The following is a 57,671-nucleotide window of genomic DNA, read 5'->3' on the forward strand; positions in this document are numbered from 1 at the left end:
GTTAACTTTATAGAAGATAACAAACTAGTTGATAGAAAAAAGTTAATAAAGCTAATGTAATAGCTGCCCGTTTTACTAGCGTTATACTGCGAGGTATATCCTCGATGCTGACCGAGTTGCCTAAACCTAATGTGGGTGAGGTTATTACTTTTCCATGATAAAAAGCATTACCGCCCAGTGTTATCTTCATCACAGTAGCGCCGGCTGCCATTACCCAGCCACCATTATGACTTTTATATTGATTACCTTGCTGATAGGCATTGGTAACAGATTGTTTAACATCACCTTGTATTGAATACAGTAGGGTACAAATTTTTGCGGAAAAGAATCCGAGTAAGTCATCAAGCTTAGCACTGGCATAGCCAAAATGATTAAAACGAGACGTTTTATAACCCCACATTGCATCGAGTGTATTAGCTAAACGATGCAAAATAACTAATGGCGCACCGCCGATAATATAATAAACCATTGAAGCGATAACTGAATCATGTCCATTTTCGAGCATAGATTCTACCGTTGCTCTAGACATTGCTTGTGGTGAAAGAGCGTTAGTTTCTCTACTAACAATGTAACCGGTAAAGTGGCGAGCTTTTACAATATCTTCTGATTTCAAAGGGATGTAAATCTGCATAGCATGTTGATGTAAACTATTAAGACCAATCGCCAAATAAAGTACACTGGCATCGAGCAATATTTGCCAATACCATGCTAAATCATTAATAAATAGAAAGTAAACAATGGGAAGCGGCAATACCAATAAACACCAAGAAAGCGTACCTAATAGTTTTATTTTTAACGGTGCAGTTTTAGCCGTAGTCAGTGAGTTTTGTTGGATGTTGTTATGATTAAGTACAGACTCTATTTTATCTGCAAGCCAGCCAAAACCAACAAGATAATGGTACTTTTTAGCTTCGCCTAAGATATTATCAAGCAGTAAAGCTAATAAAATAGTTAATGACGTAGCAAAATAAGGCGCTAATAACATTGCTTGGTTATTTATATTTTCTATCCACGACATTGTTATTTTATTTCGCTGTTACTGTTTCAGAGTGAAAATTTTTATCGTTATGATTATAGGTTAAATGAAAGATAGAGCCATTGTCGAATAATTCATAAGCATTTTGTGTTGATTGCTGACCTAGCTTCGCTAAAAAACAGCGCAACGCTTCACCATGAAAAATAACCAATAAATTTTTATTTACATTATGGATCGCGAGTCTTTGTAATGCATTATAAATGCGTGTCCCACAGTCTATGGCGCTTTCACCACCTATAGGTTTCAGTGCGGTAAATTGGTGGAAAATTTCGTCAAAATGTACTTCATTTTTAATGTTGCTTATATAAGCACCTTGCCATTGACCTAAGTTTCGTTCGGTTATGTCATTTAGGTTAATAATAGGGATATTTAATAGCTTTTGACAGCTAATAGCTGTATTAACTGCACGACCAAGGGGGGACGAAATAATAAAGTCTATTTCTTTATTAACAATATTTTGTGCAAGTTTTTTAGACTGTTCCTTACCTAAATGCGTTAGTTCACTGTCTAATTGTCCTTGATAACGCTGGATTTCATTCCATTTCGTTTGTCCGTGACGCGCTAAATATAAGTTTGTTTTCATCTGTTTTTAATACTAATAACATCAATGATGACATTTATCATCATTTGAAAGGGCGCGTAGAGTAACTAAATCACCGTTTAGGTTCAACGCTAATATGTTTGGAACTAGTTTTGTTAGTTATTGAATAGCATGTATTTATGACGTATTATCTGGTTCGATTTAGGTGTCTTCACACGTTATTTTGATGTGTTTAACAAAATAATAACGCTCTGAAGGTGAAACGTGAAACTGGTGAAATACCAGTACTGCCCCCGCAACGGTAACTGTGAGCAGCAACAAAAACCACTGCATTGAATCGCTAAGTAGAATATTACATTAGTGATGTATGGGAAGGTGTTGCAAATGCAATGATCAGAAGTCTGGAGACCGGCCTAATCAATGTTATTTATCACTTATAATATTATATCTGTGTTTACTTATATAAATAGCATACTCGACAACTGCGGTGGGCGGTGATTCAGAGATAAGTATATGTGCTGAAATTTGTAATATTTAACATGATTTTTCTAAATTGCAGCCTAAGGAATCTATTACTGTTTGTTTGAGCTAATCACTTATTTTTACGGATTTTTTTGCTACTAACACAGAATAACTATTCTTTTATCATTTACTGCCTTTGATTTCCAACACTGTTAACTATCTATTTAACGAGATCGTTATGAAGTTAATGAATCAAAAATTCCATTTGAATATATTTATGGCAGTATTTTCAGTATTAACCTTGTTAATGCTTGCTACGCGCACCCATCATTTCTCTAATTTTAATCATTTACCCAGTGCATCAATTGCCTTTTTTACTTCAAATGGTGATTATTACACGTTATCTGGTAAGTTTGCTGAATTATCATGGGCAGAATATGAAACACGGGTTGATAAGTATTATTTTAAGTCCGTCTCTAATCCTGTTTTTTATATTATTTCAGCCATCGTCATTGATTTTACAATAAACCATTTATTTACCAATAAGGAGTTAAATACGAGCGTTATTGCTAACCATAAGCATTAGTGTATTTACCAAGTAACCTGAGTTTATCATTAATTATTCTTGAGAAAACTCGTTACTTTTAAGCGAATCAATAAACTGTTGTAGAAGGAACTCAATCAGTAATGATTAATAATCGTTATATGAAAAATATGCGAAAAATAAACTGTAAGTGAGAAAAACTGTGACAGATATTAATGAAAATCAGCAAAATGATAATAGGCTTCAACAACAAGATGAAGCTGCACAAATTAAAGAGCAAAAACATATTGAACGTCAGAAAAAAATTAAAGCAAAAGTTGATAATCGTATTGCTCAAGCGACCGAAGAACGCGGGGTTTTTGTTGTAATCACAGGTAATGGTAAAGGTAAAAGTACTTCTGGTTTTGGTACTGTATTACGTGCGATTGGTCATGGTCAAAAAGCAGGTGTAGTACAGTTTATTAAAGGCGATAAGTGGGAATGTGGGGAAATGAACATTCTGAAACAATTTCCTGTGCAGCATTATGTTATGGGGACTGGGTTTACGTGGGAAACCCAAAGTACAGAAACGGATACTATCGCAGCAAAAGTAGCTTGGCAAAGAAGTAAAGAAATGTTGAGTGATGAAACCCTTAATATTGTGCTACTCGATGAAATGACCTACATGGTTAAGTATGGCTACATTGAATTAGATGAAATTATTGAAGTACTTAATAACAGGCCTAAAATGCAGCATGTGATTATTACCGGTAGAGCTTGTCATCGTAAACTTATTGAATTAGCTGATACTGTTTCAGAGGTTCAACCTATTAAACATGCCTTTAAAGCAGGGGTAAAGGCTCAGAAAGGACTTGATTGGTAAGGTTTGCTTAATAAAAACGTGTTAATTTATTTAACACGTTTGAGTTATTGCCCATTACTGCTCGTGGGTAAAAACTTATTTACTAGTCACTTTATCAAGTAACGAAAGTAAACTTGTTATATAAGAAACACGTTCATCTACACTTGCTTCATTTGGGCGTATCGCTATTTTCCCGCCAAGAAAATCAAGTTTTTCGTACGGACACTGTTCTAAAGAGCGTTTAATTTCATTAATTGTTAAGGCTGACCCCTTAGCGTAACTTGGTACATCAATCGCCTGCTCATGAGGCATATGAGTATCTCGCCATTGACCATAAGGTCCTTCAACACCTGAAGCGCCAGAAAAAATAATACCTTTTAATAAACCACAATCATAAGCTTGTTTAATATGTTGAATCGGACCTTCAACACTACGTGTTTCAATCGCAGATCGTCCCCAATTTATGCTAATACCAATATCGGTATTATGTTTACTATTAACATTTTGAATAGCTGTAATTTCATCTTCTAGTAACATAAAGCCTTTTTGAGAAGCTTGACCTTCAACGTAAGCATCACAGTGTTCAATTACAAGTTTTGCACCTTGCCAATTCCAAGATTGCATGGTTTCAAGAGATGTTTGTAATGCTTGAATAGAGGATTGTGCATCAGCAGTGATTGTGGGAGCGGTATGAATTTTAATGAAAGGTACTGCTTCCCTGTTCAAATGTGCGTTTAGTTTTACTATGGCTTGTTGTGCTTGTTGATAAAACGCGATGGCAGCTAATCGACCTTCCTCATTATTTGAGGCAATACCGAAATGAGGATTCTTTCCAAGGTTGCCCATTACACCAGGGATAGAAGTAAATACAAATTGCCACTGAGGATCAATATTTGCTAAAAACCAATCATCGTCATGGGTATGTAACTGGCCAGTAAATGGGTGTTCTAGACCTTGAATGCTTTTAATGTTTTTTAATTGTTGGTAGTAATCTGTTTCTTCATTTTTGTCCCAAGCATTGCCCGAAGGAGCGGTAGCATAAGCGCCAATAATATATTTCATATTGATTAATGTAGTCTGTGCATTTTAGAAAAGTTATTCGTTATAGCACTAGGTTTTTTGAATTGCAATCGCAAAAAGCCATTCCGCTTCACATGTAAAAACCAGGCTGTGAAATGGAATGGGTAAGTTACTTATCGATTAAAAAATCCGTTCTTTTATGAAACGTGAATTTGTCCTTCTCCCACTAATACAGCATAACCACCGACACGTATGGTTAAGTCTTTACTCTGCTTATTATCCATCTCAATGAAAAAGTGACTTTGACGACCATTATTGTCACCTCTTTGAATACCAAAAACATGTGTGCCTTTTTGTATATGAGGATGATCACAAATGTGACTAGCAAAAGCGGGAATTACACTGCCAATTGGAGGATCGTCATGGTGAGCAAAAGCAGGGCCTAGCAAACGAGCATGAAAATCAGCTGAGTTATCATCGGTATTATTAGCGAAAAGCAGGATTTCCTGTGCTAACGAACTCGGTGCTGAAGAATTACTCCAAGCGGCCTCATTGAATTTAGCTTCACGTATTGCAGTGTAAGACATAATAGGCACAATTAAATAAGGGATGCCGCAAGAAACAATTAATGGACGATAGTTATCAAAGCCTATATCTGCAGGGTTAAGTGATAACATTTCTGCTAATTCTTCAGTTGTTGGTGTGTAATAATCTATCGCAGCATGTGTGTTATAAGATTGTTGAATAATACCTATATCGCCGTTATCATTTTTCGATACATGACTGTTGATAATTTTTTCATGTCCTTTCATGGTTGAGGAAAAAGAAATAAGGTTATGGTTATCGATTAGTGGTATAGCTGTGCTTGCTAAAACATAACTTGCCGCTTGTATTGCATGAACACTACAAGGTAATTCTTTTTCTTTTGAAAACACGCGAATTTCTCGGCGATTATTTTTATCTGCCGTTTGTAAAAAAATAGTACAACTTGCATTTAGCTCTGTTGAAATTTGTTGCATTTGTCTATCAGACAAACCGCTGGCGTCAGCAAAAACAGGTAAAGGCACGCCATGAAAAGGTTGCTCAGTAAATACATCAACCATGAAGTATTTATAATTATTTAATGTGTTCATCGTTTTTCCTTAAGCGATAAGCAGAACAGCATGGCATACAGACGTATTGTCTACTCCAGTCAATTTACTTCTTAAATTCATATCTTGTTCATCACTCTATATTCAATATTGATAGTGGTGTCGCAAAAAATATACCAAGCTATTAAATAAAGGTTAACTTATTGTTTTATATTACTAATGTTTTCGTATGTTATTATTTTGTTTTCTATAATGCTTACATAGGGGGCGATAAAAAGAAAAGTCGCACATAAGCTGTGCAGGGAGATCACTCTCTGTATTTTAAAAAAAGCACATTAAATAAAATTAATAGCAAAGCGAGTGCAAAGATAGGTACAATAATAAGCATACACAATATATTTACTTGAATGGATTTATCATGTCTCTCTCTGTCGTTATTCTTGCTGCGGGTAAAGGTACTCGTATGCGCTCTTCTTTACCTAAAGTTCTCCATGTTGTCGCTGATAAGCCAATGGTGTCTCATGTTATTGATAGTGCACGCTACTTAGGCGCAAAAAATATTTATGTTGTTTATGGTTTTGGTGGCGAAACACTGAAAGCGACATTAACAGATAATGACTCAGGGAAAGATTTAACCTTCATTGAACAGAAAGAACAGTTAGGCACAGGCCATGCAGTTGATCAGGCTTCGCCATTTTTAACAGACGATGAAGATGTATTAGTCTTATATGGTGATGTACCCCTCACGAAAGTATCAACTTTAGAAAGCCTACTAGCCGCTAAACCTAGTGATGGCATGGCACTGTTAACGGTACACTTAAGTAACCCTACAGGTTATGGTCGTATTGTACGTGTTGATGAGCAAGTGGTTGGTATAGTAGAACAAAAAGATGCAACGTCAGAACAGCTAATGATTAATGAAGCTAATACTGGTATTTTGTTAGCCAATGGTGGAGATTTGAAGCGTTGGTTGAGTGGTCTTTCTAATGAAAATGCTCAAGGTGAATATTACCTAACTGACATTATCGCTGCCGCACATCATGAAGGTAAGTCGATTGCTACCGCTCACCCAGAAACAGAAGTTGAAGTTGAAGGAGCGAACAATCGAGTACAACTAGCTTCTTTAGAGCGTGCCTATCAAGCACGTTTGGCGGAAGAGTTAATGATTGAAGGAGCAAGCTTACGTGATCCTGCTCGTATTGATATTCGCGGCTCTTTAACTGTTGGTAGTGAAGTAAATATTGATATTAACTGTATTTTTGAAGGTGAAGTAAAACTCGCTAATGGTGTGAAAATTGGTGCCAACTGTATTCTTAAAAATTGCACCATTAATGAGAATGCTGAAATTAAACCCAATACCATTATTGAAGATGCTGTTATTGGTGAGAGTTGTTCAGTAGGTCCATTTGCGCGAATTCGTCCAGGCACAATAATGCATAAAGACTCACATGTGGGTAACTTTGTTGAAATGAAGAAAACCACGTTGGGTGAAGGCAGTAAAGCCGGACATTTAACTTATCTTGGCGACACACTTATTGGTAAAAAAGTTAATATAGGTGCAGGTACCATTACTTGTAATTATGACGGTGTAAATAAAGCGCAAACTATTATCAATGATCATGCCTTTATTGGCTCGAATAGTTCTTTAGTTGCCCCTGTTACTATAGGTGAAACTGCAACAGTAGGCGCAGGCTCTGTTATTGCGAAAGAAGTTGATAAAAATGATTTAGCTGTTGCACGTTCTAGACAACGTAATATACAAAACTGGCAGCGACCAGTAAAAAAATAGTTTCTCGTTAGTACTTAATGTAACTAATGACACTTTATAATACTTGAGCAAGGTTATTTATGCCGCGAAAAATTTTCATATGGTTTGTTTTTTTACTTTTTATTCAACCTTTATATTCTGTTGCAAAGGATGATATACCGGTTGAATTGCAGGTTGTTGCTAGTATTAATCCTTTACTTCAATATCCGGATGAAGGCGAAAATAAAGGTCCAACGATTGGAATTCTTAACGCAATTTTAGCCGAAGCACAGCTTGAGGCTAATGTTGCGTTTATGCCATGGGCACGAGCATTCTCAATCGCTGAAAGTAATCCTAATACAATTATCTTAAGTATGATTAGAACACCAGAGCGGGAAGATAACTTTTATTGGATAATTAAAGTGAGTCGTCCTGCGCGTGTATTTATTTCTCTAGAAAGTAATATTGAAAACCATGTTGAGACTATAGAGCAAGCAAAGGAAAAGCTTATTGCGGTAATTTTAAATTCTGCTGAGCACAAAGAGCTTATTGCTGCTGGCTTTTCTGAAAAAAAGAATTTATATATTGTTTCTTCACGTGAACAAATGGTTAAGCTATTAGCCAATGGTCGAGTTGATTTACTTTACACCGATCCAAATAATGCAAGAGTTCAGCTAGAGGCTATAAATAAGCCCAATTTAGCTATTCATTATAAAAAAATTACGATGAAAAATCAGCGTACTAGCTATATTGCTTTGAATAAAGGTACAGACAAGGCAATAGCTAAACGCTTACAACAGGCGGCAGATAAGTTCGTAAAAAAACCCGAATATGCCTATTTATTGGCTAATTAATTTATTTATGGCTGAATAATAGAGTCTGTTGGTAACAAATATTCGCCAATGTAAGTGCTCTTATGTTCAATTGTAAGCCTTGTCATTTAAACTTCTGAAGTACATCTACTCTAGTACAGCATTATATATTTGGGCTGTAGAGAATTTTTGTTCAGTATAGTTTACTTTTACTAATTATACCTATCTCACTAACGATGTAATCATTTCTACTTGTTGAAATCACTAACTACATCGTTATTTATTTAATAATTAGAACAACTAGTTATTGAAATAAAAGCGTTGTATTTGGCAACTTTTTCTACATATAAAATTGTTCATTTAATTAATTAAACTGGTATTAAATCACCCGATCACCACTTCATTATTCATAAAACATTTGTTTTTTATTGCATGTCATGTAAATAATAGGTTGTCTATTTTTTAGGGGATAAATTGCAAAAGGTTTCGAAATGAAAGATAATAGCGTTCAAAGTGAAAGTTAACTGGTAATTTATCTAATACATCATGTCTAAAAGAAATACTCAACAGCGTCGTCATAGCATTATTACCGAACTTAATATCAACGGAGAAGTGAGCGTTGATAGTTTGGCTAAGCAGTTTGATATTTCAGAAGTTTCTATTAGAAAAGATTTGGCTTCACTAGAAAATAGTGGTTTGTTATTAAGGCGTTATGGTGGAGCCATAGCTTTACCTAGAGAGATTACTGAACCGAAAAGTGAAAAACTTTCTCTACAAAAGAAAGCGATTGCTAAATATGCAGCAACACTTGTTCGAGATCATAACCGTATTATTATTGATAGTGGTCAAACTACGTCTGCTCTTGTAGGTGAACTTGAAAGTAAAAAAGGTTTAGTGGTTATGACGAATGCACTTAGCATAGCTAACGAAATTCACGCCTTAGAAAATGAACCTACCTTATTGATGACCGGCGGCACTTGGGACGCCAACTCTGAAGCTTTTCAAGGACAAGTTGCAGAGCAAGTGCTTCGCTCTTATGATTTTGATCAACTATTTATTGGTGCTGATGGCATAGATATAGATCGTGGAACAACAACTTTTAATGAATTAACCGGCTTAAGTCGTGTTATGGCAGAAGTTTCCCGTGAAGTTATTGTTATGATTGAATCATATAAAATAGCAAAAAAAATACCTAACTTAGAATTAGGATGGCAACAAATACACACCCTCATCACTGATGATGATTTATCTGAATCAGTAAGATTGCAGCTAATAGCTCAAGGCGTAAACTTAATATGCGCCAAGTCAGCTAATTAAAAATAAAGGATATAAACTATGTGTGGCATAGTCGGTGCAGTAGCACAACGTGACGTAGCTGATATTTTAGTCGAAGGATTAAAACGTTTAGAGTACAGAGGTTATGATTCAGCAGGAATTGCAACCATAGATCAGCATAACAAATTAACCAGTGTTAAGCGTTTAGGTAAAGTACAGGAATTAGATCAAGCCTTACAAGAAACGCCGTTATCTGGTGGCACAGGTATTGCGCATACCCGTTGGGCAACACATGGCTCTCCAAGCGAAGTAAATGCTCACCCTCACCTTTCTAGTGGCAACATCGCGGTTGTTCATAATGGTATTATTGAAAATCATGACGAATTACGTAAACAACTTCAAGGTTTAGGGTACGAGTTTATTTCTCAAACTGATACTGAAGTTATTGGCCATTTAGTTCATCATGAACTAAAAACGAGTGACACGTTATTAGCAGCAGTACAAAAAGCTGTTCAACAACTTGAAGGTGCCTACGGTACTGTTGTGATGGATAGTACAGATAAAGATCGTATTATTGTTGCACGTTCAGGTAGCCCATTAGTGATAGGTTATGGCTTAGGCGAAAACTTCATTGCTTCAGATATGATGGCCTTATTACCCGTTACTCGAAAATTTGCCTTTTTAGAAGAAGGTGATGTTGCTGAAGTTACTCGTTTTAACGTTAATATATTTGATGCTAATGGCGACCCAATCGAGCGTGAAGCAAAAGAAGCTTCGGTAAACCATGATAGTGGTGATAAAGGTGAATACCGTCACTACATGCTTAAAGAAACTTATGAACAACCTTCAGCGATTAGAAATACGTTAGAAGGGCGTTTACTAGGAACTGAACTTAATATAGAAACTTTTGGTAATGGCGCTGACGACATTTTTAAAAATGTTGAACACGTACAAATAATTGCCTGTGGTACTAGTTACCATTCAGGTATGGTTGCACGTTATTGGTTAGAAGAGCTTGCGGGTATTTCTTGTAATATCGAAATTGCGAGTGAGTTTAGATACCGTAAATCATTTGTGCCTAAAAACTCAATGATTGTAACCTTGTCACAATCAGGTGAAACAGCCGATACGTTAGCGGCTTTACGTTTAGCAAAAGAAATTGGCTACACATCAAGTTTAAGTATTTGTAACGTACCAGGTTCATCGTTAGTTCGAGAATCAGATTTATCATTTATGACAAAAGCTGGCGCTGAAATAGGTGTAGCTTCAACGAAAGCATTTACAACTCAGCTTGTTGGTTTGTTAATGATGACGCTGGCGATAGGTAAACATCACGGTATGCCGGTAGCACAACAAGAAAGTATTGCTAAATCGCTATTAACCTTACCTAACAAACTTGAAGAAGTATTAGCATTAGCGCCTTCAATTGAAGATCTTGCGGAAGATTTTGCAGATAAACAACATGCATTATTCTTAGGTCGTGGTGATCAATACCCAATTGCGATGGAAGGTGCACTTAAACTCAAAGAGATTTCTTATATTCATGCAGAAGCTTATGCCGCTGGTGAACTTAAGCATGGCCCGTTAGCCCTTATTGATGCTGAAATGCCAGTTATTGTTGTTGCACCGAAAAATGATTTAATTGAAAAATTAAAATCAAACGTAGAAGAAGTACGTGCTCGTGGTGGTTTAATGTATGTATTTGCTGATGTCGATGCACATTTTGCTAGTGACGACACGATGAAGGTTATTAACGTACCACATTGTGATGACATAATCGCACCGATTGTTTATACCTTACCACTGCAATTACTTTCATATTATGTTGCTATTATTAAAGGTACTGACGTTGATCAGCCTCGAAATTTAGCGAAATCGGTTACGGTTGAATAAGTTTGAATTTAGGGTGATTTTAACCTTGTAAATCAACAATAAAGTATCATACAGCTTAAGCTATTCTGATAAAGTAGAATAGCTTAAGCTTATTTATGAAAATTCAATATTCCTTCCTAATATTTTCAAAAATTCACATTGAACCTACCACCTATTGTGCTAATTACCAGGCATCGATATATAACCAGGTAACTGCTCTAAACGCTTCATCCATGCTTTAATATGAGTATATTCATCAACTGAAACACCACCTTCGTGTGCAATTGAAATATAAGGATAAATGGCACAATCTGCAATTGTTGGACGATTTACCGCTAACCAATCTTTGTCAGCAAGATGATTGTTGATTAACGTTAATATTCGAGTTGAACGTGCTAACGACAAAGCAAGGTCGCTTTCAACACCAAACTTTTCAATTAATCGAGAGGTATTTGGCCCATGTTGTATTTCGTTAGCTGCAACTGATAGCCATTGCATAACATCAGCTTGTAAATGCGCTTCGCTAGGCCACCATGCTTCACCACCATATTTATTCGCTAAATATACTAATATAGCTTGGCCATCTCTTAATACGACATTACCGTCTTCTAGAATTGGAATTTCGCCCCACGGGTTTAGTTTAAGTAACGTTTCTCCTTTATGCTCTCCTTGAAGATAATCAACAGGTACAATATCTAATGGAGCATTAATAAGTGATGCAAATAATTTTACTTTATAACAGTTGCCTGATAGTTCTAAGTCATATAATTTCATTGTTTTTTTCCTCAGATAGTAGTTGGTTAAATTCCAGTACATTGCCGTCTGGATCACGGATAAACAAAGTCATTCTTCTCGGACCCAGTTTTTTAGGCCCCTCAGTGATTTCTATTCCTTCTTTTAATAACCAGCTTTCAAACTGACTTATGTCATTTATAACGAATGCCGGATGTGTAATCCCTGGTTGTTTAATTGCCTCATCAAGCAGCACATTTTTTCGATCTTTTGTGGTTGCGCCATTAAAAATAAGGTTAATTCTAACGCCAGCCGAGGTCATCATTTCATTGGCTTCAGCCTCTGGAATACGATAAGTTTCTTTGAATCCTAGCGATTCATAAAACTTAATAGATTGTTGTCTGTTGCTCACTCTAATTCCGACATGGTCATAGGCAATAGCAATTTGTGAATTCATCATATGTAAACCGTTTATAAGATTTTTGGTTAATTTTTAATAGATCCACTATGACATTTTGTTATTTAAAAGATAATACTGTAAATTTGACAATGATATTTTCAATAAATGAGATAATGATGGATAGATTACAAGCAATGACAATGTTAATTAAAGTGGTCGAGCTTGGTAGTTTCTCTGCTGCAAGCAAAGCATTGAATGTGCCGTTACCTACATTAAGTCGGAAAGTATCTGAACTTGAAAATCAACTTGGTGTGCGAGTGCTACATAGAACAACTCGAAAGTTGTCATTAACTATTGCTGGCACTGACTATATTAGAGCCTGTAAAAGGATTATTGAACAGGTTGAAGAAGCCGAGCGTGAAGTCAAAGGTGAATATTTGGAGCCAAGAGGTGAGTTGGTTATTACTGCGCCGGTTATGTTTGGAAAAAAATATGTATTGCCTATTGTTACTGAATTTCTGTCTTTATATTCAAATATAAATGTGCAGCTCATTTTATCAGATGGAAATATGAACTTGTTTGAAAATGAAGTTGATATGGCCGTTAGAATTGGCGTTTTACCTGACAGCTCAATGATTGCGACGCAAGTGGGAAAGATTCGGATTGTTACCTGCGCAAATCAGCAAGTTTTAGCGCAACATAATCAATTATCATCGCCTTATGATTTATCTAACTTTGCATGCATCTTACTAAACACAGCAAATACTCCTCCACATTGGCGCTATTACCTTCCTGATGCTCAAATGAATATTAATATAAATATTTCATCTAGACTCACCGTTACAGATAGTGAATCTGCGGTTTCCGCTGCGATAAATGGCGTAGGGATAACGCAACAATTGCATTATCAAGTTAAAGACGCGGTAGATACCGGCGAACTGAGTATTATCTTACCGGAATTTGAACCTGAGACTGTGCCAGTACATTTAATACATAAATCTAAAAAGTATATGCCGCAAAAAATGAAAAGCTTTTTAGCTTTTGCATTACCTAAACTTAAAAGCAAAATTGGTGCGTTAACTGCGTAGTTAATAATTGATTATGTTGTTAACTATTTGAAAAATAGATAATTAATATATTTTAAAAAACCCCCTTTCACAACACTGTGTAAGGGGGGCTTATACCAATTCCAATCAGTTTCTTCTCACTTAGCGAGAGTTAAAGGGTTTAGAGGCACAAGTTATACGTTTCAAACATAACTTAAGTACCGACATCCATGTCGGCAAGGCATTATTGATTGAAGAGAATGGTTATTCCCTTGTCAAAATCATTAGTGCTATTTATTACTGTGTTTATCAAACCACCATTGAATATAAGCTACTTTCGACATTAAGTTAGACGGTCGTTTTGTTATGCCATGTGAAGCATCAGGAATGCGTACCATGGCAGTATCAACGTCTTGTAATTTTAATGCTTGATAAAATTGCTCTGTTTCTGAAATAGGTGTGCGGTAATCGGCCTCACCAGTCAATAACATTGTTGGAGTTTTAACATTCCCTACATAGCTAATAGGTGAGCGTTTCATATAATGTTCAATGTGATCCCATGGTTTACCAGGGAACCAATAATCAGCAAAGAAAGGATAGAAATCAGCCGTTAAGACAAAGCTGATCCAATTGATAACAGGTTTGGCAACCACTGCCGCAGCAAAACGGTCTGTATGACCAACAATCCATGCTGTTAGTACGCCGCCACCAGAGCCACCAGTAACAAACAGGTTAGACTCATCAATAAACCCTTTGGCAATTAAAGCATCAACACCCGTCATTAAGTCATCAAAATCGTTACTTGGGTAATTATGATGAATGGTTTGGGCAAATTCTTTACCGTAAGAATCACTACCGCGTGGGTTCATATATAAAACAACATTACCTTTCGCTGCAAATAATTGTACTTCGGCACTAAAGTGCGGGCCATAATTAGCAACCGGTCCACCATGAATCTCTAATATAAGCGGGTACTTTTTCTTGCTATCAAACCCTGGTGGATACGCAACCCAACCTTGAATAGGCAGGCTGTCATGGCTTGATTTAAGCCAAATTTCTTCAACTTTTGCTAATTGCTTATTTCCTAAGGCATCTTCGTTTAAATGTGTTAAACGTTGGGTTTTACCGCGTTTAACTAAAGCAACATCAGCAGGGCGTTGAGTATCTGCAAAAGTTATTGCCACATCACCATCTTCACTTACATCAAAGTCACCACCTGAATAAGGACGACCAAAAGAAACACTGCCGATTCGCTCAGTAAGCACTTTGCGTTTGCCATTACGTGGTTGATAAGCAAGTACTGTTTGTCCTTCGCTGGCGTAGCTAAAGTAAACCCCCTTGGAATCGTCAGCCCATTTAATTTGGCCAACACTACGGTCAAAATCAGTAGTTAAACTTGTTGTTTTACCTGACTTTAAATCACGAATATAAAGTTGAGTATTTTCATAGTTAGTTCGCTTGTCGTCATAACCTGTATAGGCAAGATAGCGACCATTAGGGGATACTCTCGGTTGGCTATCTGGGCCAACTCTATCTGTTACAGCTGTAATGGTTAAGCTTGTTAAATCCAATGTGTATATTTCAGAGTTCGTTGGTTTAAGTTTATATTCATCGTGACGATTTGCTGAGAAATAAAGACTATTACCATCTTCAGCAAAGCTAATAGCTCCACCGTGATTAAAGTTGCCTGATGTTAATTGACGAGCATTACCGCCATTTGCATCAATGCTAAATAAGTGGCTAAAACCTGCTTTAGTATAGCCTCCGCCATCAGCACGGTAATACACTTCATCGATATATTTGGCTGGATCGGCCCAATCTGCCCCTTCAGGTTTGCCAGGCAAGTTAACTGGCGTAGCAGCTTTAGCAGGTACAAATTGACTGAATATTAGTTGTTTACCATTTGGTGACCAGTGCAAGTTGCTTGGGCTTTGGGTCAAATTACTTATTTTGGCAACAGCGCCCGTTTTTAGCCATTTGATATAAATTTGGCTACTACCGTCTCGTGTGGAAATAAAAGCTAGGCGAGATTCATCAGGAGAAAGTACCGGCGAATAATCCATATGGACGCCAGATGTTAACGGTTGTAATAATGTCGAATCACTATCTACTGACCAGATATTACTGACTTTACGGTCACTTTTAATATCCATACGGTTACGGACAAAATAAACGGTTTTACCGTTATTAGTCATTTCAAGTTGATTGGCATATTCAAGATCAAAGACATTTTCAAGTTGCAGTGTGGACTCAGGTTGGCTAGCAAAGCCAGAAAAACTGACCATAGCTAAAAGCGTTAGAGGAGAGAAGATTTTCATTTTTGTTCCTTGTTATTATACAGTCTTACCATGTTATCAAGTAACAATGATTAAAAAGATACTTAGTTGCGATGAACACACATTTTTAAAAGGTTAATTACTTAGCATGATTAAATTCTCCTTTGTTATGAGAAAAGAGAAAAACATTTCCTTTACACCTCAATGCGTTATTATGATGTTGCGATTTAAATTGATTTATAAATAACAATTAAACCACGTAAGTGCATTTTTATGTAACTACCTCAAAATAGCGCTACCACAGACTAGTCACTATTTAATAACCTTGGTACAATGGCGAAATTCTAGTTTATTACACTTTTATTGATTTATGTCATTAATAATAAGTAAAAACTATAGTAAGGCTTGCTGAATTGTAAGCTAGTTAGATCACCATTAAGGTTATAGGTTTGAGCTGTAAAAACTACCCGCATACAAATACTCAATCGACTGTAAGTCAGTTGCAATTGAGTGTGCCTGTTGTTTTTTTTAGTGCAAGACTATTTACTGCTTTTAGTATTTTAATCATCAGTTCGATGATGTTATTTTGTGGTTTTATTGAAGATCTATCGGAATTAAATTATTTATTCAACGAAGGGGCTTTATCTGAGTCAATTCTTACGAATATTGTTTATTTCTTTATGCAACCAGCTATGAACGGTTGTTTACTCGTTGGTTTATATTGGTTATTTTTTATTATCTTCCCTACACATAGGGCAGGTATTGTTTTACGTAAAACAGCTTTTGCGTTTAGCGAATCTTTACAGTCTTTTATAGGCTTACACACGCACGGTTGTCGTGCACCTCCTTTATATAAATAGTTGATTACGACTTTTATTGGTTAACTGTTTAGCGCTCTAATCTGCAGCAGTATGTCTGTATTTCAACTACTTCATTATATTTTCTCACCTTTTAACAGTGGATTTTCTGCTGCTTAAAATTCGTCGAGAATAAAACTTATGCTGTTGTTTTATTTAATAAAATAACTTGTTTGAATTTAGGTTATACCATTTATATTAAGTTTTTGCTCTTGTTATGCGATGAAAACATAGAACAAGGTAAGGCGTTTGATTTAACGATAGCTAACTATTGTGATTATAAACAACGCAACCTTGGTTTTTTTATCAATACAAGTGGACAATAATTTAATGGCACTGGTGTTAGTAGGATATTCCATTGTTAATTCGAAACCTTTGTAATATAGCTTTAGCTAGTATAGTACTGATATTGTCAGGCTGTGAAGGCGGAGTGCTTGATCCGAAAGGGCAGGTAGGTATTGATGAAAAAAACTTAATCATTATTGCCACTGTTCTTATGTTACTTGTTGTTATCCCCGTTATTGTGATGACTTTATATTTTTCTTGGAAATATAAAGATACACGCACCCATGAAGTTTATGCTCCCAAATGGGCGCACTCTAATAAAATTGAAGCTGTCGTTTGGGCTGTTCCGATTATTATCGTTATTATTTTAGGTGTCATAACCTGGGAATCTACTCATAGGTTAGACCCTTATAAGCCGCTAGATGGTAAACATATTACCATTGAAGTGGTTTCGTTAAACTGGAAATGGTTATTCATTTATCCCGAGCAAGGTATTGCCACGGTGAATGAGTTGGTTTTTCCAGCTAATGTCCCCGTTGAATACAAAATCACGTCAGAAAGCACCATGAATTCTTTCTTTATTCCGCAATTGGGTAGTCAAATTTACTCTATGGCAGGGATGGAAACCAAGCTGCATTTAATTGCTAATGAACCCGGTACTTTTAAAGGGTTTTCTGCAAATTATAGCGGCGCCGGTTTCTCTGGAATGAAGTTTAATGCTATTGCCACACCTACCCAAGCAGATTTTGATAAATGGGTAAGTGATGTTAAAGCACAGAAAAGCACATTAACGAAAGCTGAATATTATGAGTTAGCTAAAGCCAGTGAAAACAACCCTGTAAGCTACTATGGCGATGTCGAAGAAGACTTGTTCCATACCATTATTATGAAATATATGGCTGGCATGTCAGGCATGAAAGACATGGCAAGTATGAAAAAAATGGAGCATAAAATTGATAAAAACACAGTGCAACCATCTCACATTCAAGGCGAGGAATAACTATGCCATTTTTAGGTAATTTAACGTTAGATGCCATTCCATTTCATGAACCCATTATTATGGTGACTATGGCTGTTATTGTATTCGTAGGGCTTGTGCTCTTTGCGCTTATTACAAAGTATAAAAAATGGGGAATATTGTGGCGAGAATGGATCACCTCGGTTGACCATAAACGTTTAGGCGTTATGTATATTTTACTTGCTTTAATCATGCTGTTTCGTGGTTTTAGTGATGCCATTATGATGCGTTCGCAGTTAGCGCTTGCCACTAGTGGTGCGGCAGGTTATCTACCGCCTGAACATTATGACCAAATATTTACGGCACATGGTGTCATTATGATCATCTTTATGGCGATGCCATTTATGGTTGGTTTAATGAACATCGTTTTGCCATTACAAATTGGTGCCCGTGATGTGGCATTTCCCTTCCTTAATAATTTGAGTTTTTGGCTAACCGCTAGTGGCGCAATATTAATTAACCTTTCACTGGTTTTTGGTGAATTTGCTAAAACAGGTTGGGTTGCCTATCCACCATTATCGGAGTTGAGCTTTAGTCCTGGGGTGGGGGTCGATTATTATATTTGGGCCTTGCAGATATCTGGACTGGGAACACTATTAACGGCGGTTAACTTTTTAGTTACCGTGTTTAAAATGCGTGCACCAGGTATGACGCTAATGAAAATGCCTATTTTCACTTGGACCTGTACTTGGGCAAATATCTTAATTGCTGCATCATTCCCAATTTTAACCGCTGTATTAGCGATGTTAACGCTTGATCGTTACATGGACTTTCACTTTTTCACTAATGATGGTGGTGGTAACGCCATGATGTACATCAATTTGTTTTGGGCTTGGGGTCACCCTGAAGTTTATATTCTAGTCTTACCTGCTTTTGGGGTTTTCTCTGAAGTTATCTCTACCTTTACAAGTAAACGTTTATTCGGCTATAAATCAATGATTTATGCAAGTGGTGCGATTTCAATTTTAGGTTTTATTGTTTGGTTACATCATTTCTTTACCATGGGATCAAGCGCCAACGTTAATGCCTTTTTTGGTGTAATGACTATGGTTATTGCCGTACCAACGGGAGTGAAACTCTTCAATTGGTTATTTACCATTTATCGTGGCCGTTTACGTACCACAGTACCTGTATTGTGGACTCTTGGTTTTATGGTGACCTTTACTGTTGGTGGTATGACAGGCGTATTGTTGGCAATTCCTGGTGCAGATTATGTGCTGCATAACAGTTTGTTTCTAATTGCGCATTTCCATAACACTATTATTGGTGGTGCAGTATTTGGTTATCTTGCAGGTTTTGCATTCTGGTTCCCAAAAGCAATGGGCTTTAAGCTCAATGAATATTGGGGAAAAGTGTCATTCTGGTGTTGGATCGTTGGCTTCTTTGTTGCCTTTATGCCGTTATATGTACTTGGCTTCTTAGGTATGACACGTCGTTTAAACCACACAAATAATCCTGATTGGAATATTTGGTTATATATTGCCGCTGTGGGTGCCGTGATTATTATGTTCGGTATTATTGCGCAAGTAATTCAATTATATGTGAGCTTTAGAGATCGTGAAGCATTAGATGACAAAACGGGAGATCCCTGGAATGGCCATACGCTTGAATGGGCAACTTCGTCACCACCACAAGCGTATAACTTTGCTGTTATTCCACATGTTGATGATATTGACGCCTGGACCGATATGAAAGAAAAAGGTCAGTATTATCAAAGTAAAGCAAGTTATAGCCCAATACATATGCCTAAAAACACATCGGCTGGTGTATTTATGGGGGCAACACTATCAGTTTTTTGCTTTGCTATGATTTGGCATATTTGGTGGTTGGCGATTGTTGGGCTTGTTGGTGCTATAGGGGTATTTATTAAACGTTGTTACAGCAATGACGTTGATTATTATGTGCAGCCTGAAGAAATAGCAAAAACAGAAGAGGCCTATAATTTAAGTGGTCGTGAAGGAGTAAAAGCATGAGTACACTTTCTGTAAACGTAGAAGCGATATCAACACACCAAGCACATGAGCATCATGACACTTCGGGTGATACCGTTTTTGGTTTTTGGTTATACCTCATGACTGATTGCCTATTATTTGCTTCATTCTTTGCGACTTATGCCGTGTTATTTATGAACACGGCGGGTGGTGTTTCTGGTAAAGATATTTTTGAATTAGATTTTGTCGCTATTGAAACCGCTGCTTTATTGGTAAGTAGTATTACTTTTGGTTTTGCCATGATTGCAGCTCATAGCCACAAGAAAGCCTTAACATTAGTATTTTTAGCGATTACCTTTTGTTTGGGGGCTGTGTTTATAGGGATGGAAATTTATGAATTTCAGCATTTAATTGCACATGGTAATGGTCCACAGCAAAGTGCTTTTCTTAGTTCATTTTTCGCCTTAGTTGGCTTACATGGTTTACACGTAACCGCTGGGTTAATTTGGATGACCATTATGATGATAGAAGTTGCTCGTCGTGGTTTAGGTAAAGCGACAGTTACCCGTTTAAGTTGTTTAAGCTTATTTTGGCATTTTTTAGATATTGTGTGGATCTGTGTATTTACGGTTGTTTATTTAATGGGGGCAATGTAATGAGCAATAATGAAACACATCATGATGCATCGCACGGTAGTGTTAAAAGTTACCTAATAGGTTTTGTATTATCGATTATTTTAACCGCGATTCCATTTTATCTAGTGATGAGTGGTGATTATTCAAAAGTGACCACACTGTGGAGTATTGTTAGCTTAGCTATCATTCAAATTTGGGTGCATTTAAAGTACTTTTTACACCTTAACTTCATTACTGAAGATGGGCGAGCCAGTAGTTTCTCGTTTTTGTTCAGTGCGCTCATTATCATTATGGTGGTTGGGTTGTCTGTTTGGATTATTTACGCATCAAACGCAATGATGATGTATTAATTGCAGCTAATAAATGCTGTTAAGAGAGGTTAACATGTTTCGTCGGTACTTAAGTGTCACTAAACCAGGCATTATTATGGGTAACTTCATCAGCGTTGCAGGGGGCTTTTTATTGGCTTCTCGTGGTGCTGTTGAACCCTGGTTAATGGCGGCAACCTTAATGGGTTTATCGTTTGTTATTGCTTCAGGTTGTGCCATTAATAACGTGATTGATAGAGATATAGATATCATTATGGCTCGAACTCGTAAGCGCGTGACAGTCACTGGTGAAATGTCTGCTATAACAGCATTAAGTCATGGTGTTATATTAGGGATTATTGGCTTTGGGTTATTAATCGCTTATACAACACCTGTAGCGGTATTTTTTGCGGCTTTTGGTTACTTTATTTATGTAGGTGTTTATAGCCTATATATGAAACGTAACTCTGTTTACGGTACTTTTGTTGGTAGTCTTTCAGGTGCGGTTCCGCCTGTTGTGGGTTACTGTGCGGTAACGGGAACGTTTGATATGCAAGCCTTAATTTTATTAGTGATGTTCTGTTTATGGCAAATGCCACATTCATATGCAATTGCCATCTTTCGCTTTAAAGATTATCAAGCGGCTAATATTCCAGTATTACCTGTGTCACAAGGTATTGATAAAGCGAAGCATCACATTGTGATGTACATTGCAATATATGCACTTGTTGTTATGTTATTGCCTATTGCTGGTTTTACCGGGGCAGCCTTTATGGCTGTTGCCTGTACAACCAGTTTCTGGTGGTTACTTATGGCCTTGCGCGGGTATCGTCGTGATATCGATATTGTTGGTTGGGCGCGTCAGGTATTTGCGTTTTCAATTATTAATATTACGGCATTAAGCATTGCAATGGCGGTTGATTATCAAAGTATTACGCCGTATATAACTTATTAAGTTCTACCAAATAAGTTGAATGATAAGCAAGAATTAAACTTAAATTAATTTATTTCGATCGATTAATTTAAGTTTTTTTGTATAAGAAATAGCGTTTTAGGTAAGGTTAAGCACTATTAATTAAAGCCGTTAGTGGTTTTTGCTCTTCAATATTTTAGCCAGTCATTTTAATCATTTATGATCTATCAAAAATCGAGTACTGACAAATTTATTTAGTAATCTATGCATTAAATAGACTACTAATAATGTTACCCCGACAGAAACAGATACCGACGTAAAACGATAAAGGCTGTTGTACACTAAGTCTTGCTGAGGCGTTAAATATTGACCAAATAGAATCCCCATGGTTGTCATTGCGCCAAAGCCTGCGCCGGAGCCGCCTCCTTCAAGTGCGTGGTAGCGCGCAAATAGCATGATACTAATCCACAGAGCGATGCTAACAAACCATAATATGCCAGAATGTTGAAGTAAGATCAGTTGCCAAGCTAATCCAACATTACATCCTACTAGTGTACCAATTGCTCGGTTTAGTGCCGCACGACCAGCACCGTACCAGTTGAGAGGAAATAAAATTAATACTGAGGACACTTGTGCGGATAGCGAGTCCTGTAAATCGAGCACCTGAAAAACAACAAAAGACAAGGTCGCGACACTTGTGGCCAAAATAACTTCGTGACGACCATTACTTTTAGGTTTATTCGCTATGGGTGGTTTACCTCTTGCTTCTACATCAGGAAATATTGAGTGCATTAAAATTGCTAAAAACACGGTAGTAATGCAGGCGGTAGCGTTTGACATAACGAGATCATTTGCTGACACGTTACTGTAACTAACAAAGTGTAATTGCACAGATAAACTGACGATGCCTAGGGCTCCAAATAAAAAGTAGGGGCCTTGAGACATACATCGAAACATAAAAGCGAACATTAAAAAGACAGCAATAGTCATCGGAATCGGTTGATCACCAAGCATTCCATGTACTAGCAGTATAAATACACTCGCTACGGCCATATTGGCTAAAAACTGACGAATAATATGCGCATTGAGTACAGGTACTAAACCCAATAACAACATCGGATACACAGTAAAAAAGGTGCCGTAATTCCAGTCCATCAATTTACTAATAGTGAAACCTAAAGTCGCACCAAAAGCGACCCGTAAACATTGTTGTATTTCGTTGCCAGTAAGTGCTCTATGGGAAAGTTTCAGTATATTACTTGAGCCAGATAAGGGTTTCATTAGGATACGCTTCATGATGTTGCAGCTAGTAGACGTAATGAATAATGCTGATGATATAAGCTTGCACGTTACCTAACCAATGCGTTAGTCCTTCGCCAGGGTGTAATTGTACCGTGGCTCTGGCACCAGATGGCATCATATCGAGTAAGGCTGGCTTATCAGTGATGGTTATATGAGTACGCATATACTGTGCATCACGCACCCAACGATCTGAATTAACGGGATCAGCAAGCGAGCCGTCAGCATTTAGTTGGCCGTCTTTTATTCCTGCATCAATGGCGATTATTTTTCCATCAAATACTTGGCCAGGAAAAGCGTCAAAGATGATTGACGCTTTATTACCTATCTTTACGTTACTTAATGATTTTTCTCGAAAATCAGCGACGATGTCACCTTGTTTTAGCACTATCGCTGCAACAGGGGTACCAGCCTGAGCGTACTTTCCTGGCTGTAATTGTAAATTGGTTATGCGTCCTGACACTTCTGAACGTACGTCTGTATAGCTTAATTGTAGCTCAGCGTTTTGTAAGTTATTTCTGGCTTGACGTAATAGTAAGTTGTCACTGCCAGCGTCCCCTCTTTGAGTTTTAAGTTTTAATACGTCGGCTTTCGATGCTTCTACTTGGGCCAGTGCCGACTGATAATTAGACATAGTTTTATCATACAATTGACGAGAAACCATATTTGATTTAATTAAACGTTCTACTCGCTCAACTTCAATTTTGAGCTCGTCAACATTGGCTTCTGATACTTTTACCATCGCTTGTGCAGCGATAATCGCAGCGTCTAATTGATGGTTAGTTTGGGCAACACTTTCTAAGGCTAATTTTGCTTTATCAACAACAATTTTATAAGGTTCTTTATCTAAACTAAACAGTAGTTGGCCTTGTTGTATGCTTTGATTATTGTTGATGTAGACCTCATTTACTTGGCCATTCACTTTGGCTGAAATATTTGCCACAGGGTGCAATACTCTAGATTGTGTACTAACCGGCATCCATAAATCGGCATATAAAAAATAGACAAAGGAAATAGCAAAGACGACAAGCGCAACATGCACCCAACGTTTAAATATTTGATCTGGAGCCATGGCTATTTCTCACCTTCATGATATTTGTTAAGCATAATAGAAGCGTTTTGTTCTAGTTTTCGAAGTACCTTAAATAGTGCGTTGAGTTCATCGTTAGATATTCCTTTAGTAAGCTCTGCGCGAACCATGTTTACACTGCCGGTTAACATTTCTATGCATTCACTGCCTGCGGGGGTAAACCATAAACAATGGCATCTACCATCGCTTGGATGAGGACGTCGTTCGACTAAGTTTAAATTAACGAGTTGGTTAACCGTACGGGTTAAAGAAGGCATTTCTATACCTAATTCGGTAGCTAACATATGCTGTGAAGTCCCTTCTCCTAACATTTTAAGATTCATCATCGCTGACCATCTCGCTTCTGTCATTTCCATGGGGTTCACTGCTTGAGATATAACGCCGCGCCATAGACGAGTTACTCTACTTAGCAACCAACCTAGGCTTGGGTTATTAACATTTTGTTTATTAGGTAGTGGCTTTGACATAATAATTCTCACAATTTCCATAATGCTTAGCTTGCTAAGTATTATACAGCGTTCAACTTACTTAGCAAGCTAAGTAAAAATTGATGATAAAGATTGATAATTGTGGTCTTAGCTATTTAAGGCGCTAAATAGAATAGTTCTTAATCGTAAATTTGTAGGATATTCACTTTGTTAACTTTTATTTATCTTTAACAAATATATTGATATGTTGTAACATATCAATTATTGTTTTCGGGATTTTTCAACGTATTTTACTTTTAAGTTTATAAATTCGTCTTCTTTTAACCTAATTGCACCGACATTTGTTGGTCAAATTACTATGTAGCAGTAACACAAATGAAAAAATTTATTCCAACTTTACTCTATTTAAGCGCTATTCCTCTGTCAGCTCACGCATCAAGTATCAAACAAGATATTGAACAAATTGTTGTGACCACTAGCTCATCAGAAAAGTTACTTAGTGAAGCGCCAGCAAGCGTTAGCGTTATTAATCAGGCTGATTTGAATCGACGAGTCGTAATGGATTTGTCTGATGCTATCCGTGGACAAACAGGCATAAATCTTAGCGCAGTAGGTTTTGGTCGCAAAGGTATTGAAATTAGAGGGATGGATTCAGATCAAACCTTAGTTTTAATTGATGGTCAGCGCGTTGGTGGTTCAACGGATTTAATAGCTCATTCTAATTTTGAGCTTAGTTCAATACCGGTAAATGATATTGAAAGAATCGAAATTGTTCGTGGCCCAATTTCAGCTTTGTATGGATCGGATGCGTTAGGTGGCGTCATCAATGTTATTACTAAAAAAGTCACTAAAGAATGGCGTAGTTATTTAGCGATAAATGGAGGGCAACAACTATCTGATGAAGAGGCAGAAAGTTATAGTATGAATGCATCTACCTCAGGCTCAGTAACGGACGATTTGACCGTAAGAGTGTCAGCAGTAAGTGAATATCAAGCTGATGTGCCTAGCCGTGATGATCCTAACCAGTCTGATATAGAAGGGCAGAAAACCAAAAACCTTCGATTACGTATGACGTGGGCTGCTGCAGAGAATCAAGTTTTAGATACCTCGGTTGCTGTCGTTAATGATTATCGCTGGCGTGACACCATCTCGGGAAGTACCTATTATACCTTTAAAGATGATATTGACCGTTTGCAGTTATCTCTGCAACATCAAGGTTATTGGTCGTGGGGTGACTCAACAGTGCGTGCTTATCGTACTCAAGTTGACCGTGAAAATACCAGGACTAACGATATTACTTCAACCTCGCCAAGCGATATTACCGAAGACATAGTTGATTTTAAATTAGGCACTGTATTAGGCATGCATCATGTGCAATTTGGCGGACAATGGTTACGTCAGAATCTTCAAGACACGGTAGTGAACGATCGTGGTGAGAGCCAATCTATACAGCAGTCGACATTTATTCAGGATGATTGGGCAATTAATAATGATTTGTCATTGTTGTTAGGTGGCCGGTTAGATCACCATGATATGTATGGTTGGGAGTCAAGTCCTCGTGTTTACTTGGTCTGGAGCCAAGGTAATTGGGTTCTTAAAGGAGGCTATGGTGAGGGTTTTAAAGCGCCGAGCTTAAAGCAACTTTCCAGTGAATATGAAACCTCTGCAGCAGGCGGTTTATTTTATATTGTTGGTAATCCTGACTTACAACCTGAAACAAATAAGTCTTATGAATTATCGGCACGATATGGTAATCAAGATTGGCATATCACGACGACTTTTTTCGAAACTGAAGCTGAAGATCTTATCGAAACTTTTTGTATCTCTGGTTGTGATGGGCGTGGTGCAATACGTAATTATCGCAATGTTGAAAGTGCTACCTTATCAGGAACAGAAATGAGCGCATTTTGGCAAATTTCTAAAGCATTTAGTGTTTCAACTAACTTGAGTTATCTAGATGCACGTAATGATACTGAAGATAAAGCCTTAGAAAATAAACCAAGAACATCAGGTTACGCTGAAGTGGTTTGGCATCCTTTAGAAAATATGGATACGCAATTACGTATAGAACATATTGGCGAGCAATACCTTGATGAGAGCAAATTACCTAGCTATCAGTTATTACACATTAGCACTAACTATCGTATTAATTCACAATGGTCAGTTAGCGCTAGTATTGAAAATATAACAGATGTGTATCTGCTTGATGAATCAAGTGAATTTGAGTTTGTTGAACAAGGAAGAACACTTTATTTAGGTACGCAGGTGAGCTTTTAATGATGCGTATACTGTTAACATTATTGTTATTTGTAACTGCTAATACTGTATTAGCTAGTGCTTCAGCGGGCTCTTTAAAAACAGTACTGGTGATAGCATCTGACTTTGTAGCAGCTGATAAATTTACTCAATTAGCGCTTATTGGCAAAGATTATAGCATTAAAGTTGAGTATGTGAATGCACAAAATGCAGGCAGATTACCTAACAAAATCATCAATAATGCTTCGTTAGTTATTTTAGATGGCCCTAGGCCATCAGATAGAGACGCAGTGGAAGCGGTATTGTCAGAGGGAACGGCTGGCCTTACCGTTCCTTGGATTCAAGTAGGTGGAGGTAGACCTAGGTTTGGACTGCTACCTGCTAATTTTGCACGTAGTTTTATTGGTTATTATGCTAATGGGACGACACAAAATTATCAGTATTTGTTTTCGGCCGTTGAAAAGTTAGCTACAGGTGAAAGCCAAATTATTTTACCTGAGCCTTTGCAATTAACAAAGCAAGGTGTATATACACCAAACGCGGTATTTGGCAGTTTAGCTGAGTTTTTAGCAAGTGATATGTCATTAAAAAATGCACCACTCATTGGTTTTGTTATTTCTAATAGTTTAATTCGTGATATGCAAACAACACTTTTAGATGATTTGTATATACGTACAAAAAAGGCCGGATTAACGCCTGTATTTATGTGGTTTGACAGTACTGATGCTAACGGACTAAGTACTTTTTGGCAGCATACTAAACCCAGTGCTATGGTTAATATGACTCATATGCAAAATGGCGAAGCACGTAAAGCAGAGTTTTTACAGTTAAACGTGCCTGTGTTACAAGCATTTACTTATCGTAATGGTAGTAAAGAAGAGTGGCTCTCGTCGCCAGAAGGACTTTCTGCTAATACTACAGCAACGCTTATGGCTGTGCCTGAAAGTTGGGGTATGACAGATCCATTAGTTATCGCAGCAATTGAAAATGGTGAAGCCAAACTTATTAATGAACAAGTGCCTTTGCTACTTGGTAAGTTAAAGGCTTTAACCCGTTTGCAAACATTAGCTAACAAAGATAAAAAGATCGCCTTAATGTTTTGGAATACTCCATCAGGCGAAGAGAATATATCTGCCTCAAATCTTAATATACCAACAAGCTTATCTTTCGTGATCAATAACTTGCTTGCCGCAGGTTATCAAGTTGAAACTAAAACAAAAGATGACATTATTAACCAAGGTAAGTTGCTACTTAGTGGTTTGTATCACCCAGAAAAATTACTCGATCTATGGCAAAAAGGCATGGCTATTAGTGTGTCTATTGATGACTATTTAGCTTGGTTTAAGCGTTTACCTCAACCTATTCAACAAGAGGTAACAGCCAAGTGGGGTGATCCTAATTCGCACTCGGCCTTACGAACTGTTAATGATATCTCCGCTTTTATAATACCTGCCGCAAGTTGGGGAAATTTATTGGTTATGCCACAACCACCTCGTTCAGGAAAAATAGGAGCTGACACCCATGACACCAAAGTCCCTCCTGATCATTATTATTTAGCCGCTTACCTTGCCTTACAGTTACGCCAAACGGATGCTTTAATTCATTTTGGAACTCATGGCACACAAGAATGGACCCCAGGTAAAGCAAGAGGGCTTAGTGCTAACGATTATCCATTTTTGACTTTGGCTAATATACCTGTCATTTATCCTTATATTCAGGATAACGTCACTGAAGCGCTACAAGCAAGACGTCGTGGCCGAGCAACAACAATTAGTCACCAAACACCGTCATTTGCTCCATCTGGTTTATATAAGGAGTTATTAGATATTCATGGGTTAGTGCATGAATATGAGTTGTTGTCTGAAGGCCAAGTAAAAAATGAAGTACAAGGTAAATTGCTAACACAAGCAAAAAGCATGTCGTTGGATATAGAGCTTGGTTTTAATGATGAGCAAATACAGGCGAACTTTGATAATTTTTATCAAGCATTACATGATCATTTACATGCTTTAGCCGCAACTGTCACTCCATTGGGGTTACATACTTTTGGGCGAAGTGCAGAATCTGAACATTTATTATTAACAGTTTTACAGCAGTTAGGACCTGATTACTTGGTTGCTGCTGGCGAAGATGCTGAGGAATTCTTAGCGACTGGTATTGATAAGATTACACAAAGTCGTGCGATGAAGTTATTAAAAACAGCAGTTATTGAACATGTATTACCTGAAGATAATGAATCACTTATAGCAATATTGAAAACCGCGCAGATTAATTATAAGCATCTTTTAGATAATCATGAAATGCTTGCCTTATTGCAGGCGCTTAATGGTGAGTTTATCGCTGCAGGTTTAGGAGGCGATCCCGTTCGTATACCGGAAACAACCAATGGAACGAACCTTTATGGTTTTGATCCACTTAAAATACCAACGTCTTCGGCATATAAAGCCAGTGAAAAAATGTTTACCCAGTTGGTAGAAAGCTATAACGCTGAGCATCAAGAATACCCAGATAAGCTCGCATTTTCATTATGGTCTAGTGAAGCACAACGTCATATGGGCGTGGTTGAAGGGCAAGTATTACGTGCGTTAGGGTTACAACCTGTATGGGGACGTAATGGCAGGGTTAGTCATTTTGATATTATTCCGCAGGAGAAGCTTCCTTATTCTCGTATTGATGTCGTTATTCAGGTAACCAGTGTTTATCGTGATCAGTTTGATGGCTTTATGGGGTTACTAGCAGATGCTATTGCACGCCTAGCTGCACTCGATGATGGCAATATCATCGCACGAAATGCACAAGCTACTCAGACAGAGTTAATGACCAAAGGCATTCCGCAAATAAAGGCTAAAGCGCTAGCTGAGCTTAGAATTTTTAGTAATCAACCTGGCGACTATGGCACAGGTGTAACTAGTTTAGCGCTAGATTCTACGTCATGGGAAGGTGATGGTGCCTTAGCAGAGCAATATCTTGCTCGATTACAGTATGGCTATGGACGTGATGGCTGGGGAATTACTGCTAGCCAAGATATCAATTTATTTGGGCAACAACTTAAAGGGGTTGATGCTGCAATAATGTCACGGTCAAGCAACCTGCACGGCATGTTATCAACCGATCATCCCTTTGAATTTCTTGGAGGAATGGCAGCAGCGGTTAGGTCAATCAACGGAAAATCACCTGAGTTATATGTAAGCGATTTACGCCAATCAACAGGGCGTGTTGTTAGTGCTGCTGATTTTATTAGTGAAGAAATGCGCGGACGATACCTTAACCCTAATTGGATAACGGCAATGCAAGGAGAAGGTTATGCTGGCGCGTTAGAAATCTTAGATACAGTGAATAATATCTTTGGGTGGCAAGCAACAGCACCAGATGTGATTCGTCATGATCAGTGGGAAGCTATTAGCCAAGTATATGTGGAAGATAAATATGAGCTAGGGCTGAATGAATGGTTTGATGAGCAACAACCCGTAGCACAAATGCAAATTATTGAACGTATGGCGGAGGCTATTCGTAAAGATTATTGGCAAGCAAGTGAGCAAGCAAAAGCAGCACTAGCAATTCGATATGAACAGTTGCTTGAACAGAATCCACAACACCAGGTTGCTATTAAAACGGCGGAATTCTTATCTGAATTAGTCGGTGGATATGGACTTAATGCCGGTGAAAGTGGTGGTAGTACAACCGTTGTCGGTCAAACGTTGCAGCAAGTTACCGAGCAACCAATACAAACCTCATCAAATGTTATTCGTCTATTAATCGCCTTAGTAATGTTGGGGTTGATTATTGTTGGTGTAATACGTCAACAACGAATAAATCAAAATAGAATTAAACTTATAGGATCAAAAAAATGAGCGAATTTGAAAGTGTATTATACGATTTAACACGTTTTTTCTTATTTCCAATCATGTCATTAATATTAATTTCATTAGCCTACTCATTACTTGCATTAGGTGGCTTTATTATGGAATTTTGGCAACGTAAGCGTCAAACCTATGCATCAGAATTAGCAAGCTTTAGCTATACACTTATCGAGTGTACAAGTGATGATTTAGAGCTATGGATATTAAAACGCTTAGAAAATTTACGTATTGTTACTCGAACCTCACCGATGTTAGGACTAGTCGCCACCATGATCTCTATTGGTCCGGCTTTATTGGCGTTAGGTGAAGGGCAAGTGAGTGAAGTATCAAGTAACATGGTTGTTGCGTTTTCTGCCGTTATATTATCTTTAATTGCGGCGAGTATTACCTTTGCGGTACTCACGGTGAAGCGTCGATTTTTATTAGAAGAGCTACGTGGATGGGAGCGCACACGCGAGCTGAAGGAGCACGAACATGCGCTTTCTTGATAGCGATGAAGCAGACGACCCTATTCTATCCGTTGTTAATTTAGTTGATTTGTTTCTGGTAATTATAGGTATTTTACTGACAGTGATTGCCGTTAACCCTTTAAGTCCTTTCTCTAATAACGACGTTGTGGTGATTGAAAACCCGGGTAAAGCGGATATGAAAGTGACAGTTAAGCAGGGGGAAAAGCTTACTCGTTATGAGTCTAATGGCGAAATTGGTGAAGGACAAGGCACCAAAGCGGGAGAAACATATCAAATGGAAGATGGCAGCCTAATTTATGTGCCAAGCCAAGAAGCCGTTAAGTAATATCTCTTACGGAAGTAAGATTTAAGCTTACTTCCGCTCTTTTATCCAATTTTACTTTTACAGACATTAATATTAGTGTTACAAATGTTAATAATTATCATTCATTGTTGTGCCGGATCTATATTGTGTCAAAAATAAAAGTCTTGTTAATTGAAGACGACAGTATTCTAAATAATTACCTCGCCGACTTACTCACTAAAACAGGCTATATCGTCGAGCAATGTTTTGATGGTGTTTCAGGGTTGAAATTGGCTCAAACACAACAGCATCAGCTTATTTTACTTGATAAAATGTTACCTCAATTAGACGGTGTTTCTTTATTAAAAACATTAAGAGAAACGAGTCAACAACCGGTGATTATGATTTCTGCGAAAGGCGCTGAAGAAGAGCGAATTCTGGGTTTAATTCACGGTGCAGATGACTATGTCGCTAAACCATTTAATAGCCAAGAGTTGTTATTAAGAATAGAAGGTTTGCTTAGGCGAAGTCAGCCAAAAATATCGCCAAATAAAGCTACTGAAATAACTATTGATGGCTTAACACTCAATGCTGCTAAGCAGTTCATCAAGGTAAAAGGTGAAGAGGTAGAGTTCACTACCATACAATTTAAGTTGCTGTGGGAGTTAATATCACAGCAGAATCAAATTATTAGTAAAGCTGATTTATATCAAGCGGTATTAAATAAAAAGCTAGGAGTATATGACCGCAGTTTAGATATGCATTTAAGCCGAGTACGCAGGAAACTTAATGAAGCTAATTGGTTAGGTGAACGCTTACAAACAGTGCATGGCAAAGGATATTGCTTTAAATGAATAGACAGTACCTTTGGAAATCATGTTTAATTATTGCTACAGGACTTGTTGCCTTTTTTTATATTTTAAGCGTGTTAACCTCTAAAGCTGAAGAAGGAATGAGCTTTATTGCTGAAAAAGACCGTGTTCAATTAAAAGCGTGGGGAACCGAAGCTGAACGCCTTTATTCATTAGGTGACCAGAAGAGCCTAAATCAATGGTTAGATACCTTACACAAAAAAGAAAATACATGGGTGGCTGTAGCGAGCTTTGATGTTGAGCATATTGCCGGTGAGCAACTTAAAGAGGATTTAATAACAGGTCAGCATTTTGGACGTAATGTTGATTGGAAAATACATCTATATTTTGAACGTAATCCAACAATGGAGTTGCAGTTTTCAGATAGTAACGCCAGTTTTTTAATTGAATTACCAGAGCGAATGAGACCTGGCGCTTACTGGCTAACTACTCGAATCGTTTTACAAATAATTTTACCATTGGCGGTATTAGTTTTACTTTCAACATGGTTATATCGACACATTATCACGCCATTACATCAATTAGACAAAGCGACCTCGGCGTTTAGTAAAGGAAACTTTGATGTTAGAGTGAGAAAGTTACTTGGTAGCAGAAATGACGAACTTGCTCATTTAGCGTCTACTTTTGATCAAATGGCTAGCCGAATTGGCGAATTAATTGCTAATCAACGACAACTTATCTCAGATCTGTCACATGAATTACGTACACCATTAACTCGCTTAGATATTGCAGTAAATAACTTTGAAATTGACAATAGTCATCAACATCTCGAACGAATATCGAGAGAGTCTACCTATATCCGTAAATTAGTAGAAGACGCGTTAACACTTGCTTGGCTAGATAATGAAAAACCTATTATTCAGCGTGAAGCGGTAGATTTAGTGGATTTACTAGATGTTGTTATTGATGATGCTAAATTTGAATTTTCTGACCGAGAATTAATACTTGAAACACCTAACAATGCGGTTATTAGTAATAGTAGTCACCAAGCACTTTGTCCGGCGTTAGAGAATATTATTCGTAATGCGTTGCGTTACACACCTATAGGTAAAAAAGTACAAGTAACACTAAGCCAACACAATAGCCATTATTGTATTGAAGTTACTGATCAAGGACCAGGAGTGCCAATGCAATATTTAGATAAAATATTCAGGCCTTTTTTTCAAGTAGATAATTCACGTGAAGATGGCAGTGACAGTTTTGGCCTTGGGTTGGCATTAGCGAAACGTTTTTTAAATAGTGTTAGGGCAGATATCTTTGCTGACAATCATCGTGTAGGTGGTCTTATTGTAACGATAATGATTCCTATTACGTAAATGTAACAAATGTAAAAGTTGTATTAATAATCAAGCCAAATGGTAATAATTCTCATTAATAAAGCAACTGAGAATTTATCATGTCATTTATATCCAAGCAAAAAAACGTGTTTCGTAAGGCACTTGTAAGTGTAGGTGTTGCCGCAGCTTTTGTGAATACTAACGTATATGCTAATGCACAAGAGAATGTCGCGGAAGTAAAAGCGATTGAAAAAATTGTTGTTGTTGGTGCTACTACCAACACAAAAATAACGCCAGAGCAACTTGAGAAATATCAGGCAAATGATTTAGCAGACATATTTCGTCAAACTCCTTCTGTGACTGTTGGTGGCTCTTTAGGTGTCGCACAAAAAGTTTATGTGCGTGGTTTAGAAGACTCAATGGTCAATGTAACCGTTGATGGTGCCCCACAAACAAGTACGCTATTTCATCATATTGGTCGAGTATCAATTGAACCTGAATTATTACAAAGTGTTGAAGTGCAAGCTGGCGCGGGTGAAGCAACAGCAGGCACAGGAGCTGTTGGCGGTGCTATTCGTTTTAAAACCAAAAGTGCTGATAACTTACTGAGTGAAAGTGAGCAGTTTGGTGGTATTGTTAAGGCTAGCTATTTCTCAAATAGCGGCCATAAAGAAAGTATTTCTTTATACGGTAAAGCGACGGAAAAGGTTGGTATTTTAGCGTCTTTTGTTAATGTTAGCCGAGATAATATGGAAGATGGTGACGGCGAAGAAATTCCTGGCACTGCTGCTGATCAAACACTCGCTTTTGTAAAAGTAAATACTGACTTAACCGAAAATCAAAAGCTTACTGTTAGTTATGAAAGTCGCAAAGAAGAAGGTAAATTCGGCAAGCAAACTAACTGGGCGCCGCTAGCAGATGATCCGTTATATGAATCTTGGGGTGAGCGTGAAACGATTGTCCTCAATCATACTTGGTATCTAAGTGATTTAATTAATCTAGAAACTACGCTATATCAAACTGACTCCTCTTTTAAACGTGAGTTGTACACCTGGGATGCCTCAATAGAAACCACAGGTTTTGACATTCGCAATACTAGTGATTTAGGCGAGCACTCATTAACTTATGGTGTTGAACGCAAAGTTGACAAAGTACATGCGCAATCTTATGAAGACTTTGGTGGTATTTATGATGAAGAAGGGACTGTTACCGGTTTATATGTGCAAGATCATTGGCAATTTAATGATGATTTTCTTGTTAGCTTTGGTATACGTCATGATTCCTATGAACTAGACCATGTTGGCCAGTCAGCTAATTGGATAAAAGTTGATGGTAATTGGATTGTTGAAATTGATACGAGTGGTGAACCAGTAACGATAAACGAAACTTTCTCAACTAAAAAACAAGACGGTTTTAGCAGCAACTTTGGTGTGGTTTATAGTTTAACCGACAACTTAAAACTATCAGCTAGCTATGCTGAAGCATTACGTGGCAGACAAGTTGCCGATGCGTTTACGGTAGGAGAATTAACCCATAACAATAACTTAGAGCCTGAAAACGTTGCCAACCAAGAACTTGGTTTAGAATACAATGATGGTACTTTTATTTTTGAAGCTTCAGCGTATATCAGTGAAATTAGCGATGTTGTTTTTGATAAATTTAAAGGTAGTGAAGGTGTTTTTTATGAAAATATTGGTGATCTAGAGTCGACTGGCTTTGAGTTAGTTGTTGGTTATCAAGCTAATAATTTTGACGTGATCGTTAGCTACAACAGTAATAACGTCGAGTTGAATAATGCCCCATTTGTTTGGCCTGATGCCAATGATGCGTCAGGATTTAGCACAGTTATTTTAGACGGTGTTGATTTAGCGGCATATGAATATGGTGGTTTAGGTAATGCAGTTGGCGATTCATTAAACGTAAATGTTAACTATGAAATGACTGATGAGTTAGAAATGGGCTTTAACATCAACTATGTTGCCAGCTTAAATAACATTGAAGTGTTCCATCGCTCTATTGAGTTAGGTTGGCTTACCGAGCTTGAAACAATTGATAAGCCTAGTTACACAGTAGTTGATGCTTATGTTAAATATTCACCTATAGAAAATTTAACATTCGATTTAGCTGTACAAAACTTGCTTGACGAATCTTACCGAAGTCATGGGAGTGTTGCTGATTATGGACATATTGAAGGCTACGAAAGTATCGTCGGGATTAAAGAAGCAGGACGAGATATTCGATTAACCGCCTCTTACCTGTTTTAAAGGTAATCCTGATTTAACCTCATATATGGAAGTAAATCATATATGAGGTTAACTAAAATTTTTTATCTAACTTATTAATCCTAAATTTAAAAATCCTATTTCTTTACCTGTTTCTCCATATGTAATTACCCATACTAGCGAAATAAACCTAAAAAGATGCGATTAGCCTTTTTATCTTCTAGACGGCTAAACGTCTATTTAAAAATATAAAGTTTACTGATATACTGCTGTTCATTAATAAGCCTTCATCATCAAAATCGGCTTTCACTCATAACTTGCGAAATAATTATGCTAGAAAATGAATCAGAATTAAGAATTAGGTATAACGATAATTCCCGTGGTGTTTACTTTATTGGCACTACACCGCCAAAAAGTGACACTCCTATTGAGCAAGTAGAAGATATTGCGACTAAATTACTTGATCGTGTCAGTGATATAGATTTTGACGGGTTAATTATTTATGACATTCAAGATGAAGATTCAAGAACGAATGTTCCTCGTCCTTTTCCGTTTAAAAGTACACATGATCCACGTTTATATTCGTCATTATTAAACAAAAAATCAAAACGTCCGGTTATTACATACAAAAGTGTAGTGCAGTCAGATACTGCAGCATTTAATACTTGGGCTGATGAAGCATGGGAAAAGTTTGGTGTTCGTGATGTCGTGCTGGTGGGTAGCCCATCAAAGAATAATAAAATTAGCTTACCACTTGGTGAAGCTTACCAAACGCTGGTAGAAAATCAGAATAATTTTTTTATTGGCGGGATAACAATTGCTGAGCGCCATGCTAAAAAAGGTAATGAACACCAACGCTTAATTGAAAAGCATCAACAAGGCTGTAATTTCTTTATATCACAAGCAATTTATGACCCTCAAGCTACTATTGATATGTTGACTCGCTATGCTATCGAATGCCAACAGCAAGGCTTAAAACCACAACGTATTATTTTAACCTTTTCACCTTGTGGTAGTAAAAAAACATTAGAGTTTATTGACTGGTTAGGTGTGCGTGTTCCTGAAGCAACCAGCTTGCGTATACTTAATGCAGAAAAACCTTTATATGAGTCTATTCGCATTTGTTGTAATAGCTTACAGCAAATATTAGATGCGTTAGTCCCGTATGATTTACCACTCGGTTTAAATATTGAAAGTTTAACGAACCGTAAAGAAGAAATTGACGGTTCAATTTTACTATACAAGTTATTGCGCTCAACCATGGACAAGTACTTAGCAAGAAAGGAACTTGATAACCTGATCAAGAGTTAAAGTATCGGTGATTTTCACCCGGATTTAGTTAAATAAAAAAGCGGTTCAATTGATATTGACCGCTTTTTTATGTCTTATATTTTATGCTTAGTGTTTGAATACATTAATACCAAACAATAAATATCTACAGAATGAATATTTACTATTACTTAGTTGCCGCATTCGCTTCTAATTGGTCAACTATTTCCAGTAAATCTTTACCTGTAAGGTCTGGCTTTCCTGCTAGCGGATAAAGCGCTTTACCTGGGCGAAGAATAAAACCTGTGCGCCATCCTGCTTTTTCTGCACCCGCTATATCCCATGCATGAGCAGCAATTAACATGGCATCTTCAGGAGCAACATTCATTTGCTCTTGCGCCCATTGATAAACTTTTAAGTCAGGTTTAAAGGTTTCTAAATTTTGTACTGTTAATGAACCGTCAAAATACTCTGCTAGCTTGGCATTTTTTAGTTGAGCGGCAATACCAGCATCAGATGAGTTGGTTAATGTAATCATGGTATAACCCATTGCACGTAATCTTTTTAAGCCTTCAACTACATCAGGGTGAGGGGCTAGATCTCTAAAAGGGGTAAGTACTGCCTTACGCGCTTCTTCTTTCGTTAGTGGTATATTTTTTTGATTAGCAATCATTTCTAGTGATGCGATGCCAATTTCACCAAAGCTATTGTATTCACCAATCATATTACCCACCAAAGAATAGTGTAGCATTGTGGTAAACCAGTAAGGAACAAGCTCATCTCGTCCGCCCAAGGCTTTAGACACTGATTTACCGACATTACCAAGATCTAATAATGTTTCATTAACATCAAAGAAAATTACTTTGGGTTGTATTTTTACATCGGTGTCTAAATCTTTTGCTAGTGCGGCTTCCGAGATAAAGCTTAGTGAAATTAACAAGCTAATTAGAAAGGGTTTAAAATTTATCATTATAAAAAATGCCTATAAGGTTAAGTAGAAGGGTTATAAAATATTGTTACTGAAAAGACCTTTGGAGCATTAAATAAATTTCATTGTTTGTAGATTAAGACCTGCCTAATTGTTTCTAAATATGTATGTCGGTATGAATTTAGGTTAGAAAACATTTTTCTTCGGATAGTTAAACAAATAATTGTTGTAGGTATACTAGAAAAACATAATGATACGTTGTAACATATCGTAAAATTAGTAGGTGAATCTGAGATAAATTACATATGATTGAATATAAACTCCCCGTTACGGTACTTTCGGGTTTTCTTGGCGCAGGGAAAACAACCGTATTAAGCCATATTCTTAATAATAGAGAAGGGAAGAAAGTCGCTGTTATTGTTAATGACATGAGCGAAATAAATATTGACGCTGCTACCATTAAGAATGAAGTGTCACTTAATCGTAGTAATGAAAAACTCGTTGAAATGAGCAATGGCTGTATTTGTTGCACATTAAGAGAGGATTTATTGCTAGAAGTAAATAAATTAGCAAAAAGTGGCAATTTTGATTACCTTGTTATTGAATCGACAGGAATATCTGAGCCATTACCTGTCGCTGAAACGTTTACATTTGCAGATGAAGATGGCGTGTCATTATCAGATGTAGCCACTTTAGATACGATGGTAACCGTTGTTGATGCTGTTAATTTCTTAAAAGATTACGACCAAGCAACATATCTGCAAGACACTGAAGAGTCTCTTGGCGAGGAAGATGAGCGTAGTGTTGCTGATTTACTTGTTGATCAAGTTGAATTTGCTGATGTCATACTTATTAGTAAAACAGATTTGGTCGATAGTTCAGCTCTCAATCAGCTTATCGCTACAATTAAAGCGCTTAATACTCGCGCCAAAATAATCCCGATATCCTCAGGCAAAGTTGATATAAATGATATTTTGAATACAGGTTTGTTTGACTTTGAATTGGCGCAGCAAGCACCTGGCTGGCTTAAAGAGATGCGTGGCGAACATATACCAGAAACAGAAGAGTATGGTATTGCTAGCTTTAATTACGTCGCCCGCTCTCCATTTCATCCTGAAAAATTCTATCAATTCCTTCATAACACCGAACAATTTGGCAAGCTTATTCGTTCAAAAGGCTACTTTTGGTTGGCAACGCGTCCTCAATTTTGTGGACAATGGAGTCAAGCTGGGGGCATTGCACGATACGGTTTTGCGGGTATGTTTTGGCGGGCAATTCCCAGAGAAAACTGGCCTACAGATGAAGAATCTTTAGATGCAATTAAAGAAAAGTGGATTGAACCTTTTGGTGATATGCGCCAAGAGCTTGTTTTTATTGGTCAAAATTTAGATGAAGCAGCAATGATTACAGCACTAGATAGCTGTTTGTTATCAGAAGAAGAACTATTGAGGGGAAAGATTACTGGTTAACCTTGCATGACCCTTTCCCAGAGTGGGAGGAAGCATAATGAATGCGATAGCCGCTACCACGACTGAATTGACCCCTGATGCGCTTAATGACAATAATGAGAAACAGGTAGTTAACACAATCACACCGAGCTCAGCAACCATCAGCTTAAAAGCAAAGGGCTCAGTAGCAGAATTTAATCCCCAAGTGCTTTCTAAGATATACCAAGAAGACATAAATATTGCTATTTGGAAGCGTGAATTATCGCCAGAGTTAGCGACAGCAGCGGCGATATTTATTAAAGAAAACACAGTGAAATCGACAAGATTAACAGTATCACCTGATGATGCCTTTGACCTGCTATGCAACGCTTTAGGTAGCGATAATGCAGCCGTAACTCTGAGTAAAGATATCGCTTTACTCGTTGATATGTTTTGTTGTTTGTTTGACCTTAAGTATGCAGGGTTACGGTTAACATTATTAGATAAGGCAATGTGTCCACGTTTTCATGTAGATCGTATACCTTGTCGCTTAGTGACAACTTATCAAGGTATTGCAAGCGAATGGCTTGAACATGCTTTGATTGATCGTACAAAACTAGGCGCTGGGAATGAAGGAAAATCAGATGAAGAGTCTGGGCTTTTTCCTGATCTGAACAATATTAATCATCTTAAGCAAGGTGATGTTGCGCTACTAAAAGGCGAAAATTGGGATGAAACCCAAGGATTTGGTTTGGTTCATCGTTCTCCTGCTGTACCAAACGGTGAGCGCCGGTTACTGCTAACACTTGATTTTATTGATTAAAATAATTATTTAATTAAGCATTGCTAGTATATTGGCTCTGTGACCTTAATATTGTTATTGTTGCAACACCATTTGGCCTAAGCGTTAGCCTTGATTTATGTGTATGGGGAATGATGAACCGTATGTGTTTTATCGTAATCCCCTTTCACTAAAACAAATAATTATTGTTTGTGTACTAGAAACATAATGACTAAAAAAATTTATTATTTATTGATTGCTGTAATTATTATCATGCTGACATTCACTGTCGGTGAGCGTTATATTGATTTAGTCGTAAATACACTTCTACCGAATATTAATGACGACAATACTACTAAGGCACTTAATCTTTCAAAAAAACAACAAGTAAAAAGTGCTGCTCAGTTGCACATGCCTGATGTTAATCAACCTCATCAAGACATTGATTCTTTTCAAATAAATCGACCAAGCTCCGTTGAACCACCAAACGTTCAATGTAAAAGACCAGAGAAGCTAGTATTAACAAATCAATACTTTCAGCTTAATACTAATCTCAACACTAAATCTGATAGCTTTACCCTTGAACTAAAAAAGAAGTTGAATACAGCTTTTCAGCATATTGAAAGATCACTTAATACTGAATTGAATCAAACAGTGTTGTTAACTATGCTCTTTAGCAGTACCCGAGCAGATTATGAAGATTTAGCCAGAAAATATAGACGTGAACCTGAAGGAACTCAGGGAATGTACATTTCCTATCATAACGTCTCTCTAATTGACGTGAAAAATTATGAGCAAGGAATTAAAGTCGGTGTTCACGAAGCCATACATGCACTTAATTATGCATATTTTGGCTACACCTTACGTTTTATTAATGAAGGCATGGCAGAGTACTACCAAGCAATATCCGAAAATGGTGATATTCAGTTATTTGATTTTACATGGTTGAAACATCGGCAATACCCCGAGCAGATATCGACCATATTGTTTTCTAAAACTGATTGGCATGGCGTTAAAACACACGAACTTTATCAGCAAAGTAAAGCTTTGTTCTATTTTTTGATGAGTAATGAAAGTGGCAGGCAAGTTCTCAGGGCAATACTAACAAAGGAAATGGAAGACCCTTGTACAGTGTTATCTGAAGATGATATTGAACAACTACTTTTTGAAGTTTACCCTAATCATCAACAAGAATTTGACTACTGGTTTGAAGACGGCCTGAACAACTTTATTAACACCAAAGCTTAATGTGTTAATTTTGCATTGCTTTTAACTTCTTGCTAAGTCCCGTGGAGTAGTAATGGCTCTTACAATAACTAAGCTATTTTTCAGAGCAGCTATTACAAATACAGTTCATTTCTAGTTGCGGGCTAACGAGTTGAAAACCTGCATTCTCAATATTCTGTTTAAGTTCATCAATGGTCGATTTGTTGATAGTAATTTCTTTAACGTCATTACACGTACCACAAATTAAGAACTGCGGTACACCATGGGCGTGATCACAGGTGATATGCGCGCAGGCGATATATTTATTCGCTAAACTTAACTTATGTACTAAGTGTTCTTTTTCAAGAAATTCTAAAATGCGGTATACCGACATCGCAGGTATTTTTTCACCAAAATCTTTCTCAAATAAATCAATTAAATCATAGGCAGAAAGCGCTTTTTCCGATTGAATAAGAGAAAATAATACTTGTTTTCTTTTCGGTGTTAAACGGGTGCCGTGTTTTTTACAATACTGCTCTGCATGTACGATAATTTCGTCAACTTTATTCATTTTTTTATCTCAAACTAATTTCATTTATCGCGTTAAGTGTTGTCGAACCTTGTTCTATTTCTATAATATCATGATCTGCGTTTGGCTAATATTAGAGAATTTAAACACTGTAACAGTAATGACAGAGAACACCTTTATTTTTTTTCAACAGAATGGTGCTTTTTGATAAATTTCTGATGTTTGAGTTAACTTACTGATTATGTGTTTTGATAAAAAATGGTGAGAATAACAGAGAGGTTATCGCTTGTTATTGATTTCATGTAGGTAAGATTTAAATAAAAAGTAGAGACGCCATCATTGTCAGTGCCTCTACTTAACTTAGTATGGTGGATAATACTTAGTGATTAATGATCGTGTGCTTCTTCAGCAATACCTAACCAAGTTATAGCACTCGCAGAAAAACCTATTTCAATATCGTCTTCAATAGTCATTGTTGCTAAGTCTATTTGAAGGATATGTTTTGCAATAGGGTCGGCCACGTATACATGATCACCATTTTGAGCGGCAGTCATACTAAATGACATATCTTCAGGCATAGTAGAAATATCTTCTTCAGAAATATCTATACTAGTTACCAACTCCCAATGTGCTTCGCCATCATGTGAATGTGAATTTAGAATGTTAAGGTAGCCTGCGCTATCTAACACTAAAAAGTATTCTGCTTCATGTGAAAAAGCATAAGAAACTGCACTAACACCCTCAGCAAGTTGCCATTCAAGTTTTTCCATCGTGTTAACTTCAGGATTAATGGCGAATAGCGAACCACCAGCAACACCAATCAATGAGTCACTTTCTTCATGACCGTAGATACTACCTATACGAGAGCTACCTACTGATTCAATATTGGCAATTTTTACAGCTTCAAATTCACCATCATGTTCATGAGCAACTAAAACTCCGTCGGTACAACCAAAAGCAATGTAATCATCGTTTTGTGATGCGCCATGTAAGTCAGGACAAGTAATATCTAAAATTTGTTCTTGTTCATATTCATTGCCATGTAAATGATAAACAGCTACCTGATCAGGTAATGTACCTGCAGACGTAGTCTCAGTATCGTCACGACGAACAGTACTTAATAAATATTCATCATGAGCCAATGCTACACCGTGCATATTGATACTGTAATCAATATGCGGAAGTTCACTTGTTTCACCGCTAATATCAGTATCTTTTAACACTTCTACAGAGGCTGATACACCTGCATCGGCATCACCGTCATTAAATATAATCATTTCATCATCGCTTTTGATGATGTGGGTTGGGCTACTACCGTTTAATTGATAATCACTCATTACCGGTGCTTGTTGGTAATCGTGTAAATGCTCAACGTGATCTTCACGCCATAAGCCACTATCAATAAAGCCAACATAATCGTTATTTCTGCTGGCAATTACGGCAAAACGGTAACCCGCAGAAGCCGTTATAGCATTACCATCATAAATTAATGAAAATGTATCGAGTAGAGCACCGTCGTCTAAATCATATAAGGTTGTTGTATTACTTTCGGCAGATAACACCGCTAGTCGTCCCAATGATTCAATTGTATATTCGTCACCGTGATCATGGTCATCACCATCATCGTCATGATCATGGTCATGGTCATCGTTATCATCAGGTACTTCTATTGGATCTTTCTCAACAATCTTCGTTTCTGCATCGCCACAACCACTGAGAAATATTGCGGCTAAAGAGGCCGCAACTAGGTTAAGTTGAAATGATTTCTTCATAATGTATTTTCCTTAATTAAGTAAGTGTTATATGTTTTTAAACTAGAAGTAACCTCTGATACCGATAGCAAAGCTACGGCCCGGGCGAGGTGCAATATCTTTAATAAATGAAGTGTGCACCCTAGCTTCTGTGTCTGTTAGGTTGGTGCCTTTCAAGTACAGCGCAATATCATGATTCAATACTTCTAAATCGTAAGAAACACTGGCATCTACTAAGGTATAACCATCGGTTGAAGTTTCATTGATAGACGTGTTGTTTTGGTCCTGATAGCGAGTTATATCAAGATGTGCACTGATTTGTTCATTTTGATACTCGAATTGAGTACCAAATCTGAGCGGTGGTGTACGTGGTAAATCATCACCGTCTTTTACCTTAGCGCGAACATAATCTGAAAATGCTGTCGCTTTGAACGTATCATTTACTTGCCAAGCTACTTGTGCTTCGAAACCATGAAGTACTACGTCATCTGTTTGAAATAGGTAAACAGGTAGTTCAGTCTCTTCCTCATCATGATCGTGTCCATCGTCACCATGGTCATGACCACTTTCAGCATAAAGGCCAGTAAAGGTTTGATAATAGTAATTGTCTATTTGGTTGTAGAAAGCATTTAACACAAAGGCAACGTTCCCCTGTGTTTTTCTGAACGTTAAATCAATATTGTTAGCCGTTTCAAGGTCGATCACTTCATTTGATAAGCCAAGGGAAGTATTATCTTCATTAAGTGCAAATAACGACCCTATTTCATACGATCCTGTACCAATATGAGGACCAAATGACAATAACTCTGAAGCCGAAGGAGCACGTTCTGAACGTGAAATCGAAAGGCCTAAGTTATAACCTGGTGTAAATGCCCATACTAAGCCAGCCGATAAGCTTACCGGAGTGAATTTATGCTCTACTGCAAATACTTGTGTGCTGCTTGTTGTTTCATCATCGTGATCATGGTCATGAGCGTCTTCCTCTTCTGATTCATCATGCGAATGAGCGTCTAAACTAGGAAGCAGTACGTTATCAGCGGTTATTTTTACATGTTCAATACGAGCACCAAACTGCAGTAATACGTCACCAAAGTGCTTTTCTTGCATTAAAGCGAGTGCAATAGTTTGTGCTTCTGAAGGCGGAGTAAAAGCTTCTTCTCCTTCGGCTGATACATCACTGTCTTTAAAATGGAAGCTGATACCACCATTCCAGTCGTAGAAAGGGCTTTGAATAATATCAACTTTTACTTCTTGAGTTTGATTTTCAAAGATTGTGCCTATTTGACCCGCTTCTATTTCGGCATGTTCATAGTCAGTAAAGCCACTGGCAAATTTAACTTGTTTGACCCAGTCATTGTCAATATTAAACTCACCTAATAATTGAACGCGAGTTTGCTCTAAATCAGCATAAACATTTTCACTTTCATCGCCATGTGAGTGTCCAGGAACACCGTACTCACGGTTAAATTGCTCTACAGCAACACCAACATAGCCTTGATCAAACAAATAGCTTGTACCTAAGGTGAAACCATTTGATTTTTCAGCGCTGTTTTCAACAGTAAAATCACCGCTGTCATGATCATGATCATGTTCAGCATGCTCTTCTTCAGTTTCTAATTCGGCCTCAACAGGAACTTCATAATCATTTGACTCACGCCAATACCCATCAGCATAAAAACCAAATGAATCTGTCCCAGTTGTTAGGTTAAAAGAGGCTAATTTACGATCATCAGCAGAATTATTTTCAAGTAACCACTCACCTCGAGTAGTTGAGTCAGTAGGTACGCGTCCATCAACAACGTTGATTACACCGCCAACGGCTCCGCTGCCATAAAATAAGGTTGCTGGGCCGCGCAGTACTTCAATTTGTTGTGCAGTAGAAGCTTCTGAAGCAACTGAGTGATCGGGACCAACTCTTGACACATCGCTGGCATCTAAGCCATTTTGTGCAATCATTACGCGTGGACCACTTAAGCCACGAATAATAGGGGTACTAGCAACATTGCCATGAAAGTTACTTTGAACTCCAGGCAGCTTTTCCAGACTATCACCTAATGTTGAAGCTTGTTGACGGCGTAGTGCATCACCGGCAAGTACACTAACGGGGGCTGCTGATTCCATTACTGACATATGAATAGGCGTCGCAACAATGTCTATTACTTCAATGGGAGATCGTGTTAATACAAGTGTTAAAGGGTTGGTTTTATCGTCTGATAATATTATGTCTTGATGAAGATGAGCAAAACCTTCCGCAGATATGTGGATTTCATTTTTACCAGAAGCTAGATCATGAAAAATAAAACGGCCGTTTTTATCAGTGGTCGTTGCAGCGCCAGTTCCTTCAACTCTAACCGTAGCACCAGCGATAGATTTACCATTATCATTTTTTACTTCGCCTTGGATCGTTTGTGCCAACAGACTAGTAGGTAAAAGCAAACCAATAATGGCCGCTATTCCTGAGATTTTAAACATTACATACTCCAGTGTTATTTTTTGATTACCCTTAATTAATGATATGTTATATCATAACTACTACTGGTGCAATATCATTAGATTAAAACCTTATTGGTTATTTTTTTTGTTTTACAAATATGTCATTTCAACTTGGTTGTGATGTTTTAAATATTATGAAGATGATTAGCGTGCTTAATAAAATAAGTGCTATTCTTTGGCTGAAATTTCATAACAAAGAGAAAGCTACATGTTTAGTCATATCATGATAGGTGCAAACGATGTACAAGCATCAAAAGTGTTTTACGATGCAATTTTAGGGGAGTTAGGTCATAAGCCGGGGGTTTTTGACGACTTAGGTAGATGCTTTTACTTTACTGATACAGGGATTTTTGCTTTAACGAAACCTATTGATGGTAATGAAGCTAGCCATGGTAATGGCTCTACCATTGGTTTTGCTGCAACATCTCCTGAACAAGTTAATGCGTGGCATGCCGCTGGCTTAGTTAATGGTGGTGCTGTTTGTGAAGACGCGCCAGGTGTAAGAGAAGGTGGCGTTGGTAAGCTTTATCTTGCTTATCTTAAAGATCCATCAGGCAATAAAGTGTGTGCTTTATACCGAATGGGCTAAGACGGCAGCATAAATTACAAATGTGGCTTACTGCATTAAACAAAAGCCACATTTGTACTGGTTTAATAGTTATCAATAACTATAACTTGAGATAGCTAGCGTGAAAACGCAAATGTTCTTCAATAAAGCTCGCAATAAAATAGTAGCTATGATCATAACCTTCGTGCATGTGTAAATCTAAAGGGTAGCCACTTGCTTTTGCTGCTAGTTCTAACATTTCTGGTTTTAATTGCTCTATTAGAAAATTATCTGCTCCACCTTGATCGACTCTTGCAGGAACAAATTTCTGTGCTTGTCGCATTAACTCGCTAGCGTCATGTTGTTGCCATTTTTCTTTGTTTTTCCCTAAGTAAGCGGTAAAAGCTTTTTGTCCCCACGGACAATTGATAGGATTACAAATAGGGCTAAACGCCGACATTGAACTGTAACGCTCAGGGTTTAGCATTGCGATGGTTAGTGCACCATGTCCACCCATAGAGTGTCCAGCAATTGCACGTTTATGGCTAACAGGAAACGTAGACTCTATCAATGAAGGAAGCTCGTTAACAATATAATCATACATTTGATAATGACTATGCCACGGTGCTTGAGTTGCATTCACATAAAAACCAGCGCCTTGACCTAAATCATAACCTTCATCATCGGCAACATTGTGTCCTCTAGGACTAGTATCAGGAGCAACAATAGCAATACCTAATTCGGCAGCTATACGTTGAGCTCCCGCTTTTTGCATAAAATTTTCATCAGAGCATGTTAGTCCAGAAAGCCAATATAATACGGGAACCTTGTCACCATTTGATGCTTGTGGTGGCAAATAAATTGCAAATCGCATATCACAATTTAATGTTGTTGATGGGTGACTATATTGCTTATGCCAACCGCCAAAGCTTTTGTTTACACTTAAATTTTCAATGGTCATGATAAAACCTTACTAGACCGTTCTTTTATTTTACACAACAAAAGAACGGACAAATGTGACTAAAATAAAACAACTATTTAGCGAAATGAATAACACTGCGAATACTCTCGCCTTTATGCATCAAGTCAAACGAGTCATTAATTTCCTCAAGGCTCATGGTGTGAGTAATAAAATCACTTAATTTGAATTCACCCGCTAAATAACGTTCAACATAGTCAGGTAATTCTGTACGACCTTTAACGCCACCAAAAGCAGTACCACGCCATACACGCCCAGTAACTAATTGGAATGGGCGAGTTGAAATTTCTTGTCCTGCGCCAGCTACACCAATAATAACTGATTCACCCCAACCTTTATGACAACACTCTAATGCAGAACGCATTAAATTCACATTACCTACACATTCAAACGAGTAATCAACACCACCATCGGTTAATTCAACAATAACGTCTTGAATAGGTTGGTCGAAGTTTTTAGGGTTAATACAATCGGTAGCACCTAACTTTTTCGCTAATTCAAATTTACTTTCGTTAATATCAATAACAATAATACGACTGGCTTTTGCCATGGTTGCACCAATAACGGCAGAAAGACCAATACCACCTAGGCCAAAAATAGCGACAGTAGCGCCTTCTTCAACTTTTGCTGTATTCATCACCGCACCCATGCCGGTGGTAACACCACAACCTAATAAGCATACTTCCTCTAATGGTGCTTCTTTATTAACTTTTGCTAATGATATTTCAGGTAATACAGTGTATTCAGAAAAGGTAGAGCAGCCCATATAATGAAAAATTGGTTGTCCGTCTTTATAAAAGCGGGTTGTGCCGTCAGGCATTAAGCCCTTACCTTGAGTTTCTCTTATTTTTTGACAAAGGTTAGTTTTACCAGATAAACAAAACTTACATTCACGACATTCTGGTGTGTATAGCGGAATAACATGATCGCCGACACTAACACTTGTTACGCCTTCACCTACTTGCTCAACAATACCACCGCCCTCATGGCCTAAAACAACAGGAAAAATACCTTCTGGATCTTCGCCTGATAAAGTAAAAGCATCGGTATGACATACGCCAGAGGCTATCACCTTAACTAATACTTCGCCTTTCTTAGGCAGCATTACATCGATTTCTTCAATTGACAGAGCTTGTTTAGGACCCCAGGCAATAGCGGCTTTTGATTTAATAAATTGATCTGACATTTTGATTCTCACAGCTTTGTTGATGATTGTTGAATAGCGAAACTAATAGCTATTATATTTGTTTCTTCAGTGATGATAATATATGTTTTTTGTAAATCACTTTTACATATAGGTAACAATGATGAAGTGGGAAGGCATTAGTGAATTTGTTCATGTTGCAGAAACAGAGAGTTTTACGCAAGCCTCAAAAAAAATGGCTATTTCTACTGCGCAAGTGAGCCGACAAGTGAGTGCGCTAGAAGTGCGCCTTGATACAAAACTATTTTATCGCACCACACGTAAGGTTTCATTAACCGAAGAAGGGCGTATTTTTTATCAGCATTGTCGTAGTGTTCTTGACGGTTTAGATGAAGCCGAACGCGCTATTTCTAACTTGCAATCAAGACCCCATGGAAAAATTAAACTCACAGCGCCAACCACTTATGGCGAACAAAAGATCATGCCCTTGGTAAATGATTTTGTGAAAAAATACGGTGATGTAGAAGTTTATGCAAACCTAAGCAATCAAAAAATAGACTTGGTAGAAGAAGGCTATGATTTGGCCATTCGTCTTGGTAAATTACCTGATTCAACCATGATGGCTAAAAAATTAGGTAAGCGAACAAATTACCTTTGTGCTTCGCCAGCTTACTTGAATCAGTATGGGGTACCACACTCTTTATCTGAGCTTAGTAAGCATAGCTGCTTATTGGGTACGTTAGATTATTGGCACTTTAGTGATGACGGAAAAGAAAAAAATATCCGAGTTACCGGAAGGTTACGTTATAACAGTGGATATAGCCTAGTAGATGCAGCACTAAAAGGATTAGGGATTGTACAGCTCCCCGACTATTACGTGCAGCAGTACTTGCAAAACGGCCAACTTATTTCAGTGCTAGATAATATGAGAGAGCTTGATGAAGGCATATGGGCACTTTATCCTCACAACCGCCATTTATCACCCAAAATTAGGTTACTGGTTGAATACTTGTCAACACATCTAACTTAGTTATAAAATTTGGGCGCTCAGCGGGTATCTCGTTATCTTCTTTTTGGCATATATTTAGGATGCAAAGATAAGTAATCACACCAGGTACTAAAATTACTAAAATTAAAGCGTGGATCTGTTGCGTTATACCAAGTTGAAGGTTGATTAGCTTGTAAGCGAAAATATATTTTATGTCCATCAATAGCAACATAACAAATTAAAGTTTCTAAGGTATTGTTTTTAATTTGTATTTCAGCTAAATTTCGGTCGTTACGTTGATGTATAAGTGAGAATTTAGGTTGGGAAAATGCTGAGGTTGCTAATACTAACATAGTAAAAGAAACCAATATTTTAACTATGTTATTAACCATGATAACCTACCTTAAACATAAATTAGTCCTTATTTTATAATAAGTTTTTTAAATAATTAGTAGAAAATTAAATTTTTAGTAAATTATTTTAAATTTGGCATTGAAAGCTAAAACAGCTGCCTCCATAACTTACTTATACCGAAAAGAACACAGTAATTAAATTCACTGATTCAATTACATTATTACAAACGTGCCCCTATATTTAAACAGTGTATAAATAGTAGCACCAAACAAGAGAATAAATCATGGCGAATTTCGTTCCAGTAAGAAAAGAACAACATCAAAACTTAAAAATTTCTAATACACGCAATATTTCACACGTAGCTGGACAAAATATTATTCCTGTTGCTGCAGCTGAGTATGCACAATCATCTGCAAGCTTCCCTCTTGTTTTTGTTAAAAACCCAGATTCTGAGCGTTTCCGTAGTGTTGCTATGCTAGGTTTAGAAGCAGGCGAGAACTTATTTTTACAAGATGATAAGTGGACAGCTTTATCAATGCCGCAAAGCATTTCAATGGTTCCTTTTTCACTAGGCTTAGATCCTGACAAAGAAAACACATTAACAGCTTGTATTGATGTTGAGAGTGAATTCGTAGGTGAAGATAAAGATTTAGCATTGTTTGAAGAAGATGGTAAAGAGTCTGAAGTACTTGTTAATGTACAAAAAGCATTAGGCCGTTTATACGACAACGAAAGAATGACAGAAAACTTCATCAAAGAATTGCAAGAAAATGACTTACTGCAAGAAATTGAGCTAAACATTACTTTAGCAGCTGGTGAGAAAAAGAAATTAATCGGTATATTTACTATTAATGAAGAAAAAGTTAAAAACTTATCAGATGATAAAGTACTAGATTTCCACAAACGTGGTTTATTTGTACCAATTTATTCAATGTTAGGTTCGTTATCGCAAGTTAACAATTTAGTTAAATTACGTAACCTTTCTTCTGAAGTGAAAGTATCAAACGTACAAATTCTTCCTGTTCAAGAAGCTGCTGCAGAAAGCTAATTTCACATGAATAGTTAATATTAAAAAAGGAGCTTGTGCTCCTTTTTTGCTTCTATTGCTAAAAAATACACCTCCACTAAAGAGGGCAGCTCATTTATAATGGTTGTCTTGCTGTGATCATAAATGAGAAAAAATTTGGCTATACATCTCCCTTTTGAAAAATTAAGTCATTGGCAACAAGTCGCCTTTGCTAGCGCACTATTAGAGCGCATGTTACCCAATTATCAAATGTTCAGTGAAAGTAGTCAGTTTGGTGATTATGCCATTTTGAGAAATCAACTTGATTTAGTTTGGCAGTGGTTAGATAAAAACCACGCAATTAAAATCAATGTTAATGCGCAACTGAATAAATTAGAAGAACAAACGCCTGATCCAGAAGCCTTTGACTTTTTTGGTGTTTTCCCAGCTCTTGATGTTTGTATGGCAATGATGTCTTTATTACAGCTAATACAATCTAATGGTAAAGACAAAGAGCATGAAGATATAACCAGTATTAGTCGTTTATCGCATAACAGCGTCAATTACTACGTTGAGCTGTTACTGCTTGATGAAGGCGTAACTGATGTTCAAGCTGCTGAAGTAAACGAGCATCCTTTATCGGTTTGGGAAAAAGAAACCCAAGATGAACTCTTTGACTTTTTAAAGCTTGCTGCAGAAAACAAACGCTCATGTCAGTTAGCTAAAGAAATGGTTTTATCTGAAGGCTTATCTAACCTTGGTATTGAAATAGTATAATTTAGTCTACAAAAATTTAGGTACACACATGAACTTAATACAGAAAACGCTGACAGTATTAGTGTTGTTTTCATCTTTGACGGCTCAAGCAACTAGCCAGATAGAAAAAATTAACAATATTGAAGCAACAATCAAAAAAGCAATGAAAACCTTTCAAGTGCCTGGTGTTGCGGTCGCAATTATCAAAGACAACAATGTTGTTATGAGCAAGGGCTTTGGTGTTATTGAAGCGGGCGAAAGCGATAAAGTGACACCTGATACTTTATTTGGTATCGCATCAAACACCAAAGCGATGACGGCGGCAATTTTGGCAAGCTTAGTTGATGAAGGTAAGCTAACTTGGAAAACTAAGGTGATTGATATAATCCCTGAATTTCAAATGCCTGATCCTTACGTTACCCGAGAATTCACCATTATCGATTTATTATCACATAACTCTGGTTTAGGTAAAGGTGCTGGCGATTTAATGATTTGGCCACAAACCACCTTAACTAACGCTGATGTAATTAAAGGCTTAAAACACTTACCACAAGTGTCTAGTTTTCGTAGTGAGTTTGCTTACGACAACTTAATGTATGTTATTGCTGGTGAAATTATTGCTAAATTAACTTCAATGACATGGCAAGAAGCTATTCAAGCGCGAATTTTTACACCATTAGGTATGACTAATACTCGACCAACATTTTCTCTCATTCCTAAGAATAACCACAATGTTGCACGAGCTCATGTGCCAATGGAAGGTGAGTTAACTGTTGTTGGCGGTAATTTTTTAGAAAAATTTACTTCTGCTGGTGCAGTTGCCTCAAGTGTTAGCGACATGACCTTATGGTTAAAAGCATTGTTAAACAAAGGCGCATATACAAATAGCGCTAATCAAGAAGCACGTTTATTTTCAGCAGAGCAAAGCACTGCCATGTGGCAAGCGCGTACCATTTTACCTGTGTCTGCCGCTGATACTAAACAAGATAAAACTCACTTTGCTGCTTATGGCTTAGGTTGGTTTTTAAAAGACTATCATGGTGTTAAATTAATCCATCATAGTGGTGGTATCTTGGGTATGGTGTCAAAAGTTGTTGTAGTACCAGAAGAAAACTTAGCCATGGTTATCTTAACTAATCAGCAATCAGGCGATGCATTTAATGCTATTTATTTAGAAATATTAAATGAGTACCTAGAGCTAACACCTAAAGATTGGGTAACCTATTTTCACGATAAACGAGAAGCTCAAAAAGCGAAAGAAACCGTTCGATTAGCCAAAGCAGCAGATGTCGTTAACAAAAACTCGTCTCACTCATTACGATTAAAAGCATACGCACAAATGTATACTGATAATTGGTATGGTGATATTAATGTTACTTATAAAAATAACCAGCTTAATATGCAATTTACTAATACACCTGAATTGAAAGGTAAGTTAGAGCATTATCAGTACAATACCTTTATTGTACGTTGGGATGATAGAAGTCTTGAAGCTGACGCTTTTGTTAATTTTCACTTGAATGAAGTTGGTGAAATTGAATATGTCACAATGAAAGCTGTGTCTAATGCCACAGACTTTAGTTTTGACTTTCATGACCTTAAGCTAAGACCTAACGTTAAAAACTAAAGGCCTTTAGCTGTAATTCAGTAACAAGTGCAATAAAGCACTTGTTACTGCTCAATAAACAATAGTGAATAAAAACTCACTATTGTTTATTTGTTAACTATTTTGATATAAACGATAAGCAACTTGTCCGGCAATTTTTTCTTTTAATAGCTGCCAATTGCTAGGTAATGCTTGATCACTTTCCGCTTCCATTTCTACATAAATAAGCGCTTGTTCGCTCAACCAACCCTGGTTTAATAGCTCACAAGTTTGTGAAATTAAGTTTTGTCGAAAAGGGGGATCAATAAAAACCACATCAAATTTCACCGGTGTTTGAGTTTTTAAAAACGCCAAGGTGTCTGTATTAGATACCACAATATCGTCAGACTTCAGCAATTGCTTATTCGCCGATAATTGTTTAGCTGCCGCTTTGTTCAGTTCCATTAAATGAACGTTAGCAGCTCCACGAGAAAGCGCCTCAAAACCTAGGCTACCTGCACCGGCAAAGCAATCTAAACAGTTTGCACCATGAATATAAGGCATTAACCAATTAAAGAGCGTTTCTTTCACACGGTCTGCTGTTGGCCTTAAGCCCTCTGCTGCTAATACTGGTAATTTTCGACCTTTATGCTTACCAGCAATAATACGAATGCTGCCTGATGCAGCCTTTTTCTTTTGTTGTTTTTTACCTTGACTCATATCGCTGACAGTTATCATTATTAATGCTAATATAGCGGCAATTTTACACCATAATGATATCCAAGCGAACTGAAACCTTTAGTTGAATTCGTTTAGATACAGCAATTACTCTTAGGTCAAATAAAGTGTCTAAAAAGAAAAAAGGTATGTTTGGGTGGCTAGGTTTTGGCCGAAAAGCAAAAGAAGAAACTGTTGATGAAAATAATACGCCTGCAGAACAAGCAGCTATAGAATCAGAAACTATTGATAAAAAAGAAGTTAATGAAGCTGGTGACGTTAGTGTTACTGAGGAAGTTGTTGCTAAGGCAGAAGTAAAGGTTGAAGATATTCTGCCAGAGCCAGAGCCAGAGCCAGAGCCAGAGCCAGAGCCAGAGCCAGAGCCAGAGCCAGAGCCAGAGCCAGAGCCAGAGCCAGAGCCGCTCACACATAAGGAAATAGAGCCAGAGCCGCTCACACCTGCGGAAATAGAGCCACAGTCAGAGTTGCTCACTCCTAAGGAAGTAGTACCAGAGCCTATTACAGCCAAAGCTGTGGAGCTAGAACCGGTCACGCCAAAGGAAGTAGAACCTGAGTCTTTTACACCGGAAGAAGTAGCGGCAGAATTACCAGTCTCTACCGAAGTTGAATTGCCTGTTTCTGAAGAAGTGATAGCAACAACTGAGCCGCTTGATGAATCAGCAGATGAACCTGAAATATTAGAAACGCCTGAGGCAGTTGAAGTTCCAGCTGTTATTGAAGAAGAGAAAACAGAAGAGAAAAAAGAAGAGAAACTTGGCTTTTTTGCTCGACTGAAAAAAGGTTTAAGTAAAACACGCCAAAATTTAGGTGGTGGTTTATTTGACCTGTTCCGAGGCAAGCAAATTGATGATGATTTATTTGAAGAGCTAGAAACTCAATTACTATTGGCTGATATTGGTATTGAAACTACCATGAAAATTATTGACTCGTTAACGCAAAGTGCTAATCGTAAGCAGTTAAAAGATGCTGAAGCGCTTTACGAGTTATTAAAAGTAGAGTTAAAAAAGGTTATTGAAAAAGTTGATCAACCATTAGTTATCCCTGACAGTGATGGACCATTTGTGATGTTAATGGTTGGTGTTAACGGCGTTGGTAAAACAACAACCATTGGTAAGCTAGCAAAACAATTTCAAGCCGAAGGTAAATCGGTTATGTTAGCAGCAGGTGATACTTTTAGAGCTGCCGCAGTAGAACAATTACAAGTATGGGGCGAACGTAATAATATTCCCGTTATTGCTCAACATACCGGTGCTGATAGCGCATCAGTAATTTTTGATGCAATAAGTGCTGCTAAAGCACGTAAAATAGATGTTATTATTGCTGATACAGCAGGGCGTTTACAAAATAAAGCACACCTAATGGAAGAGCTTAAAAAAGTTGTTAGAGTAATGAAAAAACTCGATGTAAATGCTCCTCACGAAGTTATGCTAACCCTTGATGCTGGCACAGGTCAAAATGCCTTAAGTCAAACTAAGTTATTTGATGAAGCCGTTGGTTTAACTGGCTTAACCGTTACTAAATTAGACGGAACAGCTAAAGGTGGTGTGGTCTTTGCCATTGCGGATAAACATAATATTCCAATTCGCTATTTAGGTGTTGGTGAAGGTATTGATGATCTTCGTCCATTTAATGGTAATGATTTTATTGATGCTTTGTTTGTGAAAGAGTAATAAACTAAAACAAGACTTCTTTAAAAATATGCTTAAAAAACAATAATTATGATTAGCTTTAGCCATGTAAACAAAACTTATCCTGGTGGTTTTCTTGCTTTAAAACAAGTGAACTTCGAGCTACAAGCCGGTGAAATGGCCTTTCTAACAGGTCATTCAGGTGCAGGTAAAAGTACGCTCCTAAAGCTAATCTCTATGATGGAAAAACCAAGTTCGGGTAGTATATTGGTTAACAACACCGAACTTGCTAGCATTACTTATAATCAAATTCCTTATGTTCGACGTGGCATAGGCATGATTTTTCAAAGTCATAACCTACTTAAAGACCGAACCGTTTTTGATAATGTAGCCTTACCATTAATTATTGAAGGCGTTAGCCACCGAGAAATTAAAAAACGTGTTGAAACTGCGCTAGATAAAGTACATTTAAGTGCAAAACTAAAGTGTTTTCCTCATATGTTGTCAGGTGGAGAACAACAGCGGGTTGGCATTGCTCGCGCTATTGTTAATAAACCACCCATTCTGCTTGCTGATGAACCTACTGGTAACTTAGATCCAAAATTATCCCTTGATATTATTCGCCTCTTTGAAGAATTTAATGCCGCCGGTGTTACGGTACTTATTGCAACACATGATCTTGGCTTAATTGCTCGCATGAGATATCGCACCTTAACATTAAAAGAAGGTACCATGATTAATGATGGTATTGTTGATGGTTTACAGGCACAAGGAGCGGCTTATGAGTAACAACTTACACTCAAGTGGATTAAGTCAACGAACTTCATTTTTAAGAAGCTTATTAACCTTACCTATTCGTCACTTACAACAAGCTGTGGGCAGTTTAGGTGACTTATGGCGAACACCTTTTACCTCAGTAATGACCGTGTTTGTCTTAGGTATTAGCTTAGCCTTACCAGCAACATTACATTTGTTTGTAAAAAATGCTCAGCAAGTGAGTGAACAATGGGACAGTGCATCACAAATCACGCTTTTTTTAAAATTATCCACCACAGAAAAAAGTGCAGAGAACCTAGTAAAACGTATTAAGTTATATTCGGAAGTGAGTGACGTTCGCTATATTTCTGCTCAGCAAGCGCTGAAAGAGTTTAAAATATTATCTGGTTTTGGCGAATCGTTAGAATATTTGAATGAAAATCCTTTGCCAGCAACTATTTTAGTCTCGCCTACCGAGCGTTCTAGTCAAGCCAGTGCCGCCAATGAATTATTAGCAAAACTAAAACAAGAACGTGAAGTTGATCAAGGTAAACTTGATTTAGAATGGCTAACACGCCTAGAAGCTGTAGCACGTCTTATAGAAGATATTGTGATTGGCGTTGCTTTGCTATTATGTATGTCGGTGGTATTAATTGTAGGTAACACTATTCGCTTAGCAATTTTGAACCAAAAAGATGCGATTGCTGTAATGAAACTTGTTGGCGCAACAGACAGCTTTATCCAAAGACCTTTTCTGTATAGTGGCATGTGGTATGGGGTTTTTGGCGGATTATTATCGTGTTTATCAGTCGCAATATTGGCGCAATATTTAACTGGCTCTATCAGTGAATTAACCGATTTATATCAAAGTAATTTCCAATTACAGGGCTTAGCATTTAATGAAGCTTTATTGCTGATAGCGATAGCGGTTATTTTAGGTTTAGCAGGTAGCTATATCTCTGTACGTAAACATATTCGTGCTATTGAACCTAACGCAGAATAATCTTGATTTCACACATTATTCGTTATTAAGTTATCTTTATGTTTTTTAAATAAAAAACCGATAAAACACACTTTTTAACAAATATTTCATAAAATTAATGAAAG

49 protein-coding genes, 1 pseudogene and 1 riboswitch are annotated in these 57,671 nt (G+C 37.4%); of the genes and pseudogenes, 32 read left to right on the forward strand and 18 right to left on the reverse strand.

What is annotated here, in order from left to right; all coding sequences use genetic code 11:
- Nucleotides 1-7: 7 nt before the first annotated feature.
- Both KO509_RS02265 and KO509_RS02270 read right to left on the reverse strand, forming a co-directional pair.
- Nucleotides 8-1,018 carry a CobD/CbiB family cobalamin biosynthesis protein gene (locus KO509_RS02265; RefSeq protein ID WP_215971667.1) on the reverse strand — a complete coding sequence of 337 codons (1,011 nt, stop codon included), beginning with the start codon at nt 1,016-1,018 and terminating at the stop codon, nt 8-10.
- Between the two features lie 7 nt (nt 1,019-1,025).
- Nucleotides 1,026-1,619 (reverse strand): histidine phosphatase family protein, encoded by a 594-nt coding sequence (locus KO509_RS02270; protein ID WP_215971668.1) that lies wholly within the window; start codon nt 1,617-1,619, stop codon nt 1,026-1,028.
- A 144-nt stretch (nt 1,620-1,763) separates the two neighbouring features.
- Nucleotides 1,764-2,009, forward strand: a riboswitch (cobalamin riboswitch).
- Nucleotides 2,010-2,277: 268 nt separating this feature from the next.
- On the opposite strand from KO509_RS02270, the gene KO509_RS02275 reads away from it, so the two are divergent.
- Complete coding sequence (locus KO509_RS02275) at nt 2,278-2,625, forward strand: hypothetical protein (RefSeq protein WP_215971669.1); 348 nt, start codon at nt 2,278-2,280, stop codon at nt 2,623-2,625.
- 169 nt (nt 2,626-2,794) lie between these two features.
- Complete coding sequence (cobO, locus tag KO509_RS02280) at nt 2,795-3,445, forward strand: cob(I)yrinic acid a,c-diamide adenosyltransferase (protein ID WP_215971893.1); 651 nt, start codon at nt 2,795-2,797, stop codon at nt 3,443-3,445.
- A gap of 75 nt (nt 3,446-3,520) precedes the next feature.
- Here the strand turns inward: cobO and KO509_RS02285 are convergent, their stop codons facing one another.
- Both KO509_RS02285 and KO509_RS02290 read right to left on the reverse strand, forming a co-directional pair.
- Nucleotides 3,521-4,486, reverse strand: a complete 966-nt coding sequence (locus KO509_RS02285; protein WP_215971670.1) for a DUF4862 family protein — start codon at nt 4,484-4,486, stop codon at nt 3,521-3,523.
- Between the two features lie 155 nt (nt 4,487-4,641).
- Nucleotides 4,642-5,577 (reverse strand): PhzF family phenazine biosynthesis isomerase, encoded by a 936-nt coding sequence (locus KO509_RS02290; protein ID WP_215971671.1) that lies wholly within the window; start codon nt 5,575-5,577, stop codon nt 4,642-4,644.
- Between the two features lie 376 nt (nt 5,578-5,953).
- Between KO509_RS02290 and glmU the strand changes: the two genes are divergently transcribed.
- The 4 genes from glmU (at nt 5,954) to glmS (ending at nt 11,262) form a co-directional block, all read left to right on the forward strand.
- Nucleotides 5,954-7,324 carry a bifunctional UDP-N-acetylglucosamine diphosphorylase/glucosamine-1-phosphate N-acetyltransferase GlmU gene (glmU, locus tag KO509_RS02295; protein ID WP_215971672.1) on the forward strand — a complete coding sequence of 457 codons (1,371 nt, stop codon included), beginning with the start codon at nt 5,954-5,956 and terminating at the stop codon, nt 7,322-7,324.
- Nucleotides 7,325-7,383: 59 nt separating this feature from the next.
- On the forward strand, nt 7,384-8,136 hold the full coding sequence (locus tag KO509_RS02300; protein ID WP_215971673.1) for a transporter substrate-binding domain-containing protein: 753 nt from the start codon (nt 7,384-7,386) through the stop codon (nt 8,134-8,136).
- 504 nt (nt 8,137-8,640) lie between these two features.
- Entirely contained in the window at nt 8,641-9,411 is a 771-nt protein-coding gene (locus KO509_RS02305; RefSeq protein WP_215971674.1) for a DeoR family transcriptional regulator, read from the forward strand.
- A gap of 18 nt (nt 9,412-9,429) precedes the next feature.
- Nucleotides 9,430-11,262, forward strand: a complete 1,833-nt coding sequence (gene glmS / locus KO509_RS02310) for a glutamine--fructose-6-phosphate transaminase (isomerizing) (protein WP_215971675.1) — start codon at nt 9,430-9,432, stop codon at nt 11,260-11,262.
- 159 nt (nt 11,263-11,421) lie between these two features.
- On the opposite strand, the gene KO509_RS02315 is transcribed toward glmS, so the two are convergent.
- A complete protein-coding gene (locus KO509_RS02315; RefSeq protein WP_215971676.1) occupies nt 11,422-12,015 on the reverse strand; it encodes a glutathione S-transferase in 594 nt (197 codons plus the stop codon).
- Complete coding sequence (locus KO509_RS02320; RefSeq protein WP_215971677.1) at nt 12,002-12,433, reverse strand: VOC family protein; 432 nt, start codon at nt 12,431-12,433, stop codon at nt 12,002-12,004. Before KO509_RS02320 ends, KO509_RS02315 begins: the two co-directional genes overlap by 14 nt.
- A gap of 116 nt (nt 12,434-12,549) precedes the next feature.
- On the opposite strand from KO509_RS02320, the gene KO509_RS02325 reads away from it, so the two are divergent.
- Nucleotides 12,550-13,461 carry a LysR family transcriptional regulator gene (locus KO509_RS02325; RefSeq protein WP_215971678.1) on the forward strand — a complete coding sequence of 304 codons (912 nt, stop codon included), beginning with the start codon at nt 12,550-12,552 and terminating at the stop codon, nt 13,459-13,461.
- A gap of 248 nt (nt 13,462-13,709) precedes the next feature.
- Here KO509_RS02325 and KO509_RS02330 read toward each other — a convergent pair whose 3' ends face one another.
- Nucleotides 13,710-15,704 carry a S9 family peptidase gene (locus KO509_RS02330; protein ID WP_252727357.1) on the reverse strand — a complete coding sequence of 665 codons (1,995 nt, stop codon included), beginning with the start codon at nt 15,702-15,704 and terminating at the stop codon, nt 13,710-13,712.
- A 440-nt stretch (nt 15,705-16,144) separates the two neighbouring features.
- Here KO509_RS02330 and KO509_RS02335 point away from each other — a divergent pair, with 440 nt between their 5' ends.
- The 6 genes from KO509_RS02335 to cyoE all read left to right on the forward strand — a co-directional run bounded on the left by KO509_RS02335 (nt 16,145) and on the right by cyoE (nt 21,684).
- Entirely contained in the window at nt 16,145-16,555 is a 411-nt protein-coding gene (locus KO509_RS02335) for a hypothetical protein (protein WP_215971680.1), read from the forward strand.
- A 355-nt stretch (nt 16,556-16,910) separates the two neighbouring features.
- The gene (gene cyoA / locus KO509_RS02340; protein ID WP_215971681.1) at nt 16,911-17,837 is read left to right on the forward strand and encodes a ubiquinol oxidase subunit II; all 927 of its coding nucleotides are present in this window, start codon (nt 16,911-16,913) and stop codon (nt 17,835-17,837) included.
- A gap of 2 nt (nt 17,838-17,839) precedes the next feature.
- Nucleotides 17,840-19,828 carry a cytochrome o ubiquinol oxidase subunit I gene (gene cyoB, locus KO509_RS02345; protein ID WP_215971682.1) on the forward strand — a complete coding sequence of 663 codons (1,989 nt, stop codon included), beginning with the start codon at nt 17,840-17,842 and terminating at the stop codon, nt 19,826-19,828.
- Complete coding sequence (gene cyoC / locus KO509_RS02350; protein ID WP_215971683.1) at nt 19,825-20,442, forward strand: cytochrome o ubiquinol oxidase subunit III; 618 nt, start codon at nt 19,825-19,827, stop codon at nt 20,440-20,442. Before cyoB ends, cyoC begins: the two co-directional genes overlap by 4 nt.
- Nucleotides 20,442-20,771 (forward strand): cytochrome o ubiquinol oxidase subunit IV, encoded by a 330-nt coding sequence (gene cyoD / locus KO509_RS02355; RefSeq protein WP_215971684.1) that lies wholly within the window; start codon nt 20,442-20,444, stop codon nt 20,769-20,771. Before cyoC ends, cyoD begins: the two co-directional genes overlap by 1 nt.
- A 34-nt stretch (nt 20,772-20,805) precedes the next feature.
- A complete protein-coding gene (gene cyoE / locus KO509_RS02360; protein WP_215971685.1) occupies nt 20,806-21,684 on the forward strand; it encodes a heme o synthase in 879 nt (292 codons plus the stop codon).
- Between the two features lie 171 nt (nt 21,685-21,855).
- Here the strand turns inward: cyoE and KO509_RS02365 are convergent, their stop codons facing one another.
- Genes KO509_RS02365 through KO509_RS02375 form a run of 3 tightly spaced genes read right to left on the reverse strand, consistent with a single transcriptional unit; the run spans nt 21,856 to nt 24,498 of the window.
- A complete protein-coding gene (locus KO509_RS02365; RefSeq protein WP_252727342.1) occupies nt 21,856-22,923 on the reverse strand; it encodes a DUF2955 domain-containing protein in 1,068 nt (355 codons plus the stop codon).
- A 25-nt stretch (nt 22,924-22,948) separates the two neighbouring features.
- Nucleotides 22,949-24,013: an HlyD family secretion protein gene (locus KO509_RS02370; protein WP_215971687.1), complete on the reverse strand. Its 1,065-nt coding sequence runs from the start codon at nt 24,011-24,013 to the stop codon at nt 22,949-22,951.
- Nucleotides 24,014-24,015: 2 nt separating this feature from the next.
- Nucleotides 24,016-24,498 carry a MarR family transcriptional regulator gene (locus KO509_RS02375; protein ID WP_159822332.1) on the reverse strand — a complete coding sequence of 161 codons (483 nt, stop codon included), beginning with the start codon at nt 24,496-24,498 and terminating at the stop codon, nt 24,016-24,018.
- Nucleotides 24,499-24,834: 336 nt separating this feature from the next.
- Between KO509_RS02375 and KO509_RS02380 the strand changes: the two genes are divergently transcribed.
- From KO509_RS02380 to KO509_RS02415, 8 genes are all read left to right on the forward strand, one after another.
- Nucleotides 24,835-26,736, forward strand: coding sequence for a TonB-dependent receptor (locus tag KO509_RS02380; RefSeq protein WP_215971688.1), 1,902 nt, complete (start codon nt 24,835-24,837; stop codon nt 26,734-26,736).
- Complete coding sequence (gene cobN, locus KO509_RS02385; RefSeq protein ID WP_215971689.1) at nt 26,736-30,566, forward strand: cobaltochelatase subunit CobN; 3,831 nt, start codon at nt 26,736-26,738, stop codon at nt 30,564-30,566. The genes KO509_RS02380 and cobN overlap by 1 nt, the downstream gene beginning before the upstream one ends.
- Complete coding sequence (locus KO509_RS02390; RefSeq protein ID WP_215971690.1) at nt 30,563-31,063, forward strand: MotA/TolQ/ExbB proton channel family protein; 501 nt, start codon at nt 30,563-30,565, stop codon at nt 31,061-31,063. The genes cobN and KO509_RS02390 overlap by 4 nt, the downstream gene beginning before the upstream one ends.
- Entirely contained in the window at nt 31,050-31,370 is a 321-nt protein-coding gene (locus KO509_RS02395) for a DUF2149 domain-containing protein (RefSeq protein WP_215971691.1), read from the forward strand. Before KO509_RS02390 ends, KO509_RS02395 begins: the two co-directional genes overlap by 14 nt.
- A gap of 125 nt (nt 31,371-31,495) precedes the next feature.
- Nucleotides 31,496-32,182, forward strand: coding sequence for a response regulator transcription factor (locus KO509_RS02400; RefSeq protein WP_215971692.1), 687 nt, complete (start codon nt 31,496-31,498; stop codon nt 32,180-32,182).
- The gene (locus tag KO509_RS02405) at nt 32,179-33,516 is read left to right on the forward strand and encodes a histidine kinase sensor domain-containing protein (protein WP_215971693.1); all 1,338 of its coding nucleotides are present in this window, start codon (nt 32,179-32,181) and stop codon (nt 33,514-33,516) included. The genes KO509_RS02400 and KO509_RS02405 overlap by 4 nt, the downstream gene beginning before the upstream one ends.
- An 80-nt stretch (nt 33,517-33,596) precedes the next feature.
- Nucleotides 33,597-35,741 (forward strand): TonB-dependent receptor, encoded by a 2,145-nt coding sequence (locus KO509_RS02410; RefSeq protein WP_215971694.1) that lies wholly within the window; start codon nt 33,597-33,599, stop codon nt 35,739-35,741.
- Nucleotides 35,742-36,029: 288 nt separating this feature from the next.
- Entirely contained in the window at nt 36,030-37,010 is a 981-nt protein-coding gene (locus KO509_RS02415; protein ID WP_215971695.1) for a hypothetical protein, read from the forward strand.
- Nucleotides 37,011-37,155: 145 nt separating this feature from the next.
- Here KO509_RS02415 and KO509_RS02420 read toward each other — a convergent pair whose 3' ends face one another.
- Nucleotides 37,156-37,938: a haloacid dehalogenase type II gene (locus tag KO509_RS02420; protein WP_215971696.1), complete on the reverse strand. Its 783-nt coding sequence runs from the start codon at nt 37,936-37,938 to the stop codon at nt 37,156-37,158.
- Between the two features lie 263 nt (nt 37,939-38,201).
- Between KO509_RS02420 and zigA the strand changes: the two are divergent.
- The 3 genes and pseudogenes from zigA to KO509_RS02435 all read left to right on the forward strand — a co-directional run bounded on the left by zigA (nt 38,202) and on the right by KO509_RS02435 (nt 41,352).
- Nucleotides 38,202-39,403: pseudogene (gene zigA, locus KO509_RS02425) on the forward strand (zinc metallochaperone GTPase ZigA).
- Nucleotides 39,403-40,146, forward strand: a complete 744-nt coding sequence (locus KO509_RS02430; protein WP_215971697.1) for a DUF1826 domain-containing protein — start codon at nt 39,403-39,405, stop codon at nt 40,144-40,146. The pseudogene zigA and the gene KO509_RS02430 overlap by 1 nt, the downstream one beginning before the upstream one ends.
- 186 nt (nt 40,147-40,332) lie before the next feature.
- Entirely contained in the window at nt 40,333-41,352 is a 1,020-nt protein-coding gene (locus KO509_RS02435) for a hypothetical protein (RefSeq protein ID WP_215971698.1), read from the forward strand.
- Nucleotides 41,353-41,425: 73 nt separating this feature from the next.
- On the opposite strand, the gene KO509_RS02440 is transcribed toward KO509_RS02435, so the two are convergent.
- The 3 genes from KO509_RS02440 to KO509_RS02450 form a co-directional block, all read right to left on the reverse strand.
- Nucleotides 41,426-41,881, reverse strand: a complete 456-nt coding sequence (locus tag KO509_RS02440; RefSeq protein ID WP_215971699.1) for a Fur family transcriptional regulator — start codon at nt 41,879-41,881, stop codon at nt 41,426-41,428.
- Nucleotides 41,882-42,225: 344 nt separating this feature from the next.
- Nucleotides 42,226-43,611 carry a 5-methyltetrahydrofolate--homocysteine methyltransferase gene (locus KO509_RS02445; RefSeq protein WP_215971700.1) on the reverse strand — a complete coding sequence of 462 codons (1,386 nt, stop codon included), beginning with the start codon at nt 43,609-43,611 and terminating at the stop codon, nt 42,226-42,228.
- A 42-nt stretch (nt 43,612-43,653) separates the two neighbouring features.
- Nucleotides 43,654-46,062 carry a TonB-dependent receptor gene (locus KO509_RS02450; RefSeq protein ID WP_215971701.1) on the reverse strand — a complete coding sequence of 803 codons (2,409 nt, stop codon included), beginning with the start codon at nt 46,060-46,062 and terminating at the stop codon, nt 43,654-43,656.
- 229 nt (nt 46,063-46,291) lie between these two features.
- Here KO509_RS02450 and KO509_RS02455 point away from each other — a divergent pair, with 229 nt between their 5' ends.
- A complete protein-coding gene (locus tag KO509_RS02455) occupies nt 46,292-46,672 on the forward strand; it encodes a VOC family protein (RefSeq protein ID WP_215971702.1) in 381 nt (126 codons plus the stop codon).
- 79 nt (nt 46,673-46,751) lie between these two features.
- On the opposite strand, the gene fghA is transcribed toward KO509_RS02455, so the two are convergent.
- Both fghA and KO509_RS02465 read right to left on the reverse strand, forming a co-directional pair.
- On the reverse strand, nt 46,752-47,591 hold the full coding sequence (gene fghA / locus KO509_RS02460) for an S-formylglutathione hydrolase (protein WP_215971703.1): 840 nt from the start codon (nt 47,589-47,591) through the stop codon (nt 46,752-46,754).
- Between the two features lie 73 nt (nt 47,592-47,664).
- Nucleotides 47,665-48,795 (reverse strand): S-(hydroxymethyl)glutathione dehydrogenase/class III alcohol dehydrogenase, encoded by a 1,131-nt coding sequence (locus KO509_RS02465; RefSeq protein WP_215971704.1) that lies wholly within the window; start codon nt 48,793-48,795, stop codon nt 47,665-47,667.
- Nucleotides 48,796-48,916: 121 nt separating this feature from the next.
- Here KO509_RS02465 and KO509_RS02470 point away from each other — a divergent pair, with 121 nt between their 5' ends.
- Nucleotides 48,917-49,783 carry a LysR family transcriptional regulator gene (locus KO509_RS02470; protein WP_289847516.1) on the forward strand — a complete coding sequence of 289 codons (867 nt, stop codon included), beginning with the start codon at nt 48,917-48,919 and terminating at the stop codon, nt 49,781-49,783.
- A gap of 32 nt (nt 49,784-49,815) precedes the next feature.
- On the opposite strand, the gene KO509_RS02475 is transcribed toward KO509_RS02470, so the two are convergent.
- Complete coding sequence (locus KO509_RS02475) at nt 49,816-50,133, reverse strand: hypothetical protein (protein ID WP_215971706.1); 318 nt, start codon at nt 50,131-50,133, stop codon at nt 49,816-49,818.
- 245 nt (nt 50,134-50,378) lie between these two features.
- Here KO509_RS02475 and KO509_RS02480 point away from each other — a divergent pair, with 245 nt between their 5' ends.
- The 3 genes from KO509_RS02480 to KO509_RS02490 all read left to right on the forward strand — a co-directional run bounded on the left by KO509_RS02480 (nt 50,379) and on the right by KO509_RS02490 (nt 53,484).
- A complete protein-coding gene (locus tag KO509_RS02480; protein ID WP_215971707.1) occupies nt 50,379-51,143 on the forward strand; it encodes a SapC family protein in 765 nt (254 codons plus the stop codon).
- A 135-nt stretch (nt 51,144-51,278) separates the two neighbouring features.
- A complete protein-coding gene (locus KO509_RS02485) occupies nt 51,279-51,878 on the forward strand; it encodes a YjaG family protein (RefSeq protein WP_215971708.1) in 600 nt (199 codons plus the stop codon).
- A gap of 28 nt (nt 51,879-51,906) precedes the next feature.
- Nucleotides 51,907-53,484 (forward strand): serine hydrolase, encoded by a 1,578-nt coding sequence (locus KO509_RS02490; RefSeq protein ID WP_215971709.1) that lies wholly within the window; start codon nt 51,907-51,909, stop codon nt 53,482-53,484.
- 93 nt (nt 53,485-53,577) lie between these two features.
- Here KO509_RS02490 and rsmD read toward each other — a convergent pair whose 3' ends face one another.
- Entirely contained in the window at nt 53,578-54,162 is a 585-nt protein-coding gene (gene rsmD, locus KO509_RS02495) for a 16S rRNA (guanine(966)-N(2))-methyltransferase RsmD (protein WP_215971894.1), read from the reverse strand.
- Nucleotides 54,163-54,287: 125 nt separating this feature from the next.
- On the opposite strand from rsmD, the gene ftsY reads away from it, so the two are divergent.
- The 3 genes from ftsY to ftsX are packed head-to-tail and all read left to right on the forward strand — an operon-like array spanning nt 54,288 to nt 57,567.
- Nucleotides 54,288-55,850 (forward strand): signal recognition particle-docking protein FtsY, encoded by a 1,563-nt coding sequence (ftsY, locus tag KO509_RS02500; RefSeq protein ID WP_354668410.1) that lies wholly within the window; start codon nt 54,288-54,290, stop codon nt 55,848-55,850.
- Nucleotides 55,851-55,898: 48 nt separating this feature from the next.
- A complete protein-coding gene (gene ftsE, locus KO509_RS02505) occupies nt 55,899-56,597 on the forward strand; it encodes a cell division ATP-binding protein FtsE (protein WP_215971710.1) in 699 nt (232 codons plus the stop codon).
- Complete coding sequence (gene ftsX / locus KO509_RS02510; protein WP_215971711.1) at nt 56,590-57,567, forward strand: permease-like cell division protein FtsX; 978 nt, start codon at nt 56,590-56,592, stop codon at nt 57,565-57,567. Before ftsE ends, ftsX begins: the two co-directional genes overlap by 8 nt.
- Nucleotides 57,568-57,671 lie beyond the last annotated feature (104 nt).

Source organism: Colwellia sp. C2M11 (genome assembly GCF_018860915.1).
Taxonomy (GTDB): domain Bacteria; phylum Pseudomonadota; class Gammaproteobacteria; order Enterobacterales; family Alteromonadaceae; genus Colwellia.

Bases quoted from the DNA above. Each gene is read 5' to 3' on its own strand.
- KO509_RS02440 (WP_215971699.1), bottom strand. From the start codon at position 41,881: ATGAATAAAGTTGACGAAATTATCGTACATGCAGAGCAGTATTGTAAA.
- KO509_RS02480 (WP_215971707.1), top strand. From the start codon at position 50,379: ATGGCGAATTTCGTTCCAGTAAGAAAAGAACAACATCAAAACTTAAAA.
- KO509_RS02320 (WP_215971677.1), bottom strand. From the start codon at position 12,433: ATGATGAATTCACAAATTGCTATTGCCTATGACCATGTCGGAATTAGA.
- KO509_RS02405 (WP_215971693.1), top strand. From the start codon at position 32,179: ATGAATAGACAGTACCTTTGGAAATCATGTTTAATTATTGCTACAGGA.
- KO509_RS02490 (WP_215971709.1), top strand. From the start codon at position 51,907: ATGAACTTAATACAGAAAACGCTGACAGTATTAGTGTTGTTTTCATCT.
- KO509_RS02465 (WP_215971704.1), bottom strand. From the start codon at position 48,795: ATGTCAGATCAATTTATTAAATCAAAAGCCGCTATTGCCTGGGGTCCT.
- rsmD (WP_215971894.1), bottom strand. From the start codon at position 54,162: ATGAGTCAAGGTAAAAAACAACAAAAGAAAAAGGCTGCATCAGGCAGC.
- KO509_RS02330 (WP_252727357.1), bottom strand. From the start codon at position 15,704: ATGGTCAGTTTTTCTGGCTTTGCTAGCCAACCTGAGTCCACACTGCAA.
- cyoE (WP_215971685.1), top strand. From the start codon at position 20,806: ATGTTTCGTCGGTACTTAAGTGTCACTAAACCAGGCATTATTATGGGT.
- KO509_RS02395 (WP_215971691.1), top strand. From the start codon at position 31,050: ATGCGCTTTCTTGATAGCGATGAAGCAGACGACCCTATTCTATCCGTT.
- KO509_RS02390 (WP_215971690.1), top strand. From the start codon at position 30,563: ATGAGCGAATTTGAAAGTGTATTATACGATTTAACACGTTTTTTCTTA.
- KO509_RS02370 (WP_215971687.1), bottom strand. From the start codon at position 24,013: ATGGCTCCAGATCAAATATTTAAACGTTGGGTGCATGTTGCGCTTGTC.
- cobN (WP_215971689.1), top strand. From the start codon at position 26,736: ATGATGCGTATACTGTTAACATTATTGTTATTTGTAACTGCTAATACT.
- KO509_RS02470 (WP_289847516.1), top strand. From the start codon at position 48,917: ATGAAGTGGGAAGGCATTAGTGAATTTGTTCATGTTGCAGAAACAGAG.
- cyoC (WP_215971683.1), top strand. From the start codon at position 19,825: ATGAGTACACTTTCTGTAAACGTAGAAGCGATATCAACACACCAAGCA.
- KO509_RS02450 (WP_215971701.1), bottom strand. From the start codon at position 46,062: ATGTTTAAAATCTCAGGAATAGCGGCCATTATTGGTTTGCTTTTACCT.
- KO509_RS02275 (WP_215971669.1), top strand. From the start codon at position 2,278: ATGAAGTTAATGAATCAAAAATTCCATTTGAATATATTTATGGCAGTA.
- KO509_RS02365 (WP_252727342.1), bottom strand. From the start codon at position 22,923: ATGAAACCCTTATCTGGCTCAAGTAATATACTGAAACTTTCCCATAGA.
- cyoB (WP_215971682.1), top strand. From the start codon at position 17,840: ATGCCATTTTTAGGTAATTTAACGTTAGATGCCATTCCATTTCATGAA.
- fghA (WP_215971703.1), bottom strand. From the start codon at position 47,591: ATGACCATTGAAAATTTAAGTGTAAACAAAAGCTTTGGCGGTTGGCAT.
- KO509_RS02445 (WP_215971700.1), bottom strand. From the start codon at position 43,611: ATGAAGAAATCATTTCAACTTAACCTAGTTGCGGCCTCTTTAGCCGCA.
- cyoD (WP_215971684.1), top strand. From the start codon at position 20,442: ATGAGCAATAATGAAACACATCATGATGCATCGCACGGTAGTGTTAAA.
- KO509_RS02305 (WP_215971674.1), top strand. From the start codon at position 8,641: ATGTCTAAAAGAAATACTCAACAGCGTCGTCATAGCATTATTACCGAA.
- KO509_RS02375 (WP_159822332.1), bottom strand. From the start codon at position 24,498: ATGTCAAAGCCACTACCTAATAAACAAAATGTTAATAACCCAAGCCTA.
- ftsE (WP_215971710.1), top strand. From the start codon at position 55,899: ATGATTAGCTTTAGCCATGTAAACAAAACTTATCCTGGTGGTTTTCTT.
- KO509_RS02435 (WP_215971698.1), top strand. From the start codon at position 40,333: ATGACTAAAAAAATTTATTATTTATTGATTGCTGTAATTATTATCATG.
- KO509_RS02290 (WP_215971671.1), bottom strand. From the start codon at position 5,577: ATGAACACATTAAATAATTATAAATACTTCATGGTTGATGTATTTACT.
- KO509_RS02410 (WP_215971694.1), top strand. From the start codon at position 33,597: ATGTCATTTATATCCAAGCAAAAAAACGTGTTTCGTAAGGCACTTGTA.
- KO509_RS02380 (WP_215971688.1), top strand. From the start codon at position 24,835: ATGAAAAAATTTATTCCAACTTTACTCTATTTAAGCGCTATTCCTCTG.
- KO509_RS02475 (WP_215971706.1), bottom strand. From the start codon at position 50,133: ATGGTTAATAACATAGTTAAAATATTGGTTTCTTTTACTATGTTAGTA.
- KO509_RS02455 (WP_215971702.1), top strand. From the start codon at position 46,292: ATGTTTAGTCATATCATGATAGGTGCAAACGATGTACAAGCATCAAAA.
- KO509_RS02415 (WP_215971695.1), top strand. From the start codon at position 36,030: ATGCTAGAAAATGAATCAGAATTAAGAATTAGGTATAACGATAATTCC.
- glmS (WP_215971675.1), top strand. From the start codon at position 9,430: ATGTGTGGCATAGTCGGTGCAGTAGCACAACGTGACGTAGCTGATATT.
- KO509_RS02270 (WP_215971668.1), bottom strand. From the start codon at position 1,619: ATGAAAACAAACTTATATTTAGCGCGTCACGGACAAACGAAATGGAAT.
- KO509_RS02285 (WP_215971670.1), bottom strand. From the start codon at position 4,486: ATGAAATATATTATTGGCGCTTATGCTACCGCTCCTTCGGGCAATGCT.
- KO509_RS02430 (WP_215971697.1), top strand. From the start codon at position 39,403: ATGAATGCGATAGCCGCTACCACGACTGAATTGACCCCTGATGCGCTT.
- KO509_RS02300 (WP_215971673.1), top strand. From the start codon at position 7,384: ATGCCGCGAAAAATTTTCATATGGTTTGTTTTTTTACTTTTTATTCAA.
- KO509_RS02420 (WP_215971696.1), bottom strand. From the start codon at position 37,938: ATGATAAATTTTAAACCCTTTCTAATTAGCTTGTTAATTTCACTAAGC.
- KO509_RS02325 (WP_215971678.1), top strand. From the start codon at position 12,550: ATGGATAGATTACAAGCAATGACAATGTTAATTAAAGTGGTCGAGCTT.
- KO509_RS02315 (WP_215971676.1), bottom strand. From the start codon at position 12,015: ATGAAATTATATGACTTAGAACTATCAGGCAACTGTTATAAAGTAAAA.
- KO509_RS02265 (WP_215971667.1), bottom strand. From the start codon at position 1,018: ATGTCGTGGATAGAAAATATAAATAACCAAGCAATGTTATTAGCGCCT.
- glmU (WP_215971672.1), top strand. From the start codon at position 5,954: ATGTCTCTCTCTGTCGTTATTCTTGCTGCGGGTAAAGGTACTCGTATG.
- ftsX (WP_215971711.1), top strand. From the start codon at position 56,590: ATGAGTAACAACTTACACTCAAGTGGATTAAGTCAACGAACTTCATTT.